The organism is Pseudaquidulcibacter saccharophilus (genome assembly GCF_019455445.1).
GTDB lineage: Bacteria > Pseudomonadota > Alphaproteobacteria > Caulobacterales > Aquidulcibacteraceae > Pseudaquidulcibacter > Pseudaquidulcibacter saccharophilus.
The window spans coordinates 1-57,332 of record NZ_JAHWUS010000007.1 but is presented as its reverse complement, the minus strand read 5'-3'; the positions used below and the strand labels follow the sequence as shown (position 1 = coordinate 57,332).

General features: G+C 40.9%; 63 protein-coding genes, 1 tRNA gene and 1 riboswitch (1 of these 65 running past the window's edge). Of the genes, 30 read left to right on the top strand and 34 right to left on the bottom strand.

Annotated features, from left to right (window positions below):
• A protein-coding gene (locus tag KXV15_RS13135) for a TonB-dependent receptor (RefSeq protein ID WP_240008668.1) crosses the window boundary here: on the top strand, positions 1–731 show its 3' portion. Its footprint begins 1,336 nt before the window's first position; 731 of the gene's 2,067 nt are visible here — the last part of the coding sequence; the start codon falls outside the window, past its left edge; the stop codon is at positions 729–731.
• Positions 732–778: 47 nt separating this feature from the next.
• Here KXV15_RS13135 and KXV15_RS13130 read toward each other — a convergent pair whose 3' ends face one another.
• The 11 genes from KXV15_RS13130 to KXV15_RS13080 form a co-directional block, all read right to left on the bottom strand.
• Positions 779–1,120, bottom strand: coding sequence for a DMT family protein (locus KXV15_RS13130; protein WP_240008667.1), 342 nt, complete (start codon positions 1,118–1,120; stop codon positions 779–781).
• A 42-nt stretch (positions 1,121–1,162) separates the two neighbouring features.
• The gene (locus KXV15_RS13125; RefSeq protein ID WP_240008666.1) at positions 1,163–1,447 is read right to left on the bottom strand and encodes a putative quinol monooxygenase; all 285 of its coding nucleotides are present in this window, start codon (positions 1,445–1,447) and stop codon (positions 1,163–1,165) included.
• Positions 1,447–1,851: an NUDIX domain-containing protein gene (locus KXV15_RS13120; RefSeq protein WP_240008665.1), complete on the bottom strand. Its 405-nt coding sequence runs from the start codon at positions 1,849–1,851 to the stop codon at positions 1,447–1,449. The genes KXV15_RS13125 and KXV15_RS13120 overlap by 1 nt, the downstream gene beginning before the upstream one ends.
• 24 nt (positions 1,852–1,875) lie before the next feature.
• Positions 1,876–2,310 (bottom strand): RrF2 family transcriptional regulator, encoded by a 435-nt coding sequence (locus KXV15_RS13115; RefSeq protein ID WP_240008676.1) that lies wholly within the window; start codon positions 2,308–2,310, stop codon positions 1,876–1,878.
• A 145-nt stretch (positions 2,311–2,455) separates the two neighbouring features.
• On the bottom strand, positions 2,456–3,214 hold the full coding sequence (locus KXV15_RS13110) for an ABC transporter ATP-binding protein (protein ID WP_240008664.1): 759 nt from the start codon (positions 3,212–3,214) through the stop codon (positions 2,456–2,458).
• A gap of 11 nt (positions 3,215–3,225) precedes the next feature.
• Complete coding sequence (locus KXV15_RS13105) at positions 3,226–4,197, bottom strand: FecCD family ABC transporter permease (RefSeq protein ID WP_240008663.1); 972 nt, start codon at positions 4,195–4,197, stop codon at positions 3,226–3,228.
• Entirely contained in the window at positions 4,187–5,044 is an 858-nt protein-coding gene (locus KXV15_RS13100; RefSeq protein WP_240008662.1) for an ABC transporter substrate-binding protein, read from the bottom strand. The genes KXV15_RS13105 and KXV15_RS13100 overlap by 11 nt, the downstream gene beginning before the upstream one ends.
• 16 nt (positions 5,045–5,060) lie before the next feature.
• Entirely contained in the window at positions 5,061–6,896 is a 1,836-nt protein-coding gene (locus KXV15_RS13095; RefSeq protein WP_240008661.1) for a TonB-dependent receptor plug domain-containing protein, read from the bottom strand.
• Between the two features lie 127 nt (positions 6,897–7,023).
• Positions 7,024–7,220: riboswitch (cobalamin riboswitch) on the bottom strand.
• Positions 7,221–7,292: 72 nt separating this feature from the next.
• Positions 7,293–8,522, bottom strand: coding sequence for a DEAD/DEAH box helicase (locus tag KXV15_RS13090; RefSeq protein WP_240008660.1), 1,230 nt, complete (start codon positions 8,520–8,522; stop codon positions 7,293–7,295).
• A gap of 215 nt (positions 8,523–8,737) precedes the next feature.
• Positions 8,738–8,944 (bottom strand): cold-shock protein, encoded by a 207-nt coding sequence (locus KXV15_RS13085; protein WP_240008659.1) that lies wholly within the window; start codon positions 8,942–8,944, stop codon positions 8,738–8,740.
• A 245-nt stretch (positions 8,945–9,189) separates the two neighbouring features.
• Positions 9,190–10,890, bottom strand: a complete 1,701-nt coding sequence (locus tag KXV15_RS13080) for a methyl-accepting chemotaxis protein (RefSeq protein ID WP_240008658.1) — start codon at positions 10,888–10,890, stop codon at positions 9,190–9,192.
• 198 nt (positions 10,891–11,088) lie between these two features.
• Between KXV15_RS13080 and KXV15_RS13075 the strand changes: the two genes are divergently transcribed.
• Positions 11,089–11,574 (top strand): ferritin-like domain-containing protein, encoded by a 486-nt coding sequence (locus KXV15_RS13075; RefSeq protein WP_240008657.1) that lies wholly within the window; start codon positions 11,089–11,091, stop codon positions 11,572–11,574.
• Here the strand turns inward: KXV15_RS13075 and KXV15_RS13070 are convergent.
• Positions 11,568–13,793, bottom strand: coding sequence for a S9 family peptidase (locus tag KXV15_RS13070; protein WP_240008656.1), 2,226 nt, complete (start codon positions 13,791–13,793; stop codon positions 11,568–11,570). The genes KXV15_RS13075 and KXV15_RS13070 overlap by 7 nt on opposite strands.
• Before the next feature lie 185 nt (positions 13,794–13,978).
• On the opposite strand from KXV15_RS13070, the gene KXV15_RS13065 reads away from it, so the two are divergent.
• On the top strand, positions 13,979–14,356 hold the full coding sequence (locus KXV15_RS13065) for a NifB/NifX family molybdenum-iron cluster-binding protein (protein ID WP_240008655.1): 378 nt from the start codon (positions 13,979–13,981) through the stop codon (positions 14,354–14,356).
• Positions 14,357–14,569: 213 nt separating this feature from the next.
• Here the strand turns inward: KXV15_RS13065 and KXV15_RS13060 are convergent.
• A tRNA-Leu gene (locus KXV15_RS13060) sits at positions 14,570–14,658 on the bottom strand.
• Positions 14,659–14,760: 102 nt separating this feature from the next.
• On the bottom strand, positions 14,761–15,510 hold the full coding sequence (locus tag KXV15_RS13055; RefSeq protein ID WP_240008654.1) for a competence/damage-inducible protein A: 750 nt from the start codon (positions 15,508–15,510) through the stop codon (positions 14,761–14,763).
• A gap of 119 nt (positions 15,511–15,629) precedes the next feature.
• Here KXV15_RS13055 and map point away from each other — a divergent pair, with 119 nt between their 5' ends.
• From map to KXV15_RS13035, 4 genes are all read left to right on the top strand, one after another.
• Entirely contained in the window at positions 15,630–16,445 is an 816-nt protein-coding gene (map, locus tag KXV15_RS13050; RefSeq protein WP_240008653.1) for a type I methionyl aminopeptidase, read from the top strand.
• Positions 16,446–16,454: 9 nt separating this feature from the next.
• Positions 16,455–17,123 carry a RadC family protein gene (gene radC, locus KXV15_RS13045; protein WP_240008652.1) on the top strand — a complete coding sequence of 223 codons (669 nt, stop codon included), beginning with the start codon at positions 16,455–16,457 and terminating at the stop codon, positions 17,121–17,123.
• Positions 17,124–17,218: 95 nt separating this feature from the next.
• Positions 17,219–18,451: a cation:proton antiporter domain-containing protein gene (locus KXV15_RS13040; RefSeq protein ID WP_240008651.1), complete on the top strand. Its 1,233-nt coding sequence runs from the start codon at positions 17,219–17,221 to the stop codon at positions 18,449–18,451.
• A gap of 74 nt (positions 18,452–18,525) precedes the next feature.
• Positions 18,526–18,702, top strand: coding sequence for a YegP family protein (locus tag KXV15_RS13035; protein ID WP_240008650.1), 177 nt, complete (start codon positions 18,526–18,528; stop codon positions 18,700–18,702).
• Here KXV15_RS13035 and KXV15_RS13030 read toward each other — a convergent pair whose 3' ends face one another.
• Positions 18,703–19,572, bottom strand: a complete 870-nt coding sequence (locus KXV15_RS13030; RefSeq protein ID WP_240008649.1) for an AraC family transcriptional regulator — start codon at positions 19,570–19,572, stop codon at positions 18,703–18,705.
• A 134-nt stretch (positions 19,573–19,706) separates the two neighbouring features.
• Between KXV15_RS13030 and purB the strand changes: the two genes are divergently transcribed.
• The gene (gene purB, locus KXV15_RS13025; RefSeq protein ID WP_240008648.1) at positions 19,707–21,026 is read left to right on the top strand and encodes an adenylosuccinate lyase; all 1,320 of its coding nucleotides are present in this window, start codon (positions 19,707–19,709) and stop codon (positions 21,024–21,026) included.
• Position 21,027: 1 nt separating this feature from the next.
• On the opposite strand, the gene KXV15_RS13020 is transcribed toward purB, so the two are convergent.
• Genes KXV15_RS13020 through KXV15_RS12995 form a run of 6 tightly spaced genes read right to left on the bottom strand, consistent with a single transcriptional unit; the run spans position 21,028 to position 24,565 of the window.
• Positions 21,028–21,258: a thioredoxin family protein gene (locus KXV15_RS13020; protein ID WP_240008647.1), complete on the bottom strand. Its 231-nt coding sequence runs from the start codon at positions 21,256–21,258 to the stop codon at positions 21,028–21,030.
• Between the two features lie 11 nt (positions 21,259–21,269).
• Entirely contained in the window at positions 21,270–22,259 is a 990-nt protein-coding gene (locus tag KXV15_RS13015; protein ID WP_240008646.1) for a permease, read from the bottom strand.
• Between the two features lie 31 nt (positions 22,260–22,290).
• On the bottom strand, positions 22,291–22,710 hold the full coding sequence (gene arsC / locus KXV15_RS13010) for an arsenate reductase (glutaredoxin) (protein WP_240008645.1): 420 nt from the start codon (positions 22,708–22,710) through the stop codon (positions 22,291–22,293).
• Complete coding sequence (arsB, locus tag KXV15_RS13005) at positions 22,711–23,706, bottom strand: ACR3 family arsenite efflux transporter (RefSeq protein ID WP_240008644.1); 996 nt, start codon at positions 23,704–23,706, stop codon at positions 22,711–22,713.
• A gap of 14 nt (positions 23,707–23,720) precedes the next feature.
• Positions 23,721–24,218: an arsenate reductase ArsC gene (locus tag KXV15_RS13000; RefSeq protein WP_240008643.1), complete on the bottom strand. Its 498-nt coding sequence runs from the start codon at positions 24,216–24,218 to the stop codon at positions 23,721–23,723.
• Complete coding sequence (locus KXV15_RS12995; RefSeq protein WP_240008642.1) at positions 24,215–24,565, bottom strand: ArsR/SmtB family transcription factor; 351 nt, start codon at positions 24,563–24,565, stop codon at positions 24,215–24,217. The genes KXV15_RS13000 and KXV15_RS12995 overlap by 4 nt, the downstream gene beginning before the upstream one ends.
• Before the next feature lie 123 nt (positions 24,566–24,688).
• Between KXV15_RS12995 and KXV15_RS12990 the strand changes: the two genes are divergently transcribed.
• From KXV15_RS12990 to KXV15_RS12965, 6 genes are all read left to right on the top strand, one after another.
• A complete protein-coding gene (locus KXV15_RS12990; RefSeq protein ID WP_240008641.1) occupies positions 24,689–24,919 on the top strand; it encodes a BolA/IbaG family iron-sulfur metabolism protein in 231 nt (76 codons plus the stop codon).
• Complete coding sequence (locus KXV15_RS12985; protein WP_240008640.1) at positions 24,916–25,419, top strand: GNAT family N-acetyltransferase; 504 nt, start codon at positions 24,916–24,918, stop codon at positions 25,417–25,419. The genes KXV15_RS12990 and KXV15_RS12985 overlap by 4 nt, the downstream gene beginning before the upstream one ends.
• Positions 25,420–25,549: 130 nt before the next feature.
• Positions 25,550–26,614: a tetratricopeptide repeat protein gene (locus KXV15_RS12980; RefSeq protein ID WP_240008639.1), complete on the top strand. Its 1,065-nt coding sequence runs from the start codon at positions 25,550–25,552 to the stop codon at positions 26,612–26,614.
• A 21-nt stretch (positions 26,615–26,635) separates the two neighbouring features.
• Complete coding sequence (locus KXV15_RS12975; RefSeq protein WP_240008638.1) at positions 26,636–27,745, top strand: tetratricopeptide repeat protein; 1,110 nt, start codon at positions 26,636–26,638, stop codon at positions 27,743–27,745.
• Positions 27,746–27,875: 130 nt separating this feature from the next.
• Positions 27,876–28,304: a DUF2141 domain-containing protein gene (locus tag KXV15_RS12970; RefSeq protein WP_240008637.1), complete on the top strand. Its 429-nt coding sequence runs from the start codon at positions 27,876–27,878 to the stop codon at positions 28,302–28,304.
• 8 nt (positions 28,305–28,312) lie between these two features.
• The gene (locus KXV15_RS12965) at positions 28,313–30,190 is read left to right on the top strand and encodes a TonB-dependent receptor plug domain-containing protein (RefSeq protein ID WP_240008636.1); all 1,878 of its coding nucleotides are present in this window, start codon (positions 28,313–28,315) and stop codon (positions 30,188–30,190) included.
• 10 nt (positions 30,191–30,200) lie between these two features.
• Here the strand turns inward: KXV15_RS12965 and KXV15_RS12960 are convergent, their stop codons facing one another.
• Positions 30,201–30,761, bottom strand: a complete 561-nt coding sequence (locus KXV15_RS12960; protein ID WP_240008635.1) for a hypothetical protein — start codon at positions 30,759–30,761, stop codon at positions 30,201–30,203.
• Between the two features lie 181 nt (positions 30,762–30,942).
• On the opposite strand from KXV15_RS12960, the gene KXV15_RS12955 reads away from it, so the two are divergent.
• The 3 genes from KXV15_RS12955 to KXV15_RS12945 all read left to right on the top strand — a co-directional run bounded on the left by KXV15_RS12955 (position 30,943) and on the right by KXV15_RS12945 (position 33,071).
• The gene (locus KXV15_RS12955) at positions 30,943–31,296 is read left to right on the top strand and encodes a hypothetical protein (protein ID WP_240008634.1); all 354 of its coding nucleotides are present in this window, start codon (positions 30,943–30,945) and stop codon (positions 31,294–31,296) included.
• A 601-nt stretch (positions 31,297–31,897) separates the two neighbouring features.
• Positions 31,898–32,557, top strand: a complete 660-nt coding sequence (gene cmk, locus KXV15_RS12950) for a (d)CMP kinase (protein ID WP_240008633.1) — start codon at positions 31,898–31,900, stop codon at positions 32,555–32,557.
• On the top strand, positions 32,541–33,071 hold the full coding sequence (locus KXV15_RS12945) for a hypothetical protein (protein ID WP_240008632.1): 531 nt from the start codon (positions 32,541–32,543) through the stop codon (positions 33,069–33,071). Before cmk ends, KXV15_RS12945 begins: the two co-directional genes overlap by 17 nt.
• Here the strand turns inward: KXV15_RS12945 and KXV15_RS12940 are convergent.
• Entirely contained in the window at positions 33,028–33,759 is a 732-nt protein-coding gene (locus KXV15_RS12940) for an ATP-binding cassette domain-containing protein (protein ID WP_240008631.1), read from the bottom strand. The genes KXV15_RS12945 and KXV15_RS12940 overlap by 44 nt on opposite strands.
• Positions 33,746–34,855 carry a hypothetical protein gene (locus KXV15_RS12935; protein ID WP_240008630.1) on the bottom strand — a complete coding sequence of 370 codons (1,110 nt, stop codon included), beginning with the start codon at positions 34,853–34,855 and terminating at the stop codon, positions 33,746–33,748. The genes KXV15_RS12940 and KXV15_RS12935 overlap by 14 nt, the downstream gene beginning before the upstream one ends.
• 269 nt (positions 34,856–35,124) lie before the next feature.
• Here KXV15_RS12935 and rpsA point away from each other — a divergent pair, with 269 nt between their 5' ends.
• From rpsA to mscL, 3 genes are all read left to right on the top strand, one after another.
• Positions 35,125–36,816, top strand: coding sequence for a 30S ribosomal protein S1 (gene rpsA, locus KXV15_RS12930; protein WP_240008629.1), 1,692 nt, complete (start codon positions 35,125–35,127; stop codon positions 36,814–36,816).
• 305 nt (positions 36,817–37,121) lie between these two features.
• Positions 37,122–37,418 (top strand): integration host factor subunit beta, encoded by a 297-nt coding sequence (locus tag KXV15_RS12925; protein ID WP_240008628.1) that lies wholly within the window; start codon positions 37,122–37,124, stop codon positions 37,416–37,418.
• Positions 37,419–37,596: 178 nt separating this feature from the next.
• On the top strand, positions 37,597–38,004 hold the full coding sequence (mscL, locus tag KXV15_RS12920; protein ID WP_240008627.1) for a large-conductance mechanosensitive channel protein MscL: 408 nt from the start codon (positions 37,597–37,599) through the stop codon (positions 38,002–38,004).
• A gap of 54 nt (positions 38,005–38,058) precedes the next feature.
• On the opposite strand, the gene KXV15_RS12915 is transcribed toward mscL, so the two are convergent.
• On the bottom strand, positions 38,059–39,411 hold the full coding sequence (locus KXV15_RS12915) for a hypothetical protein (protein ID WP_240008626.1): 1,353 nt from the start codon (positions 39,409–39,411) through the stop codon (positions 38,059–38,061).
• A 62-nt stretch (positions 39,412–39,473) separates the two neighbouring features.
• On the bottom strand, positions 39,474–40,166 hold the full coding sequence (locus KXV15_RS12910) for a ribonuclease T2 family protein (protein WP_240008625.1): 693 nt from the start codon (positions 40,164–40,166) through the stop codon (positions 39,474–39,476).
• Between the two features lie 94 nt (positions 40,167–40,260).
• Here KXV15_RS12910 and KXV15_RS12905 point away from each other — a divergent pair, with 94 nt between their 5' ends.
• The 3 genes from KXV15_RS12905 (at position 40,261) to KXV15_RS13530 (ending at position 42,354) form a co-directional block, all read left to right on the top strand.
• Entirely contained in the window at positions 40,261–40,680 is a 420-nt protein-coding gene (locus KXV15_RS12905; RefSeq protein WP_240008624.1) for a hypothetical protein, read from the top strand.
• Positions 40,677–41,528, top strand: a complete 852-nt coding sequence (locus KXV15_RS12900; RefSeq protein WP_240008623.1) for a 23S rRNA (adenine(2030)-N(6))-methyltransferase RlmJ — start codon at positions 40,677–40,679, stop codon at positions 41,526–41,528. The genes KXV15_RS12905 and KXV15_RS12900 overlap by 4 nt, the downstream gene beginning before the upstream one ends.
• Before the next feature lie 160 nt (positions 41,529–41,688).
• On the top strand, positions 41,689–42,354 hold the full coding sequence (locus KXV15_RS13530) for a cold shock domain-containing protein (RefSeq protein WP_338050457.1): 666 nt from the start codon (positions 41,689–41,691) through the stop codon (positions 42,352–42,354).
• A gap of 36 nt (positions 42,355–42,390) precedes the next feature.
• On the opposite strand, the gene KXV15_RS12890 is transcribed toward KXV15_RS13530, so the two are convergent.
• Entirely contained in the window at positions 42,391–43,086 is a 696-nt protein-coding gene (locus KXV15_RS12890; RefSeq protein WP_240008622.1) for a hypothetical protein, read from the bottom strand.
• 66 nt (positions 43,087–43,152) lie between these two features.
• Positions 43,153–44,100: a 4-hydroxy-3-methylbut-2-enyl diphosphate reductase gene (gene ispH / locus KXV15_RS12885; RefSeq protein ID WP_240008674.1), complete on the bottom strand. Its 948-nt coding sequence runs from the start codon at positions 44,098–44,100 to the stop codon at positions 43,153–43,155.
• Positions 44,101–44,236: 136 nt separating this feature from the next.
• Here ispH and KXV15_RS12880 point away from each other — a divergent pair, with 136 nt between their 5' ends.
• Both KXV15_RS12880 and argS read left to right on the top strand, forming a co-directional pair.
• Complete coding sequence (locus KXV15_RS12880; RefSeq protein ID WP_240008621.1) at positions 44,237–44,935, top strand: hypothetical protein; 699 nt, start codon at positions 44,237–44,239, stop codon at positions 44,933–44,935.
• Between the two features lie 69 nt (positions 44,936–45,004).
• Positions 45,005–46,792, top strand: coding sequence for an arginine--tRNA ligase (argS, locus tag KXV15_RS12875; RefSeq protein ID WP_420830590.1), 1,788 nt, complete (start codon positions 45,005–45,007; stop codon positions 46,790–46,792).
• Here the strand turns inward: argS and KXV15_RS12870 are convergent, their stop codons facing one another.
• Genes KXV15_RS12870 through lgt form a run of 4 tightly spaced genes read right to left on the bottom strand, consistent with a single transcriptional unit; the run spans position 46,793 to position 50,225 of the window.
• Positions 46,793–47,458 carry a DNA-3-methyladenine glycosylase family protein gene (locus KXV15_RS12870; RefSeq protein WP_240008619.1) on the bottom strand — a complete coding sequence of 222 codons (666 nt, stop codon included), beginning with the start codon at positions 47,456–47,458 and terminating at the stop codon, positions 46,793–46,795.
• A 50-nt stretch (positions 47,459–47,508) separates the two neighbouring features.
• Positions 47,509–48,285, bottom strand: a complete 777-nt coding sequence (pgeF, locus tag KXV15_RS12865) for a peptidoglycan editing factor PgeF (protein ID WP_240008618.1) — start codon at positions 48,283–48,285, stop codon at positions 47,509–47,511.
• A gap of 1 nt (position 48,286) precedes the next feature.
• Complete coding sequence (locus tag KXV15_RS12860; protein ID WP_240008617.1) at positions 48,287–49,381, bottom strand: class I SAM-dependent methyltransferase; 1,095 nt, start codon at positions 49,379–49,381, stop codon at positions 48,287–48,289.
• Positions 49,374–50,225 carry a prolipoprotein diacylglyceryl transferase gene (gene lgt / locus KXV15_RS12855; protein ID WP_420830591.1) on the bottom strand — a complete coding sequence of 284 codons (852 nt, stop codon included), beginning with the start codon at positions 50,223–50,225 and terminating at the stop codon, positions 49,374–49,376. Before lgt ends, KXV15_RS12860 begins: the two co-directional genes overlap by 8 nt.
• 146 nt (positions 50,226–50,371) lie before the next feature.
• On the opposite strand from lgt, the gene KXV15_RS12850 reads away from it, so the two are divergent.
• The 3 genes from KXV15_RS12850 (at position 50,372) to proC (ending at position 52,110) form a co-directional block, all read left to right on the top strand.
• A complete protein-coding gene (locus KXV15_RS12850) occupies positions 50,372–50,656 on the top strand; it encodes an accessory factor UbiK family protein (RefSeq protein WP_240008615.1) in 285 nt (94 codons plus the stop codon).
• A gap of 132 nt (positions 50,657–50,788) precedes the next feature.
• The gene (locus KXV15_RS12845) at positions 50,789–51,283 is read left to right on the top strand and encodes a type III secretion system chaperone family protein (RefSeq protein ID WP_240008614.1); all 495 of its coding nucleotides are present in this window, start codon (positions 50,789–50,791) and stop codon (positions 51,281–51,283) included.
• Positions 51,284–51,312: 29 nt separating this feature from the next.
• Positions 51,313–52,110, top strand: coding sequence for a pyrroline-5-carboxylate reductase (gene proC, locus KXV15_RS12840; RefSeq protein WP_240008613.1), 798 nt, complete (start codon positions 51,313–51,315; stop codon positions 52,108–52,110).
• Here proC and KXV15_RS12835 read toward each other — a convergent pair.
• Both KXV15_RS12835 and ccrA read right to left on the bottom strand, forming a co-directional pair.
• Complete coding sequence (locus KXV15_RS12835; protein ID WP_240008612.1) at positions 52,107–53,432, bottom strand: ATP-binding protein; 1,326 nt, start codon at positions 53,430–53,432, stop codon at positions 52,107–52,109. The two genes, proC and KXV15_RS12835, sit on opposite strands and share 4 nt — an antisense overlap.
• Positions 53,433–53,541: 109 nt before the next feature.
• Complete coding sequence (gene ccrA, locus KXV15_RS12830) at positions 53,542–54,819, bottom strand: crotonyl-CoA carboxylase/reductase (protein WP_240008611.1); 1,278 nt, start codon at positions 54,817–54,819, stop codon at positions 53,542–53,544.
• A gap of 248 nt (positions 54,820–55,067) precedes the next feature.
• Between ccrA and KXV15_RS12825 the strand changes: the two genes are divergently transcribed.
• Positions 55,068–57,032, top strand: a complete 1,965-nt coding sequence (locus KXV15_RS12825) for a protein meaA (RefSeq protein ID WP_240008610.1) — start codon at positions 55,068–55,070, stop codon at positions 57,030–57,032.
• Between the two features lie 158 nt (positions 57,033–57,190).
• The coding region (locus KXV15_RS12820; protein ID WP_240007774.1) for a GTP-binding protein at positions 57,191–57,332 on the top strand (142 nt) is incomplete at its 3' end.

Genomic DNA, 57,332 nt, shown 5'->3' with positions numbered 1-57,332 from the left:
TTTCACCCAAATTCGGGCTTAAATATCGCCTTAATCAGCAAATTGCCCTTTATGCTAATTGGGGCGAAGGTTTCCATTCCAACGATGCACGCGGTGTTACCAACCCAACCGATCCTGCACCTGGTCTTGTAAAAGGGCATATGCAGGAAATTGGCGCACGTTATGAGCGGCGCGGATTAATCCTAACCGCTGATATATGGCAAAGCGAAATAGATTCCGAGCTTGTTTATGCCGCAGATGCCGGTGAAGTTGTGCCAACCAATGGTGGCAAGCGACACGGTGTCGAAGTAACAGGGTTTTGGCGTCCAAAACAATGGTTGGCAATTGATGGTGTTTATGCGACCAATGACGGCAAATTAAAAGATGTTCCCGCCGCAGAAGATGGGATACCGGGGGCGATAAAATCCTCTGCTGAATTTGGTGTTACCACCATGTTTGACCATTATAATTTCGGCGCACGCGTTCGTTATCTTGGTAAACGTAATTTGTCAGAAGACAAAAGCGTTTTTGGAAAATCATCAACCATGGTCAATTTCCGGGCATCCTATGCAACACATTCAAAAATGGAATTTGTGTTGGAATTGCTAAATGCCTTTGATTCAAAAGGCCACGACATTGACTATTATTACACCACACGTTTGCAGGGTGAGCCAACCGACGGGGTTGATGATATTGTTTATCATATTTCAGAGCCGCGACAGCTACGGTTTGGTATAAAATATAAATTCTAGTGAAAAGGGCGCGTTTGGCGCCCTTTTTAAATTTAACCCAATTGAATTTAGCCCCATGGTTTGAATATTAACATTGCCCCTGCACCGATAAGGATAAACCCCGCCAAAATATTCCAACTTATTGGCTGTTTAAGATAATAGACCGAAAAAATAACAAAGACTGTAAGCGTAAGAACTTCTTGAATGGCTTTTAACTGCGCCGCACTCATAACATTAGAGCCAAGGCGGTTGGCCGGAACTTGCAGGCAATATTCAAAAAATGCAATCAACCACGAAACCAAAACAACGATTACAATTGGCGCGGTCTTAAATTTCAAATGACCATACCACGCAAAGGTCATAAAAATATTTGAAAGTAACAAAAGAAAAATTGTTTGTGCCTGTATCATTTTGTGCCTTTATTGTTTTGTTATGGCCATTTTTATTATTGATCAAAAATCAACATCAAGATTTATTGATGCGATTTTACGGAATAATTTTTGCCCAATAAAGTTAATTGTATGTTGCTGTTTGTGATGTTCTTGAAAGGCTGCCAAATCTTTAAAAACTTCCCATAAAAAAATGTGGCGTGGATCATCCCTATCTTGGGAAAATTGGAAAAATAGACAATTTTCTTCTTTTAACGAGGCCTCGGCAAGTTTTTTGATGGCGGCAATCGCATCTTCAATGATTATTGGTTCGTCAATATAGATTTCAACGTTTTTCCCAAATGCCATTATTTTTCCTTTAATGCGGTGATTGCATCAACAACCGCTTTGGTAACAGGTGTTGGAAGTGCATCAATATCAAACCACCCCAAACCAAGATGCTTTTCAGGTTCCATAATCATTGGCGTACCCGAATATTCCGTAAAAAGATATATTGGTGAAAGCCAATGATAACCAATTTCCTCATCAATCAAGTCGGAGATGCAAAGCAAAAATGGTTCTTTTAAATCAATACCAATTTCTTCTTTCACTTCACGAATGATTGCTGCTTCTGCGGTCTCGAATAAATCAATTTTACCGCCTGGCAAACCCCAATGCGATGCCTCGGGTTCTTTTACCCGTTTGATAAGAAGGATTTTGGCGCCGTCAACAATTGCCGCACCTGCGCCCGAGCGTGGTTCAATAAACTTCATTCACTCTTTTATGCAGATTCGTAACTATGCCGCCATACCAAGGGCCGCAAGAATTTCTTTGCGATTGGCCGAAATGTCGGCAATGGTTGCCTCATCTAAAACATCAAAGAACCCCTTTAATGCTTTGGCAAAAAGCGTTTGCAGACGGCATACATTTTTCAATTTACATTTGGAATCTACATCACCAAAACATTCAAGCAGATTTAAACTATCCTCGGTAAGGCGAACAATTTCCCCAACATTAATCTCGCTTGCGGGGCGGGCAAGAGCAACACCGCCGCCTTTACCACGTGTGGTATTGACATAACCATGCTTTCCCAATTGTTGCACGATTTTGATTAAATGATTGCGGGAAATTTGATGGCGTTCAGCAATATCAATAATGCGTGCCGGCCCACGATTACAATCAAGATACATCAAAACCCGCAGGGCATAATTAGTATATTGGGTAATGTGCATTTCCACTCCGATGAATATTATAAATTGCTATATTGTGGCATGGTATATACAACTTTACCAATCAGGTCGAGGGGGGATATTGTGAAAAATTGACGCATTAAATGTAAGGTTAATGCGCCATCCTTATTATTCATTGATTTATAAGCTATATTCGCGAAAACGGGGTTATAATTTTAAAGCCATTATCGCTTTCAGTGATTTTTACTTTTACGCCATAAGTTTCTTCAATTATTTGCGGCGTGAGAACATCATTTGCTTTGCCTTTTTGAATAATTATCCCATTTTTCATCATAATAACTTCATCGGCAATACGCGCGGCATAGGTTAAGTCATGTAAGACAATCGCAATCCCGACACCGCGTGCTGCAATATCACGAAAGTTTGCAAGCGTATCAAGTTGGTGTGCAGGATCAAGTGCTGCCAATGGTTCATCCGCAAGGATATATTCAGGTTTACCGGCCAAAACCCGTGCCAATAAAACGCGCGATTTTTCGCCACCGGATAATTTAGATGCGACCTTGTCTTTAAGGTGCAAAGTGTCGGTTATGGTCAAGGCGTCATAAATTGCTTCGGAATTGCTTTGGGTGTGGTTGTCATTAACAAGGCATCCCATTTCAACCAAGGTTGAAACATTAACGTCCCAATGTATGTCGCCATTTTGCTCTAAAAAGCCAATTTTGCGTGCTCGTTCATTGGGTTTTATTTCAAAGATTGGGGTTTTATCAATATAAATCTCGCCAATATTTGGTTTTATTATCGAGGCAATACATTTCAACAGGCTTGATTTTCCTGCACCATTCGCCCCCAGAATTACCGTAATTTTCCCTTTGGGGATTTCACCGCAAAGATGGTTTAAAATATTGCTTTCGCCAATTTTTAAGGACAGGTTTTTAAATTCAATCATTTTATTCCCTATCATATTATGTTGCGACGCATTTTGAACAAAAGCATCAAAAAGAATGGCGCACCCAAAAGCGACATAGCAATTCCAAGGCGTAATTCAGTGATTGAAGGTAGGCTACGAACAAGGCAATCGGCGGAAACCACTAATATTGCCCCCGCAAGTGCAGATGGTAGCAAGACAGAAGATGGTTTATGCCCGACAAAGGGGCGCATTAAATGTGGAACTACTAACCCCACAAAACCAATTATCCCCGCAACAGCGACCGATGCGCCGACACATAAACCAACCCCAATGATTAATATCCATTGCAATTGCACCATATTTACGCCCATAGATTTTGCGGTATTTTCACCCAAGGTAAGGGCATCAAGGCTTTTGCCACTAAAAGTCAAAACGCCCATCCCAATCATTACGAGCGGTAATGCGATTTTCACATCGTCCCAAGAGCGATCTGTCAAAGCCCCCATAAGCCACTTAACAATTTCCCCCGAAACAAATGGATTTGGCGCAAGGCTAATAAGCAATGAGGTCAAGGCACCGGTTAGGCTTGAAATAATAATACCCGCAAGGGTGAACATAATTAAACTGCCTTGGCGTCCGGCAAGCATCGCAAGTAATGCCATTCCAATTGCCGCCCCACCAAGTGCGAAGAAGGGTAATATATAAACTGATGCGGTGTATCCAAAAAATAATGATGCCACTGCACCTAGTGCCGCACTCGATGAAACCCCGAAAATGCCTGGGTCGGCAAGTGGGTTTCGCAAATATCCCTGCATGGCGGCCCCAGACATGCCAAGCCCCGCACCAATAATTGCACCAATAATTGTGCGCGGTGCACGAAGTTCGGTAATGATTAATGAGTTTAAATCACCTGAAAGCCATTCGGAAAATGGGACATTAACTTTGCCAATAAACAAAGAACCCGCCATTATTAACAATAGCAAGATGAATAGCATGATATTGATTGGAACATTATTTTTCATTCTCGTCCCTTATTTGTTTTAGGCGCCCCAAGGCATCAATCATTACTGGTCCTGCGCAGGTTAAATAGCGCGGGCGGAAATCAACGATTTTGCTTTTGCCTGATAGTTTTTTTAAAACCGGATGGGTCAGTATTGTATCAGATCCATCGGCATCCATTTTGGTCATTAAGTATTTCGGCGGGTTGGCAATTAATGGCTCTAGTGAAACTATACCCCACATACCGACACCATATTCACTACTTTTATTTTTAAAACCGGCTATTTTTAAAAGCTCATCTGCCAAAGTGCCTTCGCCGGGAGACAGGCCATTGGCCTGCCAAATAAGTGCGGGAATTTGTTTATCGCTTTTGGCATTTTTAACCGCCGCATCAATTTTTTTATTAAGCAATACCCCATTATTTGCATTATGCGTGATATTGGCGACCAATGTTATTTGCGCCTTGCTTTCTTCAATGCTTTGCGGGACGCCAAGATTTAGAACCGGGATTTTTAAACGTTCTAATGCCGCAACTGTGGGCGGCGCAACATGTGAACCGGCAATAACTAAATCGGGTTTGAAATTTATAACTTCTTCTGCGGTGTCAAAAGTTGCGGGAAACTGTTTTGCCAGATTTAAATCAATCGAGCTTGCAGTTTTTTCGTGTGAATAATGGCTTATTGCCTTTATTTGCGATTTATCCGCCACTTCCATCAATATTGCATCGGCACATGGGTTTATTGAAACAATATTTCTTGGGCGATAGGGAAGGGCGGTAATGCCGCCACTGCTTTCCACATGCGGCTTATTACACCCGCCAAAAATGACGGGCGTAATAAGTGCAAAAAGGAAGATATGTGCTTTGTTCATATTTCCCTTTCAAGGCCTAGAAGCTTAGGCGAACGCCGCCATAATAGCTTCTGCCGGGTGTGCCATAAGTATAGACAGTTTCATATTTTTTGTCGGTGATATTTTCAACACGACCAAATAATTCAACCTTGTCATTTAATTTATAGCTTAGGCGTAAGTCACCGATTGTGTAGCCTTTGGTGCGGATGGTGTTGCTATCATTATCATAGCTATCACCAACGTGGGTAATACCAAGACCGGTTTTAAGACCAATCGCCCATAAATAATCAACACCTGCATAGGCGGTATTATCAGGGCGACGCGCCAATTCTTTGCCCGTGGTTTTATCTTCGGTGCTATAATCAGTGTAATTAGCGTTGAAAGATAGATTTTGGGTTGGCTGGTATTTTGCCTCTAATTCAACCCCTTTTTGTTCGGCAGATTTTACGTTTTTATAAACACCTGACCAATTGATAAGGTTTTTGCTTTCAATAATGAAATAGGTTGCCCCCAATATCATTTTTCCACCAAGCAATTTTTGCGAATAGCCGATATCTTTTGATTGGGATTCTTCTGGTACAAGGTTTTTATTACCTGACCACGCATCATATAATTCATAAAGTGATGGCGCACGGTACCCTTCGCCATAGCTTGCACGAATAATGCTATTGCCATTGTTGAATGAATAAGAGCCGTTGATGTCAAATACTAAATGATCACCATAAAGGTTATGGTGTTCATTTCGCAATCCTGCTGAAACCGCAAGGTTTTCGGTTGGTTTTGCATCCGCCTGAATGAAAAGTGCATCGGTCTTTTGGTTGGCGCGGGCAATCGAATAACCACTATCGATAGTGTAGTCCATCTCTTCACGTTCGGCACCAAATACAAGGCCAAAATCATCGCGCAGGTTCAAAGTTCCTTGGTAATTATAGCGGTCGATATCGCCTTTATAATTATAGGTTGATGCCCATGCTGGGTAATAATATTCGCGTTCGGTTTGGGTTTTTGAATAGCCAATTGTATTTTTAAACTTGCCGTCAAAGGCGTTATAATTTGCACCCAAATATCCGATTTTAATTTCCGCTGATTGTGTATTAAGTGCGTCTTTGCCTGTGTCGTCAAAATCGCCTTTACCTTTGGTATAAAAGCCCATTGCATCAATTGAAAAGGCATCATTAAATTCATAATTTAATTTGGTGTTTGCACCAAAATTATGGTTGCCATCTTTTTCAATGCCGCCGCGATTTTTATTGAATGCGGAAAAACCATCGGTATCAAAATAATTCACGCCAAGACTTGCAGATAATCCACCGATTTTTCCAGACGTATTGGCAACATAGTTTTGTGTATTATATGAGCCAAATTCGCCTTGAATGGTGGTTTCAGGGGTGGCGGTTGGTTTTTTGGTAATCATGTTAATTACCCCGCCCATTGCCTGAGAGCCCCATAGAACTGATTGCGAACCACGTACAACTTCGATACGTTCAATATTGCCAACCAAAATTGTGCCTAGGTTAAAGTCACACTGTAATGCAGATGGATCAGATAGCTTCACACCATCAACCATTGCCACTGTTTGATATGATGCTGCACCACGAATTTTTACTGAAACCGCATTGCCTGCGCCGCCATTTCTTGTAACCGTGACGCCTGGTATGACCTTCAAAAGCTCTGGCAATTGAATTTGTTGTAGGTTTTTGATTTGTGCTTCGTCAATTATGGATACAGATTGTCCGACCTTGTCGGCATCTTGTGATTTGCGACCAGCAGTAACGACAACAACGTCACCATCTTCATCTGCAAATGCGGGTGTCGCAAAAATTGACAGACTTACCAAAGAAACGGTTGCTAATAATAGATTTGTTTTACGCATAAATGTCCCCATTCAATAATGGGTCACGCGCCAATATGACATATTCAAGGAACCATTCCCCAAAACCGCGACCCGAAATTGTCGCTTTAACAGGGGCTTCCCCGCTCATCCGCATATCCCGTACGGCTGAATACGACTGCTTCCGGCAGGTCTCCTGGCTTTTGGAATTGGGGCATTAACCCCGCGTTTTATTTCGCCTTCCCGTTAAAAACAGTGGCACAGGAAATAAAACTATCCAATCACAGTTGCGGGAACAGCGTCAGCTTTTTTAAACTGCCTTCCCTTTTAATGCCCGTTAAGGCAACCAGATGCAGGGGTTCAGATATAGTAAAAATTTATAGGGCGCAATAGGGGCAAAACAAAAAGACCACCCCGAGAGGTGGTCCTTTAGTATTATTATGCAGCGTGTTTGAAAGGCTTACGTTTTGGCTTTCTGGTTGGGGTTGCGTCACCGCTTATTGGTTTTCTAACCCGAAACTTTGGTTTTGGACGACGTGAATCTTTGCGTGAATCTTTACGATCAGAACCCATTTTTGCCGCTTCTTCAGGGTTAATGAGATTGCAAATTGCGCGCCATCTTCTGCGATCTTGTGGGGTAACAAGATTTACAGCTTCACCTTCTGCACCTGCGCGACCAGTACGGCCGATGCGGTGGATGTAATCCTCTGGGCAGTGTGGAAGGTCGTAATTAATAACGTGTTCAATATGTGGAATATCAAGACCGCGTGCCGCAATGTCAGTTGCCACAAGAACACGATTTTCACGATTTCTAAAGCCAAGAATAACTTTTGAACGTTGAGAATGTTTCAAGTCACCATGAATTGCCGCTGATTTATGGCTGTGGTCACGCAATCTTTTAGAGATTTTGTCGGCATCCATTTTAGTTTTCACAAATACGATTACTGAACCATCACGTTTTTCAAGCTGATTAACAAGCTCGCTATATCTTTCGGCTTCTGCAAGGTGAATTGTCTCTTGTTTCACATTTTCGGTTGGCTCACTAACTGAACCAACAGTGATGCGAACTGGATCAATCAAATATTTTGAAGTTAGTTTAAGGATATTATCAGGCAATGTTGCCGAGAATAATAGAGTTTGACGTTTCTTTGGCATTTTTGCCAAAATTTTGTCAATCTGAATCCCAAATCCCATATCAAGCATACGATCAGTTTCATCAAGCACGACATAACGAACACTTACCATATCGATTTTACGTCTTTGGATATGGTCATTGATACGACCTGGCGTGCCAACAATAAGGCGTGGTCTGGCTTTTAATTGTGTAAGCTGACGTTTGATATCTTGTCCGCCAATTAATAGGGCGGTTTTGATGCTAGTTTCATTGCCTAGCAATTTTCTAAGCATATCCATAACCTGAACCGCCAATTCGCGGGTAGGTGTCATGATAAGCACTGAATCATGTGGATTATTGATAAGGTGAGAAATCGCCGGAATACCAAAGGCACCAGTTTTTCCAGTTCCGGTTCCAGCCGTCCCTAAAATATCTTTTCCCAAAAGTGCAACCGGAATTGCCTCTGCTTGGATTGGGGTTGGGGTGGTGAATTCAATTTTAGTCAAAGCCTGCATAATCACCGGCTGTAAGCCGAATGCGGTAAAGTCGTTCATTTTAAGTCCTGTCTTTCGCTTAACGCGAAAGCGTTGTAATTAATTTATAATTGGGAAAAGAATTGCGTTCGGAATATTCCAAACGCATTCCCATTTTTAGCCATATTTTTTGCGAAATCCGCAAATAAGTGCTTAAATTAATTACACACTCGTCCTTTGAAATGAATAAACCATACGGCTTATTTTTCAGGCAGTTTCGCACGTGCTATAAAAGATTAGCCTTCGATTTTGATGTTCTCAGCCGAAGATTTGCCTTTTGCACTTACAACGTCATAGCTCACTTTTTGGCCGTCAAGAAGACCTCTAAGGCCCGCTCTTTCAACAGCTGAAATGTGAACGAAAACGTCGGCGCCACCTTCAGCTTGTTCAATAAAGCCATAGCCTTTTGTGGCGTTAAACCATTTAACGGTACCGTTTGCCATAATAATTTTTCCTTTTTAAATTTGCTATTTTACATGAGCTTAAACTTGGTTACTTAGTTAAACTCAATAAAACGACACAAACCAAATAGGAGAGAAAAACTCTTATAGAAAACGACGCGCTGCCCATTGGAAATTTCAAAAGAATTAGCCATAGGCAAAATTAAAAAGTCAACAATAGTTGAGGTAGTATATAAACTCAGGGCGCATACATAGTGATATAAAATGCTTTGTCAAATCATTTTATTTTATGCAGCACGCACATTTTTTAAGAATGTAGTGATTTCTTGTGAAAGAATTTCGGTCTGTTCACTTAAAGTTTTTGACAATTGCATGGTCTCTCCCGCTGAGCTACTTGCCGCAAGAGAGAAGTCACTAACTTCATTAATGCTGTGATCAATCATGCTTGTACCGGTTGATGCTTGTGCCATATTGCGGGCAATATCACGGGTTGCCGCAGTTTGCATTTCGACGTTTTCATGGATATTACGTGAAATGCCGGTAATGCTTTCGATTGCCTCTTTAATCGCCGCAAGCGCAGAAATAACCGCATTTGCCACTTCTTTGATATTGGTAATGTTTTGTGAAATTTCTTGCGTTGCTTTTTCGGTTTGTCCCGCAAGTTGTTTAACTTCATTGGCAACAACAGCAAAGCCACGACCGGCCTCACCGGCACGTGCAGATTCAATGGTTGCGTTCAAGGCCAACATGTTAATCTGTCCGGCAATTGATTGAATAACATCGGTGATTTCATCAATTCTTTTAGTTGCTTGATCCAAAAGCACTGATGTACGGTCGGCATTTTCCATTTGCACAACTGCATCAGAAATTGCGGCATTGAAATAATCTGTTTGTTCAGAAATTTCATTAACCGATGCCGACATTTCTTCTGCGGCCGATGCAACAGTTTGCACGTTTTCAGAGGTTTCAGACGAGGCAGAAGCAACTTCTTGCGCGCGTTTGCTAACATCGGTAACAATTGAATTCATACGTTCAGAAGCACCAAATAATTCTTTGGTTGCACCGCCAACAGATTGCAAAATGGTTCTGATGTGCGCCTCGAATTCGTGAATCTCGATTTCAAGTTTTTGCTGTTCTTCAATTTTTTGTTGGGCGGCTTCTAATTGAAGATCCTCTAATTCGCGTGCATCGCGAAGTTTTTGGTCAAGCTCTACAAGGCCGCGCGCCATTTCGCCAGCTTCATCAAGACGGTCGGTTTCTGCAAGTTTTAAGTCTTTTGCATCGGCCAATGTTTTTATGCCTTCAGAGATATGTTTAAGCGAGTTTTCAATATCCTTGCCGATAAAGATACCAATTGCAAAATACATTATCGCCGCAAGGAACAGTAATGCGCCAAATTTTGCTATATCGCCAAAAAAGGCACGGTTTACATCATCAACATAGGTTGTTGTGCCAACAATCCATCCCAAGTCCTTAAACTCTTTGACAAAAGTTATAACCGGATATGATTTATTTGGTGAGGTTAGGTTTTTTGGTACAGAATATTCGATAATGCCTTCGCCTTTTTGGGACACAACATCAACCATTTTTTGATAATAAGTATGCCCTTTATTATCTTTTATAGTTAGTACATTTGTGCCGTTTAAATCAGGCTTCCCAGGGTCGGAAATCATTTTGCCATTTTTGTCCAAAATGAAATAATAATTATTGGTGCCGTAACGCATTGCGTTTAGTGCTTCTAGCGCGGAATTTTTGGCCTGCTCTTCGCTAAGTTGACCCGAGGTCTTTTTATTCATAATCATTTGGGTCAGGCTTTGTGCAATTTCCACAGAATGCACGGTCATATTGCGGCGTTCTTCTATTAGATTAAGCCTTGTATTAACCAATGCAAACAAAGTCCCAACGGTCATAGCAGAAATTGCCATTACAATAATTGCAAGTAATTTCACGCCAACTTTAATGTTTCCTAGCTTGAGATATTTTTTCATTTCTTAACGCAAAGCCTTTGTAAGACAGCCAAAAGGGCAAATTTAAGCCATTGCTATTAGCACTACATCAATTTGCCTTATTAATTCGTTAAAAATAATGAATTTTAGGACGAAAACCTAAGGTTTTTTTTGGGTATGACAATTTGTCCCAAACAGATTTTTGTTTTTTTGCCGTTCTAATTACAGGAGGGATTTAAAATGAAAAAATCATTCTTAATAAATGCAATAATTATCGTATCATCATTATTTGCCACCGTACCGGTAGAGGCAAATAATAACAATGTTTCAAATGCACTTTTGCGCGCGCTTGATGACGAATATAAGGCATATGCAACCTATCAAGTTATTATTGATAAATTTGGCGAAATTCGCCCATTTAGCAATATTAAGGAAGCAGAAGCACGGCACATAGACGCAGTTAAATATTTGCTTGAAAAATATAATATTACTGCACCTGCCAATAAATATTTGACCGCAAATTACCGCCCAAATGCCCCACAATCGGTTAAGGCTGCTTGTGAGGCGGGAAGGGATGCGGAAATTGCCAATGCCGCACTATATGACCAGCAGCTTTTTCCAATGGTAAAAGGCTATGATGACATCACAATGGTTTTCCAAAACCTTCGTGATGCCTCACAATATCGGCACTTGGCGGCATTTGAACGTTGCGCAGGATTTTATTGAGCCGGTTTTAATTTCCGCTCAAAAAAATCGGTCATTAAATTCCATTGGAATTTACGTTTTGCATAGCCTTTAAGGCCGTGATGCTCACCTGGATAAAGCATCATTTCAAATGGTACGCCACGTTTTTGTAATTCGGCGGCAACGCGTGTGGTATTGATAAGTAAAACATTATCATCCGCCATGCCGTGGGCAATCAAAAGCGAATTGGGTTTAATATTTCCAATTCGATTTAAAACATCGGATGCGGCATAGCCGTCTTTGTTGTTTTGCGGCGTGTCCATATAACGCTCTGTATAGGCGGTGTCATAAAGGCGCCAATCGGTTGGTGGTGCGCCCGCGACACCGGCTTTGAATGGGCTGTTTTTAACCGATAGCGACATAAGCGTTACAAACCCACCCTGTGACCAACCAAAAATGCCGATATTATCCTTATCAACATAGGGCAGATTTTGTAGGAATTTTGCGCCGGCAATTTGGTCATCAATATCTGGGCCGCCAAATTGGCGATAAATTGCGCGCGTGAATTTCACACTACGGTTTGGGGTTCCGCGATTATCAATTGAAAAGACAATAAAGCCTTTTTCCTGAAGCAAGCGATTTTGTGGTGCAACCCAAGTTTTTTTAACCACACTATTCGCGGGGCCGCCATAAATTGAAACCAAAACCGGATATTTTTTATTGGGATCAAAGTTGCGTGGTTTTAAGATTGAATAATATAAATCCTCACCATCTTTGGACTTGATTGAACCAAATTCAGGCGCAGAATATGTATCTTTATATGGGTAGTATGGATGGTTGGCATCAAGCTTATTATCCTCGATTGCCAAAAGTTTTTTGCCATTTGCGTCGTATAATGCCGCATTTGGTGGGGTTTGTGGGTCGGAATAATTGCCAATAAAGCTTGTGCCAGATTTTGCCATGCTGACAGACCACCAGCCACCAGTTTTAGTTATGGTTATTGGTTTGCCTTTGCCATGAATTTTTTCGGAATAAAGATTATTTTCAATTGGGGTTTCTATGCCGGCTTCAAAATAAACCAAATCCTTGTTTTCATCGACTGCGGAAATATTTTTTACCGCATAATTACCTGATGTAATTTGGCGGATTAATTTTCCATTCTTGTCGAAAAGATATAAATGATTGTTTCCATCACGTTCGGATGACCATATGAAATCCCCGCCTTTTAAAAGGCTAAAGTCGTCATTAACCTCAACCCAACTATCGGATTTTTCGGATATAATGGTTTTACCTATACCAGTTGCTGGATCAAATTTAATTAATTCCAGCGTTTTTTGATCGCGGCTTAGCTTTTGGACAAAAAGTGCTTTGGAATCGAGTGACCAATCAACACGGGCAACATAAAAGTCATCATTTTTACCCAAATCCAATTTTATAGCCGCACCATTTATTGGCTTGATATATAGTTCAACAATCGCATTGGCTTTGCCGGCATAGGGGTATTTTTGTTTGACAACTTTGGTCCCCTCTGCGCCGATAATGGTGCGCTCAACTGTTTCAACCCGGGTTTCATCGGTTTTTTGGTAGGCAATCATTTGTGAATCGGGCGAAAACCAATAACCCTCAAACCGTTTTAATTCTTCTTGGGCAATGAATTCAGATGTGCCGTATGAAACATCACCCCCAGCTTTTGGCGACATGGCGGTTTCACTATTGCTATCAAGGTTTTTTACGAATAATTGCCCATCGCGCACAAAGCCCAATAATTTACCATTTTTGCTTAGGCGGGCATCAATTTCATCATCGGGGGTATTGGTAAGGCGGGTGATGGCACGGGTTGCGGCATCAATTGCATAAATATCACCGTCAAGCGGTACAAGGATGAATTTACCGGTTTTATCCCAATCATAGCTTACGACACCGCGCACAGAAATTCGCATTCTTTCGCGGCGCGCGATTTCTTCAAGTGATAATTCTTTGCCAGAATCTGATAATTTGTTGGCATCCATCAATAAAAACGGTGCGCCACCGCTTGCCATAACGCCCCACAAATCTTGCACCATTGCGTTATCGCTTTTGGGTTTGAGATAGGTAAGCATTTTACCATCGGGTGATAAACGCCCCATAAGTGCCGATGGCCCAGAGATTGGCGGGTCAGAAAATACGCGGTCAATCGTCAAGGTTTGATTGGTTTGCGCCATTGCAAAGGCAGGGGTTAAAATAACTGTCGAAAGCAAAAGGGATTTAAAAATTTTTCTCATAAACAAAAGCCTAACCGAAAAAGAATTTTTTGGAAGATGTTTGCACAAGAAATATCATATGTATTCTAATGGCGCATTTCATTTTTATAACGCTTGATACGCTTTATGCTTTGGGTGTTAAAGGGTTTGAACCCCATGAAAACGTTGGGAATTAAATCGTCACAAGTAAAATAAGGCATTGAAAAATGAAAATTGTTGTTACCTCCCAGAATTTTAAAACCATCACAAATCATGCCGGCAAGGCACGCCGCTTCATTATTTTTAATGTGAATAAGGATGGCAGTTTTGAGGAATTAACTCGTTTAGATTTACCACAAGAAATGGCATTTCATAATTTCCAAGGTAATGAGCATCCGCTTGATGGCGTTGATGCATTGTTGTCTGCATCATTTGGAATGGGATTTATGAACAAAATGGCACGACGCGGCATTACTGCAAGCCTTGTAAATAGCACCGATATTAAAACCGCGATTGAAGAATTTTTAAAGAATGGGCAAATCGTGCCAGAATTTGCATGCCATAATCATGGCGATGCCGACCATGTTTGTGGTTGCAGCCATTAGCGATTGTTTATAATAGAACTTGTAAGATTGAGGCATTGTAAAGCGTAGCGAGAAGCACGATTGAACGCTGTCAAAATTAAAAACGAGTGAAACGAGTTTAGAGGAAATCTGTGGAAAATTATAGGAAACCACGCTTTTCTATAATTTTTCTCATGTTGAAAACAAGTTTCTGATTGAGGCACGTAGTGCCGAGGGTGGAAACTTGAATGAAAATGGTGCGGATGGCCGGACTCGAACCGGCACGGGCCTTACAGCCCAACGGATTTTAAGTCCGTGGCGTCTACCGATTCCGCCACATCCGCACATTGGAAGACGGCTTATAGTTTAGGTTAATTTTCTAGTCTAGTGTGCAAATGCCAAAAATTGCGGTTAATGGCATATCTTGTTGCAGGAATTGCATTAAATCATTCAATATTCGGTGAAAGCCCAAGTGTTTTTAACATTTCCAATACTTCTTTAATTCCGCTTTCAAGCAATTGTTCATCATTGCTGCGTACAACCAATTGTGTGCCATAGCCATCGCCGCGAAACCATGGGTATGAGCCAAATGAGAGTGTTGGATATTTCTTTGCAATTTCACCAAGCGGTTTTGCAATATCACCTTCACGCAAATTGTCGGCTTTGATTGTTTTTGCGATTATAACTTTTCCGGTTTTTAGGCGTGGTGCAATATCATCAAGCATGGCGCGCATAATATTTGGAACACCCGCCATAACGAAAACATTTTCCATTTGAAAACCGGGGGCAAAAGAAACTGGATTTTTAACAAGGCTTGCACCATCTGGAATGCGTGCCATGCGAAGGCGTGCTTCAGTAAGTTCATCACGCGCATAACGGTTAAGCATCATTTCAACTGCATCATCGCGAATATCAATATTTACACCAAATGCTTTGGCAATTGCATCGGCGGTAATGTCATCATGGGTTGGGCCAATGCCACCGGTGGTGAAAACATAATCATAACGGGTTCTAAGGGCATTAAGGCTTGTGATAATTTCTGGCTCTTCATCGCCAACAACCCTAATTTCCTTTAGGGCAATGCCAAAAGGTTGTAAGAATTTCGCGATTGTATTTGAATTTGAATCCTGCGTGCGGCCTGAAAGGATTTCATCACCAATTACCAGAATTGCCGCCGTAATTTCTGCCTCAACCATTGCTAACACCACAAAATATTTCTATATAGTCACAAACTAATATTTTGCTTTGCACAAAGAGACAATAAGCTTTAGCAAATGATAATCTGAGACACCAAAACCTGAGACAATAATAAACAATGAATAAAAAAATCAAAATCCACACCCCCGAAGATTTCCAAGGAATGCGCGTTGCCGGACAAGCGGCGGCAGAAATTCTTGATATGCTTGTAGATCATGTAAAACCCGGTGTAACCACGGCATATCTTGACGATATTGTTCGCGAATATATCAATGAAAAAGGTTGGGTTTCGGCAACGATTGGCTATCGTGGTTATCAACACGCAACCTGTATTTCAATAAATCACGTGGTTTGCCATGGCATCCCTGGTAATAAAGTTATCAAGAACGGCGATATTATGAATATTGACGTTACTGTGATTGTTGATGGCTGGTTTGGCGATACTTCAAGAATGTATGTGGCTGGGGAAACCAACCGCAAGGCAATGCGCCTTATGGACATTACATGGGAAAGTTTGCAACGTGGCCTAAAGGCAATTAAGCCGGGTGGACATTTTGGCGATATTGGTGCAGCAATCCAAGAATATGCCGAAAGCCAACATTGCTCTGTGGTTCGTGATTTTTGTGGTCATGGTCTTGGTCGCGTTTTCCACGATGAACCAAATGTTTTACACTATGGCACACCGGGTTCTGGCCCTGAAATTCTTCCGGGTATGTTCTTTACTGTCGAGCCGATGATAAATCTTGGCAAATGGCAAACCACAATTTTGCCTGATGGTTGGACCGCTGTGACCAAGGATCGTTCTTTGTCGGCGCAATTTGAACATGCGATTGGCGTGACAGAAGATGGCATCGAAATCTTTACCCTAAGCCCTAAAGGGCTTTACACCCCACATAATTCGGAATTAGAACCGTTTTTAGGTGGCAAATTATAAGGAGAGGGGATGGATAATTCTGGTCATCGTGAACGTTTGCGTACCCGCTTTTTAAAAAGCGGCCATGATGCTTTTGCCGACCATGAATTATTGGAACTTTTGCTTATGGGGGTGGTTTTACGGCGTGACGTGAAGCCAATTGCCAAGGCGCTTTTGTCGCGATTTGGCAATTTGAATGCGGTTGTTGCTGCATCGATTCCAGAACTTACAAACGTAGATGGCGTGGGGGAATCTATTGCCATCCACCTAAAGGCGGTTCATGCGATTTTATTGCGTGGCGAAAAAGAAAATATCACTAAACAGCCTGTATTAAGTTCGTGGGCAAGCCTTTTAAATTACCTTAAACTTGATTTGGAACACGAAAAGCGTGAACAATTTCGTGTGCTTTTCCTTGATAAAAAGCTGCGCCTTATAAAAGATGAGATGATGGGTGATGGCACAATTGACCATGCCCCCGTTTATCCACGTGAAATCGCCCGCCGCGCTTTGGAACTTTCGTCTTCTTCTGTGGTTTTGGTACATAACCACCCCTCGGGCGATGCGAAACCGTCACCGCAAGACATCGTGATGACCAAGAAGATAATCACCGCGCTCGAACAAATTGAGGTTAAGGTTATTGATCATATCATTGTTGGTTTTGAAGGATCGGTTTCCATGAAAGCCATTGGATTATGCTAATCCTTATGGAATTTTTATAAGTTATTTTAAGCTGGCGGTTGAAAACCCTCTCTTACTTCCCATAATGTTTTATAAATAAGGGGAGTGAATTTATATTGCCGCATGATGTTCCGTTAATTTCTACAATTGCAATTGGTATAGTGGTCGCGTTTATCTTTGGCGCTTTTGCCCAGCGTTTACGTCTTCCAATTGTTATCGGATATCTTGTGGCGGGTATTGTGGTTGGACCTTTTACACCCGGTTATACCGCTGATGCACACCTTGCATCACAACTTGCAGAAATTGGGGTAATATTCCTAATGTTTGGGGTTGGGCTTCACTTTTCAATCAATGACCTTTTAAAGGTTGGCAATATCGCGGTTATTGGTGCGATAATTCAGATATTTTTCGCGACATTGATGGGTATTGGCATTGCAACCCTATTTGGCTGGGGATTGGGTGCAGGAATCGTTTTTGGTCTTGCGCTTTCTGTTGCTTCAACCGTGGTTTTATTGCGGGCATTACAAGACAAAAACTACCTTGCAACTGAAAAGGGGCAGATTGCGATTGGCTGGCTTGTGGTCGAAGATTTGATAATGGTATTATCGCTTGTACTAATTCCACCACTCGCAACCGTTTTAGGTGGACAAACGGATTTATCGCATGCCATAGAGCCTGTGACTATATTGGGTTTAAACCCGATTGTCTCATCGGTGATTTTGACAATTGGCAAGGTGATTGCCTTTGTTGCCTTGATGTTAATCTTGGGGCAAAAACTTATACCCGCAATTTTGACGCGCCTTGATAACGGAGACTCACCTGAATTATTCCGTCTTGGGGTTTTGGCGATTGCACTTGGGGTCGCGTATGCAGCAACTAAATTCTTTGGTGTAAGTTTTGCCTTAGGTGCATTCTTTGCCGGCATTGTGCTTGCAGAATCGGATTTAAGTTCGAAGGCAGCAAAAGAAATTCTTCCGCTTCGCGATGCATTTGCGGTGTTGTTTTTTGTATCGGTTGGCATGATGCTTAACCCGATGGTATTCATTACGGCACCATTAAAAGTATTGGCGACATTATTGGTTATAATGGTTGGCAAATCCGTGGTTGCTTATGGATTGGTTCGTCTATTTAAATATAACCATGATACAGCATCAACAGTTTCCATAAGTCTTGCCCAAATTGGTGAGTTTTCATTTATCCTAATCACACTTGGAATTGGATTACAAATTGTTCCAATTGAAGCAAAGGACTATTTGGTTGCCGGTGCAATTATATCAATACTTCTTAACCCCGCATTGTTTGTGATTACTGAAAAACTAAGTAAAAAATATATGCCTCACAATAATTGAATAATTAAATTTGATTAATTTGACTTATTATATTTTAGGCTCACCTTTAGATTTCCTAAAGAGGAGATTTATATATGGCACATTATTTTGAAATCAAAAAAAACAAAAAAGAAGAATTTGTGGTTTATTTCAAATATAATAATGAAAGTATCTTTTGGACCGAAGGATACTCATCAAAAGCAGCGGCAAAGAACGCCATTGAATCAATCAAGAAAAATGGCCCAGGTGCCGAGATAAAAGAAGCCGAATAATTATTTAATTGGTAGGTATAAAATAGCTTCCGCTTCGTTTGGATTTACGAATGGCGGAAATGACACTCGTCTGCAAAATAGTGGGTAATCGTTTGGCTCATAACCATTATCGATAACCCACTTGTATAATTGTGTGGCGGGTATTCCAATATCATCGGGGTCGCCAATATAATTCAGCGATGCACATTTTAGTGCGGGTATAGTTGTTTCTTTAAAACCTTCATCAAATTTTGTATTTTCATTATATTCACAGCCAACTTCAAAATCATATTCGCTTTGTTCAAGCGGGTTATGGAATATATTGAATGTTGCATACTTTTGTGGTGGCAAATGGTTTTTAATGCGCCACGCAATAAATTTTTCAATTGTTTCATAAAGTGCATTTGGGCTGCCCCTATGGCGAAGGCCCGCAATATTAATTCCTTTAAACTCTATAATTTCAATATTTGGAATTTTGGCATCGCTCATTGATAAATTCTCCACTAAATTAGTTTTTTGATTTAGCATTAGATATTTTTGCAAATTTGGTGCTTTGCGAAATTCAGACGGGCTTTGGGCGAAATAGTTCTTGAATGCTTTTGCAAAGCTTTGGGATGAAGAATAACCAGATGAAAATGCGATTTCGGTGATGCTTTCATCGCTATTCTTTAATTTTACCGACGCAATTCCCAACCGTTTTAGGATAACATATTCATAAATATTTACCCCGTAAAATAGGGAAAACAGCCGATGGAAATGATATTTTGAAATCCCGGCGTTTTTTGCAAGCCTGTCAATTTTATAGTCGTGTTCTGGGGATGCACAAATTTCTTCGACAATTTGTCGAAATCTTTTTGCGATTATTTCTTTGGTGTTTATCATAATGCTCATGCCAATGGGGTAACATTATAATTTCGGTATTACTTGTCAAATATTGCTCAATTTCATTAATAAATTTCTTGGCTTATGCCTTGAGAATCTTTTCTATGTAGTCTAAAGCGCGTGGCATATAGGAAGGTTTTATCATGATCCCACGTTATGCCCGCAAAGAAATGGTTGATATTTGGTCCCAAGAATCAAAATTCCGTATTTGGTTCGAGATTGAGGCATACGCCACTGAAAAACTTGCTGAATTAGGTGTTGTGCCACTTGAAGCCGCCAAAAACGTTTGGGAAAAGGGTTCAAAAGCCGTATTTGATGTTGCGAAAATTGACGCCATCGAAGCCGAAGTAAAGCATGACGTAATCGCATTCTTGACCCACCTTGCTGAATTTATTGGTGATGATAGCCGTTTTGTGCATCAAGGCCTAACTTCTTCTGACGTTCTTGATACTTGTCTTGCGGTGCAATTAAATCGTGCGGCGGATTTATTAATTAAAGATGTTGACCGTGTTTTGGCGGCGCTAAAAAAACGTGCTCTCGAGCATAAATATACGGTTCGTATTGGGCGCTCTCATGGTATTCATGCCGAACCAACCACGTTTGGTTTAACACTTGCCCGTTTTTATGCCGAATTTACCCGTGCAAAAGAGCGCTTGATTGTCGCGCAAAAAGAAATTGCGACCTGTGCAATTTCCGGTGCTGTCGGCACATTTGCACAAATCAACCCATTAGTTGAAGAACATGTTGCCGAAAAATTGGGCTTGCAGCCTGAACCAATTTCAACCCAAGTAATCCCGCGTGACCGCCATGCCGCATTCTTCTGCGCTTTGGCCGTTGTTGCTTCGTCAATTGAAAACCTTGCGATTGAAATCCGCCATATGCAGCGTACCGAAGTTTTAGAGGCCGAAGAGTTTTTCTCAAAAGGTCAAAAAGGTTCTTCCGCAATGCCGCATAAACGTAATCCAGTTTTGACTGAAAACCTTACCGGTCTTGCGCGCCTTGTTCGTTCTGCTGCTGTGCCTGCATTGGAAAACGTTGCCTTGTGGCATGAGCGCGATATTTCGCATAGTTCTGTTGAACGTGGCATTGGTCCAGATGCAACTATCACCCTTGATTTTGCGCTTAATCGCTTGGCCGGTGTGGTTGAGAATTTGCTTGTATATCCTGAAAATATGAAGGCAAATCTTGATTTGCTTGGCGGCCTTCACAATTCGCAAAACGTATTGCTTGCGCTTACACAAAAAGGTGTGATGCGCGAAGATGCTTATCGTATAGTGCAACGTAATGCGATGGAGGTTTGGAATCTTCGCGGTGGTCGTCCTGCGGATGCGCTTATTAGCCGCCTGAAAAAAGATCCAGACGTAAACTCACGCCTTAGCGATGAAGAATTAGAAGGCTTGTTCGACGATAGCCGCCACCTTAAAAATGTTGATGTATCGTTCAAAAGAGTATTTGGCGAATAGTTTAAAACCAGCTTTCGACTTTTGCCTTTGACGGAACACCACCCGCGTGGACGATTTCACCATCAATCACCACGCCGGGGGTGGACATTAATTTATAGCTCATGATTTTTTGAATGTCTTCGACCTTTTCAAGTTCGATTTCGACACCTTTTGCGGCCGCAATATCTTGAACCAGTTTGGCGGTATTTTTGCAATTGGCGCAACCCGTGCCAAGAATTTTCACATTTTTCATTCTGTTTTCCTTTACAACACAGCGTTAAACACATAGCCCACAAGCAATATTCCACCTGCGACCACGCCTATAAAAGTTATAATTAATCGTAGTTTCAAAACTTTGCGAAGAATAATCATCTCGGGCAATGAAAGGGCAATAACCGACATCATAAACGCCAAAACCGTTCCCAAAGCTGCACCCTTGGCAAGCAGTGCTTGAACTATTGGAATAACACCAGCTGCATTGGTGTACATTGGAATGCCAATTAAAATTGCCAATGGAACAGACCACCAAACATCTTTGCCCATTAATTTTGCCATGAAATTCTCTGGTACATAGCCGTGAATTAGTGCACCCACGGCAATCCCACCCAATATATAGGGCCAAACTTTGCCAACGATTTCTTTAACAGATTGAAAGCCGCTTTCGATACGCTCAGACAGGGTCATTGTGTCGGTTACTTTATCTGCGTCATATTTGGGCATTTGTTGCACCCAATCTTCAAGATAGTTTTCCATTTTCAAGCGGCCAAGTATAAAGCCAGAAACAATTGCCACGCTTAAACCAAGCCCAAGATATAAAGCCGCAATTTTCCAACCAAACAATGAGAATAACAAGGTTAGTGCGACTTCATTAATCATTGGTGCAGCGATTAAGAATGAAAAAGTTACACCAAGTGGAACACCAGCTTGCACAAAGCCAATGAATAAAGGAACCGCAGAGCATGAACAAAATGGCGTTACCACACCCAAACTTGCGGCGGCAACATTCGCCACACCTTCAGTTTTTCCAGCCAATATTGCCCGTGTCCGTTCAGGTGTGAAATATGAATTTATCATCCCCATAACAAAAACAATGCCTGTCAGAAGCATTAAAACTTTTGGCGTGTCATAGAAAAAGAATTGAACTGCCCCACCCAAATGTGATTTCGGATCAATTGGCAATAGACTTACTACCCAATGCGAAAATGCAATCAGGCTTTTGTAAATTCCAAACCAAATTGCAAATGATAAGGTCAAAAATACAATGGGTTGTTTTTGCACTAATTTGTTAAACACGGTTTCCATCCACATCAATCATAAATGTACCATCTTCTTTATAGAATGGGGCAGGTGGCCATTTTTCTAAAATGTCCAAAACAGTTTCTGAAGGGCGGCATAATTTTGAACCTTTTTCGGTAACGACTATCGGGCGATTTACCAAAATTGGATATTCAAGCATTGCCGCAAATATGGTTTCATCAGAAACATCATCTTCCATTAATCCCAATTCTTTGGCGGGGGATTTTGTGGTGCGAAGCGCTTGTTTTGGTGTCAAGCCGCAGGCTTTTAACAAATGGCGTAATTGTTCTTCTTGCCAGCCGGTTTTGATATATTCGATAATTTCGGGCTTATAACCTGCGGCCTCAATAACTGCCAACACATTGCGCGAAGTGCCACATTCGGGGTTGTGATAGATTTTTATTGTCATTTAATAGACCCTCTTATTTGCGATATTTACAAGCCACAGCATCACCGGAACCTCAACTAAAACCCCGACAACTGTTGCCAATGAGGCCCCTGAATTTAGTCCAAATAGACTTATGGCAACTGCCACCGCCAATTCAAAAAAGTTTGACCCACCAATCAATGCCGCAGGGGCAGAGATATTATGCGGCACTTTGATTTTACATAGCCAATTAAAGGTAAGGAAGAACATTAAAACGCTTTGGATAAAAATTGGAATAGCAACCATTGCAATGACCAAAGGCTTTGCAATTAATGTTTTTGCCTGAAAGCCGAATAATAAAACCACTGTCGCCAATAACCCAATTATTGAATAGGGCTTTAGGTGATTTAAAAGGCGTTCTAATTTTTCGGATCCAAGGTTTTTGCGCGTAAAATAACCCGCCACAATCGGTATGATTACGTATAAAACCACAGATAATATAAGCGTGTCCCAAGGTACTGTCACATTCGCAATGCCAAGCAATAATGCAACAATTGGGGCATAGGCAACAATCATCACCAAATCGTTCAATGACACTTGCACAAGGGTGTAATTCGCATCACCCTTCACAAGTCGCGACCAGACGAAAACCATTGCCGTACATGGTGCAGTTCCAAGCAATATAAGCCCCGCAATATATTCTTTTGCCTGCTCTTTGGGAATGAAGGCGGCAAAGGCAAATTGCAAAAATATTATGCCCAATAATGCCATGCTAAAAGGTTTGATAAGCCAATTAACGATAAAGGTAACAATTAAGCCTTTGGGATTTTTGCCAACATTGGTAATGGTCGAAAAATCAACATTCACCATCATTGGGTAAATCATTACCCAGATTAAAACTGCCACCACCAAATTTACATGTGCATATTCAAACGCGGCAATAGTTTGAAATAGTGGCGGATAAAGGTTGCCAAGAATTACACCCAAAGCAATCGATAAACCAACCCAGATTGACAAATTTTTCTCAAACAGACCCATTTTATTACTTTCTATTATTTTGATTTGCCAATTTCATTCATTTTTGTTTGCAATGACATTTTATCAAGACTTGTGATTGGTAGGCTTGCAAAAGCTGTAATACGGTTTTTAAGCATACGGTATGCTTCGTTAAATGCGGTGGCGATTTCTGGTTTGCTTCCCTCAACATTGGCGGGGTCTGCAACGCCCCAATGTGCGTTCATAGGCTGCCCAATCCAGACGGGGCAGGTTTCACCGGCGGCATTATCACAAACCGTAATGACAAAATCTAATTTAGGTGAATCTGCGGTGGCAAATTCATTCCAATCTTTTGAACGTGCAAATTTGGTGTCAATATTCAAATTTTCCAAAAGCGCGATTGAATTTGGATTAACTGCGCCTGTTGGGTGTGAACCTGCCGAATAAGCCACAAATTTGTCGCCAAAAAAATGATTTACGATAGCTTCGGCAAGAATAGATCTTGCTGAATTGCCGGTGCAAAGAAAGAGTATATTGAATTTTCTATTACTCATACGCAATTCTCCTCATTACAAGTATTAACAACCATATTTATAAGTGGACGACAGACCGCACCTTCACCGCCGCAACAATCCTCTAATAAATAGGTCAAAAGTGATTTAAACTCATTCATATCCATGAAATAACGGATTACGCGCCCATCACGTTCCGAATAAATTAAACCAGCATTTTGCAATACTGATAGATGTGATGACATGGTGTTTTGTTTTACCCCCAAGGCATCACTAATTGCGCCGGCGGGCATTCCATCTTTGCCAGCCTTTATCAATAGACGCATTGCCTGAAGACGGGTTTCAAGGCTTAGGGCAGAAAAGGCATTGGTTGCTTTGATAATATCCATATATCGAGAAATATAGATATATAAGGATGGTGTCAAATGATATTTTTATGACTTTGTAAAAAGGTTGAATTTAAGGGGGCATAATCTATATAGATAGTTACAAATAAAAAGAGAGACACCAAAATGCCAATGCACCCAGATGAAATCCACGATATGATTAAAGAAGCCTTTCCCGATGCCGATATTGAAATTATCGACCTTGCAGGTGATGGTGATCATTTCAAAGCGATTGTGGCAACTTCTGCATTTGTTGGCAAAAGCCGTGTGGCGCAACATCAAATGGTTTATGCCGCATTAAAGGGGAATATGGGCGGCGCATTGCATGCCTTGGCTTTGGAAACGAAAGTTAAATGATTGAAACCGAGCGCTTGATACTTCGTCCGCCTATTTTAGAGGATTTAGATGCGTTCACCAAGATGCGCGGCAATTTTGAACGTTCAAAATATGCGGGTGGCGGGCTTGACCCCGCAGGTGCATGGACAAAATTTATGACCTGGGTCGGTGCATGGCAAATGTATGGCTTTGGTATGTTTAGCGTGATTGAAAAATCAACCGGCGACTGGATTGGTAATATTGGTCCGGTAAATATGTTCGATTGGGTCGGTCAGGAATTTGGCTGGGCATTAATAGAAAGTGCCGATGGTAAAGGCTATGCTCAAGAAGCTGCAAAGGCGGCATTAAAATGGTGTTTTGATAATTTGCCATTTGATGAATATGTGCATTCAATCTCGCCTGAAAATCCGGCATCTTCAAAACTTGCAGAGCGTATTGGCGCAAAATTCATTGGTGAAGTTGTGCTGCCGCCACCCTATGAAGGGCAAATTGATCACCAGTGGAAAAGCTTTCGATCATAGGCAAGTGTGTTGGCAATTTGAATTATTGTGCCACTAGGGTGCCGCAAAATAAATATTTTAACAAACGGTTTTTTTGCCTTTAATTTGCCAAATATTAGCTTATTACTATTGCCAATATGGGGGGAATAGAATGAGAATTTTTCGCGCCTTTTTTATTGCTGCGTTTTTTGCAATTCCGGGGTTGGCATCATCTGCCACAACAAGCCCTGCGCTTGATAAAGCATATGAAGAATATGATAATTCCAATTTTGACAAGGCGCTAAAATTATTTGAAGCCGAGTGTTCAAAAAATGATGGTGAGGCATGTGAACAAGCCGCATTAATGTATGAAGACGGTGAGGGGACAGACAAAGATGTTCACAAAGCAAAAGATCTTTATTCAAAATCCTGTGATTTAAAAGACGGTAATGGCTGTGCCAATCTTGGTTTTTTGTATGAAAATTATGAAGAGTTAAAAGGCAGCGACACGACCATTTTCCAACTTTACCAAAAAGGTTGTTCGATAAATTCTGCATTGTCCTGTAACAATCTTGCTTCTGTTTATCAGGACGGCGTTGGAACCACAAAAGATTATGCAAAGGCAAATACATATTTCCAGAAATCATGTGATATGAAATATTATGCCGCATGTAGTGGGCTTGGTTATCTTTATGATAATGGTTTTGGCGTCGAAAAAGATATTAAAAAGGCAACCTCTTTTTATAAATTGGCGTGTGAGAATGAAGATAGCACAGGCTGCTATAATTATGGTCTTGTCCTTAATGATGATGAAAATGCCAAAGTTGAAGATAGGGAAGCTGCGTTCCATACCGGTTGTATAAAGGGCTATACCGAAGCATGTGTGGTATTAGGCGAGGCGTACCGCGATGGTCTTTATGGCATGGATAAAAAGCCAGGCCTATCGGCCGACTATTTTGGTGTTGCATGTGAAAAAGATGATATTAATTCATGCCTGAATGCCGGCGAATTATACTTACAAGATAAAGAAAAAGTTCAAACTGGTATCGATATGTTGGATTATGCCTGTGGCTTATATTCTGATGAGGCGTGTGCAAAATTGGCATGGGTTTATAGTGATGACACCTATACCAAAAAAGATTTGGAAACCGCAAAATCCTATATTCAACAAGCAAATGATATTGATAGCGATAATGAGCTTGCAAAAAAATGGACTGCCAAATTCGGTAAAAAATAATTGGTTTTGGTGTCGATAAAAATGCAAATTCACAAATCTATAAAATTGCTGATTATTATGGCGGTAGGGTTGGTTTTTGCCCCCTGCCTTTCACAAGCTGGTGAGCCAGAATCCCAAGAAGAGGTAAAATCCGCCGCTGAACGTGGTGCAGTTTATCTTTATTATAAGGATTATGACAAAGCCAAGGACTTGTTGGAATTTGCATGCAACAACAATGATTACACATCCTGCACCTATCTTGGATTGATGCACGAAGATGGCAATGGTTATCCCGTGGATTTAAAAAAGGCTTTTGAATTATATCAAAATGCTTGTGATAATGGTGATGGCGGTGGGTGTGTTAATGTTGGCTTTATGTACGATAAAGGCAAATATTTTGCAAAAGACATAAAGCGTGCCAGCGAATTTTATCAAAAAGCATGTGTCCTAAATGATGAAACTGGCTGCACTAATGTGGCGGTCAATTATTTCAAAGGTGATGGTGTCGCCCAAGATGATGTCATGGCCGTTAAATACTATAAAATGGCGTGTGATTTGGGTGATTATGAATCATGCTCTGGCCTTGGCTATATGTATCAATATGGGCGTGGCATTGGAAAAAGCACCGATACGGCAATGAAGTATTTCAAAGATGCTTGTAATCACGAAATTGGGGTTGGTTGTAAAAATCTGGGCGTAATGTTTTCTGATCCGCAATATAATCGCACTGATTTCATCAAGGCCGCCGAATATTTCGAACAAGGCTGCGCATTAGAAGATGGTGATTCTTGTTCTGAAATTGGGTTAATTTATGAAGAGGCACACGGCGTTAAAAAAGACATGAAGTATGCCGTTAAATATTATGAAATGGCGTGCAATTATGGCTCTGGTCTTGGCTGTAATAATATTGGTGCCGATAAGTATTTCAATGGTAAAAATATTAACGACTATATTGCGGGTAAACGGCTATTTGAAAAATCCTGTGACCTTGGTGCGGCTATCGGATGTTCTAATTTAGCCGCAGTTTATACCGAAAATAAAACCAAGGAAAAGAATACCAAAAAGGCAATCAGCCTGTTCAAAAAAGCTTTGGAGATTGACCCAACTGAAGAAAACGCACTTCTTTGGCTTAAAAAATATGGGTATAAATGAAATTCGCGCTTCGTGAAATGCAATTGCAGGCATTTGACGAATAGAAACATTTCTCTCACGTAAAGCGTGATGCAGCGCATAAAAATTTTTCATAAGACAATTTCATTCGATTTATTGAAAGGAATTGAAAATGAAAAATATCATAAAAATTTCTATTTTGGCTCTCACTACGTTTGCAACTTCGGCATTTGCGCAGGAGGCAACTTTTCCACTTACTGTGCAATTAAATGGCCTTGAAAGCGAAGATGGAATGATAATGGCCTGTGTAAGTAGGCAAGAAAATTACGATAAATTTGGCTGCGATTACCGTGCGGCAGTAAAGGTAGAAGATTTAAAAAATAATCAATTCACCATCGAAAACATTGCCAAGGGCAAATATGCAATAAGAATTTTTCACGATTTAAACGGCAACATGAAACTTGATACCAATGCAATGGGTATTCCTAAAGAGCCATGGGCCGCAAGCAATAATGCAAAAGGCAATTTCGGGCCACCAAAATTCGATGATGCCGCAATTGATGTAAATGGCGCAACCGTTACCAAAATTACAATTGAATAGGGCGCGAAATGTTTGCTTTATTATATGATGCAATTGATGTGGTCCCGCAAATTACCCCTGCGACAGAAATTGTTGTAACCCAAAAAAAAGAAGAGAAACCAAAGCCTGTCACAAAAGTGGACGGTGATGTGGTCATCGTAAAAGCGAAAATCATATCCCGCCCATTCGCCCAGGTTAAAATGAACCGCCTTGATATTTATACTAATCCGGCGGCAAAGGCGGACGCACTTTTGGCGGTTAGTGATTTACAATTTTCCACCAATAACAATAATGATGCTGATATTTCATTACGTGGCGGCTCCCCCCGTCTTACACGTATCTATTTCAACGATATCCCAATTTATGAAGCGGTGCGTGGGACATCGGTTTTACAAACCACGCGCTCATTTTCAATTTTCAATACCTCAACAGTGCGCGATGTTGAAACCTATGCAACCGCCGCCCCTGCTTATTTCAACAATAATGCCGGTGGTGCAGTGCGCATTTTGCCGGATGATAGTGGAGTAAAGGAAACCAGCCTTCAGGCTAATTTTGCCAAATCAACCTTTGTCTATTCAAGGCCTTTTAAGGACAGCTCAAAGGGCTTTATCCAAACTTATATAGACTATTCAAATTTGGCACCGCTTTTGGTCGTTAATCCAGACTTAAAGTCATTGGTTGAAAAGTCACAAGGGGTTTCAATTGGGGTAAATACATTATTCCGCCCAAAGGATGGCACTGAATTTCGGCTTTATGTAATTGGCGATACCGAAAATTCCCGCCACCCTTATGATCTTTATGATGATAGCAATAAATTATCTGACAAAAAGTCACGCAATTATAATTTATTTTCATTCGAGCAATCATTGGGTAGTGCGCGTGTAAAACTTGATGTCGCCAAAACTTTCACCGATGAAAAAATCTATATTGGCGGGAATAATTATCGCAATCAAAACCAATATGACTATCTAGATTTAAACCTTGCCGGTCGGTTGCAGGATAAAAAATTATCTTACCGCATTGGGCTTGGGTATGAAAACTTTGACCTTGAAAGTGGCAACGGCGTCCAAAGCATAAAAAGAAATGCCGATTATCTTTCTTATTATGGCTTTATGACATGGAACCCAAATTCAAAATTCACGCTTGGCGCGGGGTATCGCGATTATTTGCAAAATGATTTGCATATTTCAAATTCGGCTCATTTAAACTTGTCGTTCAATATTCCAAACTCACGGCAAAATATTATACTTGCTTTTGGGCGATATGGTGCGGTGGTTTTACCAATTCGTTCGGCGCAGGAAACTATTGATACAGTGCGCAGTGACCAAGTTTCACTTGATTATAAATTAACTATGGGCGACAACAAATTCACCATTGGCGTCTATCACAAGAATGATACAATTGCTGGTGAAACCACAAAAATAAACGGTGTTGATGCCACAATTACCGCCAGCTTTAACAAGCTTGAACTTGATGGTGTTTTTGCGCGGTCATTGCCTTATCAAATGATTGGCGGCGAAAAACAAAATGGCAATGAAAAGGTTGATTACCTTATAAAGCTAAAGGCAAAATATTCGCTTGCGGGGTTTCAAAATATCAATCTGATTTATACCGGCATGAGCGGGGCATATTATTCAAAACCCGTTTCGTTTGATGAAATAAATGGGCCGATTTATGGGCTTAAAAACCAATATCAGCTAAAAGATTATAACAGCCTTGATTTCAGCTATATAAAATCCTTCAAGGTAAGAAGCCTTAAAACCGATCCGATTTTTTATTTGAACGTCAATAATTTGTTCAATACAAAAAATCAGGCCGGGGTGCAGTTTAATTCCGATTATTCCGATTATAAAAACCGTTATTATGTATCGCGAACAATTGTGATGGGTACCTTGATACAGTTTTAGGGTCCTGACCCTAGCTGTTTTTAAAATCTGCCTTAGGAATTTTATTGCGCGCAAGAGCGGCATGAAGTGCGCCTAAAAATTCCGGGGTGATTTTTGCCTTGGGGAAGAAATTCATAATATCTTCGCGCTGCATGACGATGATGGTTTTATCATTTTCAAGCCATTTGAAGAGATTGGCAAATTCGATACTTCCATACATTACGTTTGTGCGTATATTTAGCTCTTCACCCTCGATGGTAAAGGTAATCTCATCTTCATAATCTTTGATTTGTTCAAAGGCGCGTTTTTGTTTTTGTGGGATGTTGGTATAAACCACTAACATAGTGCTGAAATAAAATGCCACCGTGGCCAAAACGCCAATGCAAATATTTATAATAACGTAAAATGCCGCGCTTTTTTCCATGGAACGGCTCATTAATTCAATTAGGCTGCAAACCATGAAAACCGCAACCAAAACCATAAGGCCAGTGCGGAACATTTTATATCCATTGAAATAGCGTTCGGAAAATAAATTTTGTGCATCAATTAAATCCTGCACTTCATATTTTATTGCGGCACTGAACTTATCCATGATGTGATTATACACGCAGAATCAAGATGATGACAAGCGCTTCAATTATAAATTAGATTACTCAAACCTATTTATGGATATAATCTTTATGAAATAAACAACAGGTTAGAGTTGTAATATGAATACTAATTGAATAAAGTCCTCCTGCAACTAAAAAATTTATATATTTCAATAAATTATTATGACGATGAATGTTTCAAACGATTCTCCGGATTTAGGTTTAAAACCTCTAAAGTTCGTGCACTTCTTTTTGGCTAGCATTGCCGGGGGGGGGATAGTTGGAACATTGGACGGGCTAATAATCAGTTTATTGGCAAACACCGCAAGTTTTTTCTTTTTAGGAATTGTTTGGGGTGTTTTAGTTGGTGGGTTGTTGAATTTAATATTGGGTTATCCGCTTCATATATTATGCAAAAATGCCGATACAAAAACCCGAAAATTAATTTTTTTAATCGTTGGCTTCATAGTGGGGGTTATATTGGGGCTAATAATTTATAATTGGCTCGCTGCCGGTACAGCTGATTGGGAAGATTAAATGGAAATAGGGATTCTATTTTGCGGAATATTTGGCGCGATAAGTGCATTTGTTTTTGTAGCAACACTGGATAAGTTTCGGGAAAAATAATTACCCCTTTTGGGTGATTGATTTTAAAAATATTATTTATAACTGATAATGGTTGAAGTTTCGGTATTATATCGTTGGAGTGATTTATTTGAATGAAAAATCTGAAATAATCCACGATTATACATTTGCAAAGGTTTTATTGTGGCTTTTACTAGTTATCTTAAGCTCGGCAATTCAGTTTTTACCAGTGTGCATTGTGCCTTTTATTCTGTTTTCTGGTGATGGAGAGGCAGATTTTCGAATTGCTATTATGTATATCTTGGCAGTCTTTCCAATCGCGGCGTGTGCAGCTATTTTATCTGCAATTATTAAACTTGTAATGCTTAGGGCGATAATAATAAAAGTAAATAAGCATAAAAGATTTTATATTGCGTCTATGGCGTTATTACTAAATTCAATATTAATTGCATTTTTTATGTTTTTTATTGCGGTTGGCTATGGTTCTGTAATTAATATTATTTTGCTGTCAGTCCCATTTTTAATATTAGATGCCGTAATATATGTTTTTTTTATGGAAAGAATTTTTGTTTCATATATTGATAGAGGCATGATTATCGCAATTGACGGACCATTGGCATCGGGAAAAGGAACTTTAGCACGCGCATTGGCGGCGCATTTTAGCTTGCCTCATCTTGATACAGGGTCATTATATAGGGCGGTGGCGCATAATATGATGCGCGAAGGCTACAAGTTTAATAATACTGCGGCGGCGGCTGATATAGCGCGACATCTCAATATAAATGGCATTATTGATGCCGATTTGCGCACTGCAGAGGTGGGGGCGGGGGCGTCAGTTGTTGCGGCAATGCCCGAAGTTCGCAAGGCACTATTTGATTTTCAGCGTAAATTTGCAGCAAATCCAAAAGGTGCGGTTTTGGATGGGCGCGATATTGGCACGGTTATTTGCCCAGATGCCGATTTTAAATTTTTTATTACCGCGAGACCTGAAATTCGTGCCGAGAGACGCTTAAAAGAACTTCATGCGGCGGGCGATAATATAACGCTAGAAGAATTAACCAAGCAGATTGAAGAACGCGATTACCGCGATGCCAACCGCGCCGATGCACCACTAAAGCCAACCGAAACCTCAATCATTCTTGATACTTCGGATATGGGAATTGATGAAGTGATTCAAAAAGCGGTGGGGATTATTGATGGAACAAATAAGTAAGAAGATGGCGGAAACTTTAACCGCGAAACAAACACCAACAATTGCAGACCTAATTGTCCCTGCATTGGTTTCGGGGCAAGCGGCAGCGTTCAGCGCGATATTATTGCTATTATTAATGAATGTAATTTTTGATAATGGTAATTTTTATGGTGGCTTTGGTCTTACATCATTTTTGCCATTTGCCTTGTTGGTAACAATGATTATTGGCATAATTTATGTCGCGCCAATCATAATAATATATGGGATTATTATTAGAAAATTATATAACAAGCCTTATTTTTCAAGGCTTGCTTATATTGGTGGTTTTGTTTTGGCATTTTTGCCCCAAGCATTGCTTCAGGTTTATTTCGTAACCAATATGCAAAAATTTGATTATTTTGGCGGGGCAATTGCACATATAAATTTTCCTAGAACCATCGTGGCGTTATTTATTTGTGGTTGTTGCGGTTTGCTTGCGACTAAAATAATGCTTACAAGACTTCGTGTCCTGATGGCCCAAACGCCGCCACAATAATTTTTTCCATATCTTTTGCTTGTTGTTTGGTTTCGTCGAATTCGCCTTTACCAAGGTGTCTTACGATGCGCCCTTCTTGTAGGAAATAAATCTCATCGGAATAGGCAAATACGCTTTCCCATGAATGCGATGCCGAAAGAAGGCCAATTTTATCCTCATGGCATAATTGCAAAAGCATTTGCCTTGTACGGAATGATGCCGCGGCATCAAGTCCATCAAAACTTTCATCAAGAAATAAAAAGTCCGGCTTTACGCATAAACCAATTCCAAGGCATAATTTCTTTTTTGTGCCCCATGATAATGACGATATTTCATTATTAAGCCAAATATCGCCATCAAGCGTTTGGCAAATTTCATCCCATTTAGGATTTATTTTTCCTTGTTTTTCACGCACAATAATGTCGATTAATTCGCGACCTTTTAAATATTCTGGTAAATCGGATGGGGTTGGAACAAAGCTTATGGCGTTTCGCCTTTGAACTAGCGCAATTTTTTTTGTGCCATCTGAATATTCACCATGGTTTTTAATATCCCAACCTGCGAGGCATTTCAAAAATGTGGTCTTGCCAGAGCCGTTCGCCCCCACAATTGAAACCCATTCGCCGGCTTTAATTTCCAAACCAACATCAAACAAAACTTGGCGCTTGCCATAAAATGCCGATAGGTTGCTAACCTTAAGATAGTCCATAAAAGCCCTTTGGTTGGTTTTTGAAATTTTGATACATAAAGAATGCCGCAAATAATGGCATCAATGGCAAAAGTGCCACGGCAGTAAAGCCTAGCACTAAAACTTCGCCTGTCATTGCAACCATACTTAAATTTTTTCCAAATCGGTTGTGATATAGCATTGCGGCAAACAATAAATAAGCACTTGTAATGATAAATATAATTGTTGTCGGAAAAAATTCCCAACCCTTAAGAAATGCAATAATTGTTGCAGCAATGACAAGCGCGACTTGCCATATAGAAAGTCTTATAAAGTCAAATAATATAGTTCTAAAAGGGGGTGTTTTAAGCGCGAGTTTTTCGGTTAAATCACTAATGCTTAATTGATAGACATATGATTGCAGCAAGAGAAAATCTATCGCCAACGCAATTACAATAAATTGTGGGCTTTTAAAATATATATTCGCGATAATGCCTGCAATAAAAATAAACGAAAGTGAAAATATTACGCTAAAATCAATCCATTTTCTGCGCCATACAAGAAATTTGGTGGCCAATAAGTTGTTGGCTGGTGATTGATTATTACCCAATATAAGCGATGATCTTTTCGAGCTTGCATTGTTCGATTTCTTTAAGAATGCCAATAATATTCCACATAACATCACGCTTATTAATGCGGCGGGCAATGATAGAAATAATTGTATAAAAGATAAAAGAATTACCTCGTGAACGCTGATATTAAAATGTAGTGGCAGCATGAAGCATATTACAATATTGGCCAATAAAACCACTACACAATTTATTATTATCGAGTTGAAAAATACTTTTCGGCTTTGTGGTAAGTAAAGGTAGATTTTCTGTGACCTAATTATAAGTTCAACTGCTGTAACTAGGAAAATTTGGTTTATGAAAAGCGTAACAACATATATGAAATAATGTAGTGCTTTATTATGAAAAATGGCGGTTTGTTTGAAGGCAAAAACAACCGCAGTATAATAAACTAGGATTAGAATTTTCCAAAAAATCCATGAAGCAACGCGATTGGAAATCTTGCCATCCAGCATTGTGCTTTTGATAAAATAGAAAAAATTAAGCTGGGTTGCGCCGATGGTTTGCATTATGCCTCTTATTTACCCCACATATAGTGTTTGAAATAGTCTTTTAAAGTTAAATATCATTCAAAATGACTTGCAATCGCATTTTTTTCATGTATAGACCCGCGCATTGAAAAGGCTGTGGGTCATGCCAATAGGTAAATTCCAAACCCATAGTTGTTTTTAAGCCTTTGAAATTTGCAAACTAAAATAATTTAATTTTTAACCGACGTGGGCGTGCGCTTGCGGCGGATATTTTTGTTTTCTTTCAGAGGATTTAGTTTGGAGTACACATGACTAATATGAATCCTAGCCGTGACGATTTTGCGGCACTATTTGAAGAATCTTTCGGTTCTGGCCGCCTTGAAGAAGGTAAAGTAATGGCCGCTACTATCATCAGCGTTGAAAACGACTTTGTTGTTTTGGATGTTGGTTTGAAAACAGAAGGCCGCGTTCCGCTTCGTGAATTTGGCACAGAAGCAAAAGACCTTAAAGCTGGTCAAACTGTTGAAGTTTATCTTGACCGTATCGAAAACGCACTTGGCGAAGCGGTTATTTCTCGTGAAAAAGCACGCCGTGAAGAAGCTTGGGCACGCCTTGAAAAACAATTCGCTGATGGCGTTCAAGTTAATGGTGTTATCACTGGCCGTGTTAAAGGCGGCTTTAACGTTGACCTTGGTGGCGCGATTGCGTTCCTTCCTGGTTCACAAGTTGACGTTCGTCCGGTACGCGATGTCGGTTCAATGATTAATGTTGAACAACCATTCGTAATCCTTAAAATGGACCGCCAACGTGGCAATATCGTTGTTTCTCGTCGCTCAATTCTTGAAAATGAACGTAACGACCAACGCGGTGAAGTTGTTGCCGGCCTTGCAGAAGGTGAAATCAAAGAAGGTGTTGTTAAAAACATCACTGATTACGGTGCATTCGTTGATCTTGGTGGCGTTGATGGTCTTCTTCACGTTACCGATATTTCTTGGAAACGTATCACACATCCGAACCAAGTTCTTAACGTTGGTGACGTGGTTAAAGTTCAGATCGTTAAAATCAACCCAGATACACAACGTATTTCTTTGGGCATGAAACAACTTAACAACGATCCTTGGGAAGCTGCTGCAAGCAAATATCCGCTTGGCGCTAAACTTTCTGGCAAAATCACCAACATCACTGATTACGGTGCATTCGTTGAGCTTGAAGACGGCGTTGAAGGTTTGGTTCACGTTTCTGAAATGTCTTGGACTAAGAAAAACGTTCATCCTTCTAAAATCGTTTCACAAGACCAAGATGTTGACGTAATCGTTATCGATGTTGATACCGACAAACGCCGTATTTCTTTGGGCATGAAACAAGCACAAGAAAATCCTTGGCAGAAATTTGTTGATGAACACGCAATTGGTTCTGTAATCAAAGGCGAAGTTAAAAACATCACCGAATTCGGTCTATTCATTGGCGTTGCTGATGATTTGGACGGCATGGTTCACATGTCTGACATCGATTGGGCTGTTCAAGGCGAAGATGCAATCAAGAAATTCAAAAAAGGCGACGAAGTTGAAGCCAAAGTTCTTGATGTTGATGTTGAAAAAGAACGTATTTCTTTGGGCATTAAACAAGTATCTCAAGATCCTATGGAATCTGAAGTTGCAATCAAAAAAGGCCAATCAGTTACTTGTACTGTGGTTGAGGTTGCATCTGGTGGTATCGAAGTAACCTTCGGTGCGGATAACGTTATGCGTTCATTCATCCGTAAGTCAGACTTGTCACGTGATCGCGCTGAACAACGCCCTGAGCGTTTTGCTGTTGGCGACCGTGTTGACGCTGTCGTAACTGCGATTGATAAAGCAAGCCGCAAAGTTTCACTTTCTATCAAAGCTCTTGAAGTTGCAGAAGAAAAAGACGCAATTGCACAATTCGGTTCAACCGATTCTGGCGCGTCTTTGGGTGACATTTTGGGTGCCGCTTTGAAGAAAAAAGAAAATGATGCTTAATTAACTGCATTAATTTATTATAGAAATTATGAGCCAGACTTTTGAGTCTGGCTCATTTTTTTGTAATAATCCAAGTAAAACGCCTATATTATGGAATTTCTGCTGAATTAACTCTTGATAATTGATTAATATTTGCCATTAATAGTAGGCAATTCTCTTAATTTGACGATGAAGAGGGTGGGGGATAATCTCTCGTAATTGCTAAAAGACATAATTGTTGAATAATTATTATATTATAGTTAAGGATGTATTTTGGTGAATTACACAGAAGTTTTAATTAAAAGCTCATCAATGGAGAGCGAATATTGTTGCGTTCAGAATTAGTTGCTAAGCTAGCTGCCGAAAACCCAGATTTATCATTCGGGGAAGTAGAGCGTGTTGTTGATACTGTCTTAGAAGAAATCTCTGCTGCGCTTGAACGTGGTGACAGAGTTGAATTGCGTGGTTTTGGCGCATTCTCTGCGCGTGAGCGCGGCGAAAGACTTGGTCGTAATCCACGTACCGGTGAAAAAGTTAAAGTTGAAGGCAAACGTGCCCCATTCTTTAAAGCCGGGAAAGAGTTACGTGCCCGCCTTAATGGTGGCGTTGATTTCGGCGAATAGACGTTTTTTCTTTTTAAAAGTACAAAGACGATGGCCAGTTGCCGGCGGGCACTGGCTAATTTTGTATTTATTGATCTAATATTAGTGCTTAATTGTTTTGCCCAAATAATGATAAAGATGTTATCGATAGTCCTTTAATATATATTGATTTGGATTAAATATTAAATCGGGGAATATTATGAGCATTATATCTGAATTTAAAACCTTTATTTCGCGTGGTAATGTTATTGATATGGCTGTCGGCGTTGTTATCGGTGGTGCATTTGGCAAAATTGTTGATAGCTTTGTCACAAATATTATTATGCCAGTTGCCGGTATGTTGACTGGTGGTATAGATTTTTCACAAATGAAGCTGGTTTTGAAGGCTGCTGATGAAATGGCAAAAACGCCAGAGGTCGCAATTGGTTACGGCATGTTTGTGAATTCTATCATTTCTTTTATAACTATCGCGGCAGGCGTGTTTATGATGATTAAGGTTATCAATAATTTGAAAAAGCCTGCGGAGGTGGCCGAAGAGCCTGCTGCACCACCTGCAACCGAAGTATTATTGGGCGAAATACGTGATTTATTAGCGCAAAAGAAATAATTATTCAAAACAAAGGCACGCCGTGGCGTGCCTTTATTTGCTTTAAGCATAGATTTAGTTGCAATCAGGGTTTTCAGTTGCTTTTTTCTTGCCAACGGCACCGCCAATTAATCCGCCGACCCCGCCACCTAATGCAGAGCCAATAGCAGAACCAACATTGCCAGATTTATTTTTTGCGGCATCACATTTTGCTTGGCGTTTTTGTTCCTCTGTCATGCCTGCTGTTGATGCGCCGCCCATCATCATGCCACTCATACCAACCATATGCATGCCAAGGGATTTGTTTCGTATTTGCGCTGTCCATTCCTGCACCCATGTGACCGCAGGGTCTTTGGGCCTTTCAGGGTAAACAAGATACGTATCTGGGCCATAGGCAATTCCACGAACCATAACCATATCTGAATTTGCAAAAATTCCTTTTGGGACATCGCATTTATTTTGGCTTGCCGGCAACAATGCCTTTTCTTTTAGGTATTGGTTAATCTTATCGGCACTTAAATAATTGAAAAGCCCACTGCCATCATCGGGCACATCGGCAGATGTCCATATAACAAGTTCATTCTTATTTCCGCTCATGCCAAATGCACTAAAGAAATATGCTTTTGCGACCTGATCATTGTTCCAACTTAGTGAAATTATTCCACTTTTATCGCCCGTAGATGAAATTTTTAAATCATCCATGAAATCTTGTGCGGCAGCGATATTAAAGGACAGGCTTGCAGGAATGTTTGCACCAGAAATCTTATGATTACCGGACAATGACGCATTACCACCAAACCCGCGATTGTCTTTTGCATTTGGCCAACGTGAATATGCCTCATTATTTTGTGGCCAAGGTGTATCGCCACGGTGTTGCATATTAAAGCCATTATTTATAATTTTGCCATCCTTGATTTGGATAAATTTCGGCTGTCCAGCTTTTGCGGTTGCCCCACACCCCCAGTAAAAGCTAATTTTAAAATCCTTTTTTTCAAGTTTGTAGCGATCAATTGGGTTTTGCACTTCTTCAGGTGGTTGCGTTGTGCTTTTGGTTGGTGTTGTTGGCAATAAGTTTATTGCCTTGCCCAAACCTGCGTTACTTGGAACCGCTTGGCTTGCTTTTATCTGATTGGGGAATGAATTGTGGTTTATGGTTAAATCAGCATGTTTACCTGGCATACCGTGATAGGCATCACTCCAGTTATTGTTATTTGATTTGCCCATCCCAAATGGAAGGCTTGGCATGCCAAAGCCCATTAAAGAACCACCGTTTGAAATATCTGCCCAATAGTGAACAGGGGCGGGCACGACTTGTTGATTGGTTGTCTTTTTGCTTTGTGCGAAACTTGCGCCACCAATTAATGCGATTGCCGCAATTGCGGATGCAGAAATATAAAGCCAACGCGATTTAATGGAGCGTATTTTCATGTCACCCCCCCCCTCATAATTGGTGGGATAATAACATTAATTTTTGTTTATTTAAAGCAAAATCATGGCGCAGGGACGAATAGACGATAATTTTCGCGTGCGGCATTTTTGTCAACTTCTGGGCAGGTGCGGAATTCAAGATTCTGCGTCATGCAAATGCGCACTTCATTAAGTTTGCCTTCTTTTGTGGTTACTGCAACCATGCTGTTAGTAAGCCCTTGGTTAATCTTGATAAACTCAGACTCAATGTCGCCTGCTTTAAAACGATTTTCATTTGCAAGATTTGGAATTTTAACCGAATTATAGGCCGCGCGCACAGTTTTAAAATATTTATCAGGGCTTAAGCTGCTGCATGTCCCGTGCCTATCCCATTCAATATTTACCAATCGTTCAGATGGCATAATATCAAGCATCGATTGAACGGTTTTATAATCAAGGTGTTTAACATTACTCGGGCATTCGCGTGGATAGCCATGTTCATATTGGGGCCATAGCCCATGCACAACAAAATTATGTTTGTCTTTACATTGTATGGATTTATCACCGTCATTCAACATGCAATAGGTCGGTGACCACGAAAGTGATAAAACATAGAAATCAAATGATTTACTATTGTCGGCCGGTTTGAAATCATCTTGTTGTGGTGCGTTGGATGTGATTGATTTAATTTTTTGCGGATGTTGGTAATTATATGCACCAATACCCGCAATTGCCATTGCGCCAACACCGATAATGATTGATTTATTTAATTTCATGTCAAACCACTTCACTTATTGCATTGAAGAGATTAATTAGCATTTTATGTATTCGCAAATAAAAATATCAACTGGCCTAAGAAATAAATTCCCAATGCCGGAATCGCGCATTGAACAGGGTATTGCATTGTTCTTGATTGGGCTTGCGATATTGATTGCTGGTGCGTTTGACCCTATGCGCGATTTAATATGGCAACTAAACGGTAATAGTGCCAACGCAACCTTGGTTGAAACCCAACAATATAGAAATTCTGGCCCTAAGCGATTGATTGGCATTTATAAATTCACGTCTAGTGATGGCACATTCAAGGTGAATGGCAAAAGTATTTACGATGAGAAATCTAAAATACCTAAAGACGGCAAGGTCGCATGGCATTTAGGTGAGCCGTTTAAAGCCCGCCTTTTGGGTGATTACCCAAACCGGACACCAACAATTATAATTGGTATCTTAATCATGATTGGTGGCGGATACATATTTTTAAAAGCAAAAAAGTCAAAAGGCACAAATAAATGAATTATCGCCACGCCTATCACGCCGCAAACTTCGCTGACGTGGTGAAACATATTGTGCTATTGGCATTAATAAAATCGATGCAACGCAAAGATAAGGGCTTTCTTGCGCTTGATTGTTTCTCTGGGATTGGCGTTTATGATTTGCATTCGACTTTTGCAGGTCGAAGCCCTGAATATCTTGATGGAATTGTGAAGCTTTGGGATTATGCCAAAAATAATCAGCTTGATGAATTAACCAGTGATTTTCTAAACCTTCTGGCACAAATAAGTGATAATAACCAAAGGTATTATCCTGGTTCACCCTTTATAATTGCCAAAACCCTACGTGAACAGGATAGAGCCGTTTTCAATGAGCTTCATCCCGAAGATTTCCCAACTCTAAAAGAAAATATAATTGAATTTCGTCGTGGTTGCAGTTGCCGTAAATGGCAATTTGAAAATAGTGATGGCTATCAAACTTTAAAATCCAAATTGCCGCCAACAGAAAAGCGAGGCTTGGTATTTATTGATCCCCCATTTGAGAAACCTAATGAATATGACCTTATCATTGATGGCTTGGCAGAAGGTTTGAAACGCTTTTCAAGCGGTGTCTTTGCGGTATGGCTTGCGATAAAAGATGAAAAGCAACTTGGTCATTATCTAAATAAATTACGGGAATTCCAAAAAGAAGTACTTTACCTTGAGTTTACACTACGTGATTCAAAAGGCAAAAGTGGCCTTACAAAGATGGGTATAAGTATTATTAACCCACCATATAATATAGAGCAGATGATTAAACCGGCACTTTTAACTCTAAAAAAAGCGCTAAAGTTTGATGAATATACAAATTTTGAACTAAAAACCTTGTAAAAACTGTTTAGACAGTTGCTTTTGCATGATTTGTTTGTAATAAGTACTTGTCTGCTGGGTCGTCGAACAGTTGAGGGATAGGTGAAATTTTTTGGCTTTGACCGCCACACAGGCTTTTTTGGAGTAAATACCCGCTTTTGAGCGGCTTTAGAGGTAGTGAATGCGTTTCGACGACGAAGATGATGACGATTTTCGTTCATCTAAAAAGAAAAAAAAGACCCATGAACGCGGCAAGCGTGATGAGTTTCCTGAAGTAAGTTTCGGTCAAGGTTTTGAAAGCCCAAAAAGAGATTTTGGTGACAAGAGTTTTGGTGACAGGCCACCACGTCGCGATTTCGGCGACAGAAGCTTTGGTGACAGACCACCTCGTACAGATTTCGGCGACAGACCTCCGCGCCGTGACTTTGGCGATAGACCGCCACGTCAAGATTTTGGTGATCGCCCACCACGTCGTGATTTTGGTGATAGACCGCCACGTCGTGATTTCGGTGACAGACCTCCTCGCCAAGACTTTGGTGATCGTCCACCACGTCGTGATTTTGGTGATAGACCGCCACGCCGTGACTTTGGTGACAGACCACCTAGAAATGACGCACCACGTGAAGATTTACCAATTATCGAGGGTGTTGTTAAATTCTATAATGGTGAACGCGGTTTTGGCTTTGTTTCACCACAAGGCGGTGGCGAAGATGTGTTTATCCACATTTCTGCATTGCAACGCGCTGGTATTGAGAAACTTGAACCAAATCAGAAGGTAAGTTTCCAATTGCTACCTGATAAATTTGGCAAAGGGCCAAAGGCAATAAATATCAAATTACTTGATTAAAAATAAGGGGCTGTGATTACAGCCCTTTTATTTTGCCTATTTTATTATTCTGTAACCGTTTTTGGAAATTGAAACTTTGGGAACGGTTTTATGCCCCTCGAAATAATTATATATTGGTGCAAGTTGTTGGTATTTTTTATAGTTTTTGTCAAACTTTGCACCAACCATGGCAATCCAATTCATTTCAAATGGAAAAACATGAAGTTGGATATTATTTTGCCCGTTTTTTACTGAAAAATAGAGAATAGTGAATAATTCGCCCATTTCGGTATCGGTAAGACCAAGACCAAAAGTAGTTCTGCATGACGGCGCAATATTTAGTGATGCCTTTATAGGTTTATTGTTGCGGTCATAGGAATTGGGATAATTGGTCAATAATACCGGACCATTTGGCAAATAGCTGGTAAAGTTAGCGGTATTAATATTATAAACGCCAGTTGATGGCCGTATCTTTAAATTATTGGCATCATTGCATAATTTATATGTGCGAATATGTTTAAATTTGCCATTCTTGCCAATTTGCCAAAGTTCTAGTTTTTCGGAATCAATAAAGCTTCGCAAAAATACTGGGTTTCCAAGGCCACCGCCCTGATCCTCAAGATAAAAATCTAGGCGATTACGATTACGTTCAACCGCTTCTTTCCCTATCCCGCTAAGTAATGGCTGCGCATTTGCCATAAATGGTAATGCGGTAAAACCAATAATAAAAAGAGCAGAAAGTATTTTTTTCATATTATAATTTGGTGCAGCTTAAGTTGTTTTTATTTTATAGTTAATAAAGACTAATTTTTAATAAAATTATTGTTCCAATGCCCGTGGTAATTTGAAAACCACATCTTCGTTACGAATATTTACTTCAGTCAGTGTGACTTCAAATTTTTCATTGCAGGCAGTAATAACACCTTTTACCAAATCTTCGGGCGCACTCGCACCTGCAGTCAAGGCAAGGGTTTTAACCCCATCAAACCAATTCCAATCAATGTCGCTATAATCATCGATTAAGTGCGCAGCTTTTATGCCTTCGCGCAATCCAACTTCTTTTAGACGCAACGAATTTGATGAGGTTTTTGAGCCAATAACCAAAAGTAAATCGGCACGTTGGCTAAGGATTTTTACGGCTTCTTGGCGGTTGGTTGTGGCGTAACAAATATCTTCTTTGTGTGGTTTGGCGATATCTGGAAAGCGAGCCTCAAGAATTGATACGATTTCAACAGTATCATCAACCGATAGTGTGGTTTGCGTTACATAGGCCAGACCTTTATCGGATTTTGGCATGAAATTTCGTGCATCGTCTGCATCTTGTACCAATGAGATAACGCCATCCGGCAATTGTCCCATTGTGCCAATAACTTCGGGGTGACCTTCGTGACCAATCAGTATGATTTCACGCCCTTCGGAATAATGCCGCTCGGCACCAACATGCACTTTTGATACAAGTGGGCAAGTTGCATCAACATAAATCATATTGCGCTTTGCCGCTTCTTTCGGAACAGATTTAGGAACCCCATGCGCCGAAAAAATCACAGGGCGATCATCCGGGCATTCGTCAAGTTCTTCAACAAAAACCGCACCCAAATCAGATAATCTTTGAACAACATGTTTGTTATGGACGATTTCATGGCGAACATAAATCGGCGCCCCCCATTTTTCAATGGATTGTTCAACGATTTGAATTGCGCGGTCAACACCGGCACAAAAGCCACGAGGTGACGCCAAAAGTATTTCAAGAGCATTTCTTGCCAAGATTTAATCTCCCCGTTGCAAGCCGCACTTGCTCATTGCATTGGTTCACGTTATTGGTTTTTCTGCTTAATAGACTATATTTCTAAAATTTCGAGCATTAGAAGCATAATGCCGTATTGCGGATTGAATTGGAAGTTAAATGCGCTCAATTGCTTTATTATTTGTTGCCGTATCATCAATTGCACTGGCATCGTGCGCCCATAAACCAAAACCGGAAATGCCGCCGGAAGATATAAGTGCGCCTGCACCTGCGCCACAGGCTAATGATGGTGTGGATAAAGTTGACCCAACACAGGCCCCGCAACAGAAAAAAGGCTTTTTTACCAACCTTTCGAAAAAACTAAATGGTGATTCTGGGGTGGCTAATGCTGGTCCTTGCCCTGCGGTACGCACATTGTATGAGGCGTCACGTTTTGTTGAAATTGATGGTGCAGAGAAATTTGAAAATGTTGGTTATACCGGTGAAATCCAAAACATTACTTCAAGCTGTCGCTATTATGGCAATGAACCAATTACAATTGATCTTCAAATCGATATGGCGCTTGGTAAAGGTCCAAAGGCAGTTGGCGATTATAAGGATGTGAAATATTGGGTTAGCGTTGTTCGTACTGATATCGCCCCAATTTCAAAACAAGAATTTACCAACCGTGTTTATTTCAAGCCTGGCGAAGATCGTCAAAGACTTTTGATGCCGCCGGTATCAATTACTATACCACGCGTTAATTCCGGTATTTCTGGAACAAATTTTGAAGTTATTGTTGGCTATGACCTTACGCCAAAAGAACTTGAATTTAACCGCGATGGCAAAAGATTCCGTATTAATTCCGGCGCGAAATAAATAACATCTTTAAATTTGCTTTTTATGGCTGTTTTGGCTATTTGCCTGTAACATAATACGTTACAGGCAATGGCTATGAATCTCACAAAAAAACTTAGCGCGATTTTATCACAGGCATTTGAAACTGCGGGGTTGCCAGCAGAATTAGGGCAGGTTGTGCCTGCAACTAAATCTGAATTTGGCGATTTCCAATGTAATGGCGCAATGGCTGGTGCAAAAAAACTGGGTAAGAATCCGCGTGAAATTGCAACCGAGATTGCGGCACTTGTTGCAAGTAACGAAATAATAAGCAAGGTCGAGATTGCCGGCCCTGGCTTTTTGAATATTTTCCTAAAAGATGATGCGCTTGATGTTCGTGCGTCTGAAATACTCGCTGATGAGCGGGGTGGTGCAGAAATTGTTGAACACCCTCGTAAAGTTATTGTTGATTATGCGGGGCCGAATGTTGCCAAATCGATGCACGTTGGGCATTTGCGCGCAACCATAATTGGTGATTCTTTAAAGCGTCTATTCCGTTTCCGTGGTGATGATGTTTTGGGCGATGCACACTTTGGTGATTGGGGCTTCCAAATGGGGCTTTTGATCTCAACTCTTTCTGAAGAAATGCCCGATTTACCGTATTTTGATGAAAATTTTTCAGGCGAATATCCAACCCAAAGTCCGGTTACGCTTGCCGATCTAGAGCGTATTTATCCATCTGCTGCGGCACGTGCCAAGACCGATGAGGATTACCGCAATCTTGCACGCCGCGCGACCGCAGAGTTGCAGGTGGGGCGGGCGGGTTACCGCGCTTTGTGGCAGCATTTTGTAAATGTATCACGCGAAGCATTAAAACGTGAATTTGGTGCATTGGGCGTTGAGTTTGATTTATGGCTTGGCGAATCTGATGCCGATCCATTAATCCCTGATATGATTAAAGACCTTGAGCAAAAGGGATTATTGGTTGAGGATCAGGGCGCACGTGTAATTTTTGTGCATGATAAAATGGTTCCGGCACGCGATGGTGGCGAACGTCCTAATGTCCCGCCTTTATTGGTTGTAAGTTCTGAAGGCTCTGCCATGTATGGCACAACTGATTTAGCAACCATTTTGGACCGCAAGCAAAAATTTAATGCTGAATTGGTTTTATATTGTGTTGACCAAAGACAATCAGAACATTTTGAATCGGTTTTCCGTGCCTCTGATAAGGCAGGATATTTGCGCCGCGATCAATTGGAACATATCGGCTTTGGCACAATGAATGGCAAAGATGGCAAACCATTTAAAACCCGTGAAGGTGGTGTGTTAAAACTACATGATTTAATCCAAATGGTGCGTGAAAAGGCGACTGCCAAACTTAATGAGGCCGGTGTTGCCGCAGATTTACCAGAAGATGAGCGTACACAAATTGCTGATTATGTTGGTATGGCAGCCTTGAAATTTGCTGATTTGCAGAATTTCCGTGGCACATCATATGTTTTTGACCTTGATAAATTTCTGTCTTTTGAGGGTAAAACAGGCCCTTATTTGCTTTATGCTTGCGTTCGTATCAAAGCGATTTTGCGCAAAGCGGCGGAAAAAGACATTAAAGCTGGCGAAATTCATATCAAAGAACCACAAGAACGCGCCCTTGTTTTTGCGCTCGATGGTTTTGAGAATGCGCTTTTGGGCGCATATGAAAAACGTGCACCGCATATTTTGGCGGACCATGTCTATGCTTTGGCGGGTGCCTTCTCATCATTCTATGCCAATTGCCCGATTTTAGGTGCTGATGATGCGCTTGTAATGCAAAGCCGTCTAGCACTTGCTGTTGCGACCCTGAAGCAGCTTGAAAAGGGGTTGGAATTATTGGGAATTAACGTTCCCGAACGGATGTAGTTACTTCTCACCTTTTGCCTTAGGTGATCCTTTGGCGGGTTTTTGCGGCTTCAACTCATCGCAGACGCGCCAACAATACCAAGCGGCATAAGAGCGGAATGGCCTCAAATGATCGGCCATTCCCATGATTTCCTTTGGTGTCGGCATTTCTTTGTGGCCATATACATGGGCAAAGCCTTTGCGTACGCCCAAATCATCGGCAGGCCAAACATCTTCGCGACCCAATGTGAAAATAAGACACATTTCAACCGTCCAACGGCCAATACCACGAACACTTATCAGGCGCTCAACCAGTTCATCATCAGATAAACCATGCGCAACATCATTATCAGGAACAACACCGTCAATTTTCTTTTGAGATAAGTCTTTTATGGCGCGGATTTTATTCCACGATAAACCTGCCCCACGTAGTGCGTCTTCATCCATAAGCAAAACGGCATGAGGGCTTGGAAATGTGACGATATCTCCTAAAATTTCTAAATCAAACAACTTTAAAACCCGACCAAGAATCGTGCTTGCCGCTTTGCCTGATAATTGTTGGAATACAATGGCACGAAAAAGCGATTCATAAATTGAATAACCACGCTCATTCGGGATTGGGCAATCACCAAAGCGTTCATGCAAAGCCGCCATTTTAGGGCATAGTTTTAAAAAGTCTTTGTTCATTATTTGTTCTTAGGATGAAAAATAAGTTTTGGCAAGTAGGTTTTGAAAAGCTATTTAAGCATAATTACCGAAACATTGCGCCCATAATCATGTTCACCTAAATGATTGCGGCGGCGATTAGAAAAGAAAGCATCTTCTTCTGCACACGTATCATTTGGCAAAATATCAATATTTTTAATGCCTGTACTTGCAAGCACTGATGCACAATAACCCTTTAAATCAAAATGATATTTTTGTGGCTTACCAGATTTGAAAAATTGTGAATTTTCTGGTGCTTGTTTAGTGAATTCATCAAAAAACTCCTCACCAACCTCATATGATTTTTGTTCAATACATGGACCAATCGCACAGGATATATTTTCAATATTTGCACCGTGGGAAACCATTTGATTTACGGTCGCTTGAATAATTCCACCAATTGCACCTTTCCAACCAGCATGTGCCGCACCAATCACCCCATTTTCGGCATCACAAAATAAAATCGGTGTGCAGTCAGCGGTTAGAATAGCAAGAATCACATCTTTTTTATCGGTAACAATCGCATCGGCACGGGGTGTGTTTTCAGGTAAATCCTTGTCAATATACACGCAAACATTCGAATGAATTTGGTATGGATTGTTAAGTTTGTTAGGTTTACCAGAGAGGTTGGTTGCAACCAATTCACGGTTTTTTGCTACATTCTCGATACTGTCATTAGAGCCAAAACCACAATTAAGGCTTGTATAAATACCGCTTGAGACACCGCCTTCACGACCATAAAAGCCGTGCGCAATATTTGAGATTTTATCAAGCTTTGCGGATTTGAATGGGGTCACTTTATTATCCATATTAAATAACTTTGAATGCAAATGCTTTGAACAATGTACCCATTTGTGCTTCACCAATCAATCGGTGAAGATCTGAAAGAATTGATTTTGTTTTATCTGGGTTTAGCGATGCAAGTTTTTGTGCCCGTTCTTTGATGCCAAGACTTGTTAAAAACTCTGCTTGCGTAATCGGGCCTTCGTATTCAATTTCGTGTTTATATGCAATTCGTGCCAGTTCCATAAAATCAACATGGGCGGTCAAGTCCGCTAGTCCAATATTTTTAAGCGGTGAATTCTTTTCATGTTTATAAAGCGATTGGAAAGTATCGCCATTTTCATAATCATCATAACCATAATCAATGAAAAGCGCATAACCTTTTTTATCTTTTAAATATAGGCAGACATTTTCAATGAATGCCTCCAGTGGGCGCGAAATTTCAACGATTGCGCCAATATCATCATTTTTGATTTTCTTTTCAAAACTTATATTCATTGGTGCAGAAAGCCCAAAGGTAAGTTTGTCATCTTTGCCAATTCCGACAAGTTTCTCACACCAGCCCTTTGGGGTTTTTATAAATTGTTTTATTGGCAGACAATCAAGAAATTCATTGCCAATCATTATAAATGGACAATCATCATTATCTTTGAATAATTTGTTCAAATCTTGATACCAAAACACCCCTAAACTCTTTTCAGAAGTAATGGAGTTTTCGATTTTTTCTTTTTGTATTTTTGCGAGATTATTATTACTCTCTACAATATTGATTTTTATGGCATTGGTAATTTCTGGGAATTTGCACAAAGTTCGAATGATGTCTTTTAACAATGTTCCGCGTCCAGCACCCATTTCAATCAAATTAAATTTGGCAGGCGAACCAAGATTGACCCAGCACGAAATAACCCATTTCGCAATCATTTCACCAAACATCTGGCTTATTTCTGGCGCGGTAATAAAATCACCTTCTGCACCAATTGGGTTTTGATTGATGTAATAACCGTGCTTAGGGTCATAAAGGCAATATTGGGTAAATACATCAATACCAATAGGTCCTTGAAGGCCTATTATTTCGCGGATTTGTTTTTCGACTTTATTGTCGCCTGATGTTGAATTACTCATTAACTCTATCTTGGTTGCGGTTTTTTATCCCAATGGTTAAAAACACCACTCCTAGTGCCAATATTGGCATCGAAAGCATCATTCCCATTGTTAAGCCAAATGGGAAATCCGGCATGAATCCATCAGGTTGTCTTACATTCTCAAGTATAATTCTTGATAAACCGTAACCTGTCAAGAAAATTCCTGCCGTTAACCCCTTGTTTTTTAAACTTTTTAACTTGCATACCGCAAAGCAAAGAATCGCAAATAGTAAAAAACCTTCTAACATTGCCTCGTATAATTGGCTTGGGTGACGCGGTAAACGAAGTGGGTCAGTGTCAAAAATGAATGCCCATGGAAGGTCGGTTGGCCTGCCCCATAATTCCTGATTGATAAAATTGGCAACCCGAACAATCCCGATTCCCAAAGGTGATGCAAGCGCAACAGCATCGGCAAAATTTATAAGATTAATTTTGTTACGCCATGATACATAAAGCACAGCAAGAATAACCCCACTTATACCACCATGAAAAGACATTCCGCCTTCCCAGGTTCGTAAAATGCTTAAAGGATCAAGTAGCATTACCGGTTGATAAAATAAAACATACCCTAGGCGGCCACCAATCAATATGCCCAAAGTGGCATAAAAAACAAAATCGTCGATATTTGGACCTGTGAAAGGTGGTTTATTATCGCGCCATAAATCAGGGGTTTTTGCAAGTTTTAAAAGTATATTCCAAGCAATTATAATGCCTGTAATATAGCCAAGGGCATACCATCTTATACCCAATGGCCCAATATGAAATCCAAATAAATCAAATGGTGGGATTTGAAAAGCAAAGGGGCTAATTTCGGGGAATGGTATAGCAAGCAAAATCATGTATCAATCTCTATATATCGTGATGTGATTTGTCAAAACCTGAAATTAGGTTTCGCAGAAGTTAATTTTATCGCATTAATTCGCGGTTTAAATTTGTGGATTTTTTGACAATGTTGTGATATAAGAAGCCAATGCAAACAAAAAATCCTATTTTTGACGATATTTCCAAGATTGCGAATGGTGCTTTAGGCTTCGCCCAAACAATGGGTGAGGAGGCGAAGACTTTTTGGCAATCAAAAATCGAACAAACATTGCTAGACCTTGATTTGGTTCGTCGCGATGAATATGAAAATGCGCTTGATCGTTTAAAGGCTGTTGAAGAAAAACTTGCAGCACTTGAGGCAAAGCTTTCCGATAAGCCAGAGGTCAAGAAGGCAAGCACTGCAAAGACAGTGGCAAAAAAGACCGTCAAATAATTGGAATCAATTTAATAAGCACACATTGATGTGGCAGTCTCTTTGCATTTGAAGAGAATCTCTGGAATTTTTACCCATTCTGGGACGGACCGGTTCAGTTAGAACAAAGAATTTGGGTGTTTGGGCTATATGATGAATTTAGAAGAAGATACATACGAACTCGGTGAAGTATTAGATAGTGCCGAGGCGGTACTATGCTCTGATAGTCGTCCATATGAACGACTTAATAATGAGCTTCATTTTGCAACTTCAATTTCTTACACCGAAATGCATGGTCACATTGCTATGCGTGAAGATAAATCATCGGTTGGCGTTGCCTATGTCTTTGAGCAAAAAGTTCCAAAGGCAAAATTTATTGAAGTTTTACAATTAATTGGTCTTTTGAATGAATCAATGTGGCTAGGTCATTTTGAAATCAATTCGACTGAAGACAATATTATTTGGCGCCACACCTTGTCGCTTATTGGTCGTCCAGATCCTGAACCACAGGAATTTGCGGCAATAATGGCGGCAGGTATCGAGGCTTGTGAGCGTTTTTATCCGGCATTTAACTTTTTACTTTGGGCCGGAAAAACCCCACGTGAAGCAGCCGAGGCAGCACTTTTCGAAACTGCCGGCGAGGCATAATTATAACAAACAGGAAATAGGAGAATTGCATGACCCAAAAAGTCGCTATTATCGGCGGTGGAAGAATGGGGCAGGCGATGATTTACGGCTGGATTAAGGCTGGTCTCGACTTTGAATTTTCACTTTTTGACCCTGTTGTAAATGAGGAGTTTCAGAAATTCCTTTCAACAAACAATTGGAAAATTAACCCGACTGAAGGTTTTTTCGACATTGTGATTTGTGCTGTAAAACCACAGATTTTCCCTACGATTGGTGAAAATTTAAAGAAACTTTGCGGCGAAGAAACCTTGGTGGTTTCGATTATGGCAGGAATAAATCTTGCTACATTGCAATCGGCTTCGGGGTGCGGGCGTGTTGTTCGTGCTATGCCAAACACCCCCGGGCAAATTGGGTCTGGCATAACCGCATATATTGGCAATAATAGTTGTGTTTCCCAAGACTTTGAATGTGTAGAAAAATTATTATCGCCGCTTGGTGAAGTTGTAAAAGTAAGTGCAGAACACGATATTGATGCAGTCACTGCGGTTTCTGGCTCTGGCCCTGCATATATATTCTTAATGGCCGAGGCAATGATTGCGGCATCCCAAAACGAAGGTCTTGATAGAGAAACCAGTGAAAAATTGGTGATTGAAACCATATTGGGTTCGGCAAAATTATTGAAAGAATCTGGTCAATCCGCACAAGAATTACGAAAAGCGGTTACTTCGCCAAATGGCACGACCGCGGCGGCACTAGATGTTTTGACCAATAATGCGGCATTGTTCGAATTAATGCGTAATGCCATTCGTGCCGCGGCACACCGTTCCAAAGAACTTGGTAAGAACTAGGATTTTGGCAATCTAATAACTGCCTTTAGACCACCCATATCGCTAGGTGCGAGTTGCAGTTCACCGCCATGTGAGCGCGCGACATCGCGTACAATCGCAAGCCCAAGCCCAACTCCTTTTTTGTTTTGGTTTCGCGCTTCGTCAAGGCGGGAAAATGGGTTTAATGCCTTGTCATACTCTTCGGGTTTAAGGCCCGGGCCATCATCTTCAACTGTGAAAAAAACGAAATTCCCCTCGCATCTAATGCCAATTTTGACATTATTTCCGTATTGCAATGCGTTTGAAATCAAATTGTCAAAGCAACGTTTAATCGAAGTTGCCTTACCTGTTACAATGGCCTCATTTTCATCGGTTTCAATGGTGATGTTTTCATTAATCCTACGGGCATCGTGATATGCCGCCGCCGCAAGTTTATAAATATCAATATATTCATTGGTGTTTGCCCACTCACCCTTCGCAAAATCAAGATATTCCTCGAGCATTTCTTCCATTTGCTTTAAATCAGATTGCGCGGCCTTTATATTTTCATCTTGTGGCATCATTGCAAGTTCTAGCTTAAGGCGCGTGATGGGGGTTCGTAAATCATGCGAAACACCTGCAAGAATGTGGGTTCTTTGCTCAATATGTCTTTGGATGCGGTTACGCATTTCAAGGAAGGCACGGGTGGCGTTTCGAACCTCCCTTGAGCCATGCGGTCGTAAATTAACGCTTTTACCCTTGCCAAATTCTTCCGCAGCTTCGGCAAGTCGCTCCATTGGTTTAATTTGATTACGTATGAATAATACGGAAATTGTTGCGAGTATAAGGGTCGCACCCAATAGCCAGGTGATAAATAGCCCACCAGATGACGCAAATACCCGATCGCGGTATGCAAGATAGCGCAAAACCCCTTCTGGAACTTGCACCCTAATATCAACATAATCTGGGTAACGTGTGGTGTCGAACCAATAATCATAAGAAAGCTGTTGCGACAATGCGCGGTTTAATGTGCGGTCATACGCGGCGATTTTTGCTTTACGCACCGATTGCGGAAGTTTTTCGCCTTGTCTCAATGCAACTGAAAGGCGGAAGTGTTTTGATGCATCGCTTTTTAAATGTTCAAAATTTGCGGCACTTGGGTTCGCAATATATTGGTTGGTAATGTATGAAATATCGCTTGCAGTGAATTCAGATAATGAACGACTTACGCGGGACCAATGAATATCAAAAAACAAATAGGTTACCACAACCTGCATAATCATAATTGGCAGTACGATAATCAATAAAGACCGCGCAAATAGACCGGGTGGAGAGATTTTAGATAGGCTAAGGTTAAATTTCATACTTACCGCAAAATAAAGGTAATATCTTTATAATCAATGTTTGCAAAAATAAAAAGGCTTGGCATCGCCAAGCCTTTAAAAAATGTATGAAGGTGAGAGTCTGAATAAATTATATTTGCCCACAAGCCTCTAAAACGTCTTCATAAGTTCTAAGCCCAGGGCGAGGTGAATTTACAAGAACCGCCATATTGCCCGGTAAGTGTTTATTATCAAGCATTTTTTCGTGCGCCAATGGAATATCTTCCCAAGAGAAAACCTCTGACATACATGGGTCGATGCGGCGTTGAATAACAAGTTCGTTTGCCGCTGATGCTTGTTTTAAATTGGCAAAGTGAGAACCTTGGACACGTTTTTGGCGCATCCAAAGGAAGCGCGCATCCATAGTTAAGTTGAAGCCAGTCGTGCCGGCACAAATAACCACCATGCCGCCGCGTTTAACAACAAAAACAGAAACGGGGAATGTCGATTCACCGGGATGTTCGAAAACCATATCAACGTCTTTTTTGCCGGTTATATCCCAAATGGCTTTACCAAATTTACGGCTTTCTTTCATATAGTCGTTAAACTCAGGTCCATTTACTTTTGGAAGCTGTCCCCAGCAGTTGAAATCTTTACGGTTTAGGACGGCTTTTGCGCCCATGCTCATAACGAAATCACGTTTAGATTCATCGGAAATTACCCCGATGGCATTTGCACCTGCTGCCGCACAAAGTTGCACACCAAATACACCAAGACCACCAGATGCACCCCAAATAAGAACATTATCAGCCGGTTTTAAAACATGTGGGCGGTGACCGAATAGCATGCGATAAGCAGTCGCCAATGTAAGAACATAACAGCCAGATTCTTCCCAAGTTAAGTGTTTTGGACGCGGCATTAATTGGCGCGCTTGAACACGGCAATATTGGGCGAATGCACCATCTGGCGTTTCATAGCCCCAAATACGTTGTGATGTTGAAAACATTGGGTCGCCGCCATTGCATTCTTCATCGTCACCATCATCTTGGTTACAGTGTACGACAACTTCATCACCGGGTTTAAAGCGTTTAACATTCTTACCAACCGCCCAAACAATACCAGCCGCATCAGAGCCAGCAATGTGATAATCTTGTTTATGAACGTCAAACACGCTCATTGGTTCACCAAGGCCGGCCCAAATGCCATTGTAATTAACGCCGGCGGCCATTACCAAAACCAGAACTTCGTCATTATCAATTGTTGGGGTTGGGACTACTTCAAGCTGCATAGCCTGATTGGGGCGACCTTGTCGGTCACGGCGAATTGCCCATGCCCACATCTTTTCAGGGACATGGAATTTTGGTGGAATTTGACCCATTGGATACAAATCCAACAATTCTTCTTTCGCAGTTGCAGCATTAGTATTCATTTCACGCTCCCGATTTGTGTAACTTCTCAAGTTTCTTTATCTTACAATAGTTTTTAAACGATGATTTGGCAACTAATACCAAAGTGCAATTGCCAAAACGGTGCAAAAAAATTTTATTTACTTTGCGCCGCACAAAATATATGGTGCATTGCAAATTGAAAGTGTCAAGCCATAAAATAAAAAAATATGTGGTTTAAAACCTTGTTTGAAAAAATACCGTCGCAATGATGGTGTCTGGGGGAGTGAGAATGGAATATCAACACGCAAAAGACCGCCCATGGATTTTTAGAACCTATGCTGGGCATTCGACCGCAAAAAAATCTAATGAGCTATATCGTGCCAATCTCGCACGTGGTCAAACTGGTCTTTCTGTTGCCTTTGATTTGCCAACGCAAACTGCGCTTGATTCCGATCACGTCCTTTCAAAAGGCGAAGTCGGCAAGGTTGGGGTTCCCATTTGCCATATTGGCGATATGCGCACCCTTTTTGATGGCATTGATTTGGGCGTAATGAACACATCTATGACCATTAATGCCCCTGCGGCATGGTTATTGTCACTTTATGTTGCCTTGGCCGATGAACAGGGCGTGCCACGCGATAAATTACAAGGCACAACACAAAACGATATTATTAAAGAATATCTTTCACGCGGAACCTATGTTTTTCCACCCGAACCATCGTTGAAATTAACCGTTGATACGATTGAATGGTGTCTTGCAAATTCGCCAAAATTTAACGCTATGAATGTTTGTTCGTATCACTTGCAAGAGGCGGGTGCTACACCGGAACAAGAATTGGCATTCGCCCTTGCGACCGCTATTGCAATCCTTGATGAGGTTAAATCAAGAAATCTCAATTCAGATGATTTTGATAAAATTGTTCGCCGTATTTCCTTTTTTGTTAATGCGGGCATGCGTTTTATTACTGAAACCTGCAAAATGCGCGCCTTTACAAAATTATGGGATGAATTGTGTGAAACCCGCTATGGCGTTAAAAACCCTGAGGATCGCCGTTTTAGATACGGTGTACAGGTGAACTCTTTGGGTTTAACCGAACCCCAGCCAGAAAATAACGTTTATCGTATTTTACTTGAGGCATTGGCGGTTACAATGTCGAAAGATGCGCGCGCGCGCGCCGTACAATTACCGGCATGGAATGAGGCATTAGGCTTGCCACGGCCGTTTGACCAACAATGGTCACTTCGGATGCAGCAGATTTTGGCATATGAAACAGATCTTTTGGAATTTGAAGATATTTTCAATGGCTCGACAGTTATTGAGGCAAAGACTAAAGAGTTGATTGATGGCGCCAAAGCTGAACTTGCCAAAATTGAGGCAATGGGCGGTGCAATAAAGGCGGTTTCATACATGAAAGAGCAATTGGTAAACGCCAATCGCGACCGTCTTTTAGGCATAGAGGGCACAGAGCAAATCGTTGTTGGTGTCAATAAATGGACCGAATCCGAAGAATCCCCGCTTGGCGCTGGCACAAAGGCAATTCAAACCGCCGACCCAATGGCCGAGCAGGACCAGGTTGCCCGTCTAAATGAATGGCGCAAAAACCGTGATGAAGCGCGGGTTGCCCAAAGCCTCGCGGCATTAAAAGATGCTGTTCAAAATGGCATAAATATTATGGAACCATCAATCGAATGTGCCAAAGCAGGCGTCACCACAGGCGAATGGGGGCAGGCATTACGTGAAGTTTTGGGCGAATATCGTGGACCAACTGGTGTTTCGTTAATTGTTCAGATTGATGATGAAGACATCGCCGCAGTAAAAACCCGTGTTGAAAAGTTATCTGATAAAATTGGTGAAAAGCTTGCTATGCTGGTTGGGAAACCTGGACTTGATGGTCATTCCAATGGCTCTGAGCAAATTGCAACCCGTGCCCGTGCGGTGGGTTTTGAAACCACCTATGAAGGCATTCGTTCAACACCCGAAGAAATTGTAAACCTCGCCAAGGCTAATAAAGTTCATATTGTTGGATTGTCGATTTTGTCTGGCTCTCACCTTGATTTGGTGCGTGATGTGGTTGGCCGCATGCGTGAAGCAGGGCTTCAAGATATTCCTGTTGTTGTTGGGGGAATCATTCCGCCAGAAGATGAGCAGGCATTGTTGCAATTTGGTGTCAGAAAAATTTACACTCCAAAAGACTTCAAAATCACCGAAATTATGGGCGATATTGTGGGGATTTTGGAACAAAAATTTGCATAATGACGCATCCCATGCCGATTAGAATAATATTTATGTCAACCGCACTTGCAACAAAATAATTTTTCACCTAAAGAGCGGCACGCTTTTGTGAATGGCGGAGTCTGTCATACAGCGAGCGATGAAACATATTGCACTTTTACTAATAAAGGGTTTTTAAAATGGCTAAGGAAAAGTTTGAGCGTACCAAGCCGCATTGTAACATTGGTACTATTGGACACGTTGACCACGGTAAGACAACATTGACTGCTGCTATCACCATGACATTGGCGAAAGCTGGTGGTGCAAAAGCAATGGCTTATG

Coding starts and splice junctions, on each gene's coding strand:
- KXV15_RS13100 (WP_240008662.1), bottom strand. CDS start 5,044: ATGAACAAAGCACATATCTTCCTTTTTGCACTTATTACGCCCGTCATT.
- KXV15_RS13070 (WP_240008656.1), bottom strand. CDS start 13,793: ATGAGAAAAATTTTTAAATCCCTTTTGCTTTCGACAGTTATTTTAACC.
- purB (WP_240008648.1), top strand. CDS start 19,707: ATGATCCCACGTTATGCCCGCAAAGAAATGGTTGATATTTGGTCCCAA.
- KXV15_RS12915 (WP_240008626.1), bottom strand. CDS start 39,411: ATGAAAATACGCTCCATTAAATCGCGTTGGCTTTATATTTCTGCATCC.
- KXV15_RS13105 (WP_240008663.1), bottom strand. CDS start 4,197: ATGAAAAATAATGTTCCAATCAATATCATGCTATTCATCTTGCTATTG.
- KXV15_RS12965 (WP_240008636.1), top strand. CDS start 28,313: ATGTTTGCTTTATTATATGATGCAATTGATGTGGTCCCGCAAATTACC.
- KXV15_RS12880 (WP_240008621.1), top strand. CDS start 44,237: ATGCGCTCAATTGCTTTATTATTTGTTGCCGTATCATCAATTGCACTG.
- KXV15_RS13085 (WP_240008659.1), bottom strand. CDS start 8,944: ATGGCAAACGGTACCGTTAAATGGTTTAACGCCACAAAAGGCTATGGC.
- KXV15_RS12835 (WP_240008612.1), bottom strand. CDS start 53,432: ATGAAATTTAACCTTAGCCTATCTAAAATCTCTCCACCCGGTCTATTT.
- pgeF (WP_240008618.1), bottom strand. CDS start 48,285: ATGGATAATAAAGTGACCCCATTCAAATCCGCAAAGCTTGATAAAATC.
- KXV15_RS12905 (WP_240008624.1), top strand. CDS start 40,261: ATGCCGGAATCGCGCATTGAACAGGGTATTGCATTGTTCTTGATTGGG.
- KXV15_RS12825 (WP_240008610.1), top strand. CDS start 55,068: ATGGAATATCAACACGCAAAAGACCGCCCATGGATTTTTAGAACCTAT.
- KXV15_RS13035 (WP_240008650.1), top strand. CDS start 18,526: ATGGCACATTATTTTGAAATCAAAAAAAACAAAAAAGAAGAATTTGTG.
- KXV15_RS13120 (WP_240008665.1), bottom strand. CDS start 1,851: ATGAAGTTTATTGAACCACGCTCGGGCGCAGGTGCGGCAATTGTTGAC.
- map (WP_240008653.1), top strand. CDS start 15,630: ATGAATAAAAAAATCAAAATCCACACCCCCGAAGATTTCCAAGGAATG.
- radC (WP_240008652.1), top strand. CDS start 16,455: ATGGATAATTCTGGTCATCGTGAACGTTTGCGTACCCGCTTTTTAAAA.
- KXV15_RS13125 (WP_240008666.1), bottom strand. CDS start 1,447: ATGGCATTTGGGAAAAACGTTGAAATCTATATTGACGAACCAATAATC.
- KXV15_RS12870 (WP_240008619.1), bottom strand. CDS start 47,458: ATGAACAAAGACTTTTTAAAACTATGCCCTAAAATGGCGGCTTTGCAT.
- KXV15_RS12945 (WP_240008632.1), top strand. CDS start 32,541: ATGGAACAAATAAGTAAGAAGATGGCGGAAACTTTAACCGCGAAACAA.
- KXV15_RS13020 (WP_240008647.1), bottom strand. CDS start 21,258: ATGAAAAATGTGAAAATTCTTGGCACGGGTTGCGCCAATTGCAAAAAT.
- ccrA (WP_240008611.1), bottom strand. CDS start 54,819: ATGAATACTAATGCTGCAACTGCGAAAGAAGAATTGTTGGATTTGTAT.
- KXV15_RS12990 (WP_240008641.1), top strand. CDS start 24,689: ATGCCAATGCACCCAGATGAAATCCACGATATGATTAAAGAAGCCTTT.
- KXV15_RS12890 (WP_240008622.1), bottom strand. CDS start 43,086: ATGAAAAAAATACTTTCTGCTCTTTTTATTATTGGTTTTACCGCATTA.
- KXV15_RS12960 (WP_240008635.1), bottom strand. CDS start 30,761: ATGGATAAGTTCAGTGCCGCAATAAAATATGAAGTGCAGGATTTAATT.
- rpsA (WP_240008629.1), top strand. CDS start 35,125: ATGACTAATATGAATCCTAGCCGTGACGATTTTGCGGCACTATTTGAA.
- KXV15_RS13055 (WP_240008654.1), bottom strand. CDS start 15,510: ATGGTTGAGGCAGAAATTACGGCGGCAATTCTGGTAATTGGTGATGAA.
- KXV15_RS12860 (WP_240008617.1), bottom strand. CDS start 49,381: ATGAGTAATTCAACATCAGGCGACAATAAAGTCGAAAAACAAATCCGC.
- mscL (WP_240008627.1), top strand. CDS start 37,597: ATGAGCATTATATCTGAATTTAAAACCTTTATTTCGCGTGGTAATGTT.
- KXV15_RS12995 (WP_240008642.1), bottom strand. CDS start 24,565: ATGGATATTATCAAAGCAACCAATGCCTTTTCTGCCCTAAGCCTTGAA.
- KXV15_RS12910 (WP_240008625.1), bottom strand. CDS start 40,166: ATGAAATTAAATAAATCAATCATTATCGGTGTTGGCGCAATGGCAATT.
- KXV15_RS12935 (WP_240008630.1), bottom strand. CDS start 34,855: ATGCAAACCATCGGCGCAACCCAGCTTAATTTTTTCTATTTTATCAAA.
- KXV15_RS12985 (WP_240008640.1), top strand. CDS start 24,916: ATGATTGAAACCGAGCGCTTGATACTTCGTCCGCCTATTTTAGAGGAT.
- KXV15_RS13115 (WP_240008676.1), bottom strand. CDS start 2,310: ATGCACATTACCCAATATACTAATTATGCCCTGCGGGTTTTGATGTAT.
- KXV15_RS13110 (WP_240008664.1), bottom strand. CDS start 3,214: ATGATTGAATTTAAAAACCTGTCCTTAAAAATTGGCGAAAGCAATATT.
- KXV15_RS13095 (WP_240008661.1), bottom strand. CDS start 6,896: ATGCGTAAAACAAATCTATTATTAGCAACCGTTTCTTTGGTAAGTCTG.
- KXV15_RS12980 (WP_240008639.1), top strand. CDS start 25,550: ATGAGAATTTTTCGCGCCTTTTTTATTGCTGCGTTTTTTGCAATTCCG.
- KXV15_RS12940 (WP_240008631.1), bottom strand. CDS start 33,759: ATGGACTATCTTAAGGTTAGCAACCTATCGGCATTTTATGGCAAGCGC.
- KXV15_RS12975 (WP_240008638.1), top strand. CDS start 26,636: ATGCAAATTCACAAATCTATAAAATTGCTGATTATTATGGCGGTAGGG.
- KXV15_RS12845 (WP_240008614.1), top strand. CDS start 50,789: ATGAATTTAGAAGAAGATACATACGAACTCGGTGAAGTATTAGATAGT.
- KXV15_RS13130 (WP_240008667.1), bottom strand. CDS start 1,120: ATGATACAGGCACAAACAATTTTTCTTTTGTTACTTTCAAATATTTTT.
- proC (WP_240008613.1), top strand. CDS start 51,313: ATGACCCAAAAAGTCGCTATTATCGGCGGTGGAAGAATGGGGCAGGCG.
- KXV15_RS12850 (WP_240008615.1), top strand. CDS start 50,372: ATGCAAACAAAAAATCCTATTTTTGACGATATTTCCAAGATTGCGAAT.
- KXV15_RS12900 (WP_240008623.1), top strand. CDS start 40,677: ATGAATTATCGCCACGCCTATCACGCCGCAAACTTCGCTGACGTGGTG.
- KXV15_RS13030 (WP_240008649.1), bottom strand. CDS start 19,572: ATGAGCATTATGATAAACACCAAAGAAATAATCGCAAAAAGATTTCGA.
- KXV15_RS13530 (WP_338050457.1), top strand. CDS start 41,689: ATGCGTTTCGACGACGAAGATGATGACGATTTTCGTTCATCTAAAAAG.
- KXV15_RS13000 (WP_240008643.1), bottom strand. CDS start 24,218: ATGAGTAATAGAAAATTCAATATACTCTTTCTTTGCACCGGCAATTCA.
- arsC (WP_240008645.1), bottom strand. CDS start 22,710: ATGACAATAAAAATCTATCACAACCCCGAATGTGGCACTTCGCGCAAT.
- KXV15_RS12955 (WP_240008634.1), top strand. CDS start 30,943: ATGACGATGAATGTTTCAAACGATTCTCCGGATTTAGGTTTAAAACCT.
- argS (WP_420830590.1), top strand. CDS start 45,005: ATGGCTATGAATCTCACAAAAAAACTTAGCGCGATTTTATCACAGGCA.
- arsB (WP_240008644.1), bottom strand. CDS start 23,706: ATGGGTCTGTTTGAGAAAAATTTGTCAATCTGGGTTGGTTTATCGATT.
- KXV15_RS13090 (WP_240008660.1), bottom strand. CDS start 8,522: ATGAACGACTTTACCGCATTCGGCTTACAGCCGGTGATTATGCAGGCT.
- KXV15_RS13080 (WP_240008658.1), bottom strand. CDS start 10,890: ATGAAAAAATATCTCAAGCTAGGAAACATTAAAGTTGGCGTGAAATTA.
- KXV15_RS13075 (WP_240008657.1), top strand. CDS start 11,089: ATGAAAAAATCATTCTTAATAAATGCAATAATTATCGTATCATCATTA.
- cmk (WP_240008633.1), top strand. CDS start 31,898: ATGGAAAGAATTTTTGTTTCATATATTGATAGAGGCATGATTATCGCA.
- KXV15_RS12970 (WP_240008637.1), top strand. CDS start 27,876: ATGAAAAATATCATAAAAATTTCTATTTTGGCTCTCACTACGTTTGCA.
- KXV15_RS13065 (WP_240008655.1), top strand. CDS start 13,979: ATGAAAATTGTTGTTACCTCCCAGAATTTTAAAACCATCACAAATCAT.